Below are 42403 nucleotides of genomic sequence, written 5' to 3'. Positions count from 1 at the left end.
CGCCTTGTAAGCGAGCGGTCGTCAGTTCAATCCTGACAGGGGGCTCCACCAGAGGGGCGCTGACCAGCGGAAACGATGGTCAGCGCCCCTTCTGCCGTCTTACGAACCGGTCGAGTTGTCACGGTTTGTCACAGTGCGTTGAAGAATGCGCGCAGCGTCTGCCAACGCGTCGTTCTGCGAGTGCATGTAGGTGCGCATCGTGAAGGCCGCATCCGCGTGCCCGAGCCACGCCGAGATCACCACGATCGGCACCCCTTGCAGGTGCATCAGCGTGCCGCAGGTGTGGCGCGCATCGTGCAGCCGGATCTGCGACACGCCCGACCGTGTGCACATTTCTCGCCAGAAATCGGAGATCGTGTCCGGGTGGTAGGGGCGGCCGGCCTCGTCGCACACCACGTACGTGCCGGGCCCGTACGCCTCGCCCAGGCGGAGCCGTTCCCTCGCCTGCCGGGTGCGGGCCGCCTTCAACGCCGCGGTCAGTGCTGGGGTGAGTGGCAGCGTGCGTGCGGAGCGGGTGGACTTGGGTTCGCCCTCCGACACCTTCCCGTTCACCGACACCCGGTTGTTGGCGATCGTGATGGTGCCGGCCTCGAGGTCGAGGTGCTCCCACTTGAGGCCAGCGATCTCGCCGCGGCGCAGCCCGGACAGGGCGAGGTGCCAGGCGTGCTCGTTGCGGTCGGTCGCCGCGACCTCGAGCAGTGTGCGGACCTCGTCCTCGGTGAAGGTGCGCATCTCCTTCTTCTGCCGCGGCACCCGGTCGACCAGGGCGGCGACGTCGCGAACCAGTTGGCCCTGCTTCACGAGTCCGGACAGCACCGAGGACAGCACGTTGAGCATCGGGTTGACGGTGTTCGCGGTCCACGCCTTGCGGGGGGTGCCGTCCGACTTGATGACGGTGCCGGCGAGCAGCGCGGAGACCAGGTCGTCGATGTCACGCTTGGTCAGCTTCTGCACCGCCAGGCCGCCGTACATGTCGCGCACGGGTTGGAGGGCGTGGGTGTAGGCACCGAGGGTGGTGGGGCGGACGCGGCGGCCGGCGAGCCAGTCCGCGCACGCCTGCTCCACGGTGAGCGTCGAGCGGTGCACGTGCGTGCCGCGGGCGACGTCGTTCTGCAGCTCCGACAGTTTGTCCTTCGCGTCGTCGAGGCTGTCGAACCGTTTGCGGTACTGCTTGCGCCCACCGGTGACCGGGTCAGTGCCGATGTCGACGGTGAGCTGGTAGCGGACAACGGGTCGGCCGCGGACCTTGCGGGCGAGTTCGACCTTCTTGATCTGCGGGGGGAGTTGTTGGCGGGCCACGGGTGGCTCCTAGTTGTTCCAGGGCTGGCGGCGGGCCAGCTCGAGGTTGATATAGCCACGTTCTCGTGGTGTCAGGTGTTCGAGTCGTGTGCTGAGGGTGTCAAGATCGACGAACAGTTCGTCGGCCAGTTCGATTGGGTGTTTCGTCCACAGCAGAGCGTCGAATAGATGGGGGAGCGCGATGAGTCTCCGGGCGGCGAGGACGTCGACGATGTGTTCTTCGAGCGCGGCGAAATGCGGGTGGTCGGGGACTGGCCCACGCTCAAGGTGCTCGATCTCATGTTGGAGGGTGCATCGCCGGCCGGCCTGGTTCAGTCGGCAATCGAGGTAGATGCCGTGCACGGTGAGCAAGCCCGCCCGTGTGCCAGGGAGGGGGTACCGGCAGTTCACCTTCATATGGGGGTGGTTGCGGCTGAGATACCGCCACGGATTCCAGCGCCGACCACCGCGAAGAATGTCCGATTCCCGCATTCCCAGATTAGAACACATGTTCGATTAGATGGCGATGGACCCGTCGTCATGCCGTCCGGTGCATAATCGCCAGCAGGTTTTCTGCCGCTGTTGCTTCGTTGTCGACATCAACGATCTCGGCCACCTTGAAGATCGGTGTCAGCATCGAGTCGCCACCCATCTCTTCGACGGCCTCGCCCGAGTAAAACGCGATGAAACTCTCTGCTGCTCCTGCGGCGCTAGCAGCTGTCACTCGCGCATTGAACTCCCTGGCCACCATCTTGGAGGTATCGATGGATGTCTGGTGAAGCTGAAGGCGCTCCATGAGATGTCGCCTGCCATTGGTGTAGGCATAGTCGAACTCGACGTCGTCCGCAGCATCATCCCAGAGTGCGGGTACAACGATGTCGGCTTGCGGCTCGACTTCAGCAAGCCGGAGCGTCTGCTCGACCCGCTGCTGCAGGACGCGGGCCCTTGGCTCCACATGCCCTTCCTCGCGGTGCACAAGCTCCGCAAACAACCTTGTGGCGACATCTCGAGCGGTGCCAGCTGCACGCGTGTGGCCACCGGTGACAAGTCGAAACTCTGACGGACGGCGCCGCTGGGCCTGCAGTACCCGTTCCCACCTACCGGACAGGATCATGTCTGTGAAGTACTCGACCCATGCCTCGTACCCGTCCTTGGTGAGCCCATACTTCTTCAGGGCGCGCCCGTTGATGCGGCCGGATGACTGATCCACCGCAAACAACTTGATCGCCCACTGGTCGTCGACCGAGACCGCGACACCGATGTTTCGCGGTTCCTTTCGTCTCATGTCCGCCGTGTACTGGATCAGGTGCCACGCGGCATCCACTGCACACACCTCCTGTCACGGTTGGAACAGCGAAGGCTCGTCATCGGTACCGACATATGAGCGCAGCGGCGCGACGAACCTATCCACCAAAGTATCTATTCGCTCCTTGCGATCGCGCAGCAGCTTGCGGAGCGTGGCGCCATTCGCCTTCGGCAGCAGTCCGCGCGCGTTTGCCTCATTGAGCGCAAGGTCAATCGCGCCCATCGGGGCGTTCTTCACGCGCCAGGCCCAGAATCTCAACGCCTCAAGTGGAAGCTCTGTGCTCTGAAAGCCATGCCAGCCCAGGGTCATGTCGGTTGTCTTGGCGAAGGTATTGAATCTCCTCCCGTCCGATCCGGCTAAGGCATCATCGTGATCAATGAGCCAAATGCCGAGACTTGGGTGGAACAGAAAGTTCTCCTCATGTCGATCCTCGTTCAGCACCCAGCAGTCGAACACAAGGGCGCCTGCAATGGTCGGCGCGTGCGCCGCGACAACCTCTTGTCCGCGGGTCGGCGGGACGGTGACACCAGCATGACTGACCTGAGACGTCACCCAACACTTGCGTCCATTGGGATGCAGTGCAATCTCGCCAGGTAGGACGGGAAGGCCGATCGCTGCAGCAAGCCGGCAGCAGATGAGTTCGTTCGCGAGCAGAAATGGCAGGTCGTGGTCCTGAGCCTTGACGTGCATCTTGGCCACACCCCACCAAGAGTCATGCGCGCCTGCGTAATCATCAGTGATAGACGTGTACGACTCGATCTCGATACCCGGCTCGCGGTACCGCCGGCTCACTTCTGACCGTCCTCGGGATATACGGAGCTGGCGTCGTCGATGTCGCGGGCCGCGAGGATCTCGCGGGAATTTAGCGTATCCGGGTCGGGCATGTCCTGGTTGCTGTCCACGTATGTGGTGGACGGCTGCGTGCCCCTTACCTCATTATGGCCCACGGGCGACGGCTCGTAACCCTTCCGGGCCGCCGCATAGTCAGGGTCGGGATCGGCAACAGGAGCGAGTCCGGCCGGGTTCATGGAGGGCGATCGCCGCGAGCGACCGCCGCCAGTCGGGCCGCCGTGCTTCGTGCTGCCCTCTTTCGTCCGCGGTTCCGGGACTTCTTCGGTGCCTGAGTCATGCCGGTTCTCCTTCGGTGTCATTGCCCGGATCACGGCGAGCACGGCGTCTCGCTGTTCCTCGGTCAGGTCGTCCGCGTTGCTGGGGAGCATCGCGGCCAGTTCGGATTGCCGGCGTTCGACGGGGAGTCCGATGGATGCGGCCGCGGCCAGGACGACGGATGCGACGTCGACTTCGAGTGCATCTGCCATTGCCTGGATTGTGGCCGGCTCCGGGAACTCCTTGATCCGAACGCCAGTACCCAGCTGCTGCCAGCGCTGCGCACTGAATACATGGTCGGCGCGGTCCGCGAGGGTGCGGTACGACCAGCCGCGTTCGGCGCGTCGAGCCTGTATGAGGTCAGCGATTGTGGGCACGCTCTGAGATTGGCTGGCCGGTTCACTGCCTCGCAACAGACGCTCCTTGATAGACACCTACCGGTATTTGACACCCGCCGCGCGGATAGCCGCCTACCGATTGACGGTTGCAATCGTGCCGCATAGTCCCTGCCTGCGGAAAGTTCGCTGATTCACATCTCTTGCACCCGCCTACCGGTAGGCGCTACAGTTCTGCTCAGTACTTGACAGATAGGCGCCTACTAGGCAGGATGGAGACCACGATGGCAACCCGCTATCGCAGACGACCAAAGGGGACCTGGATGAGACTCCGCAGCGCGGCGCTCCTCCGGGCGCTGGTGGGACCCGAGAAGGACAAGGTGATGTCCGGGAGAAAGCTCGCCCGGTACGCCGACGTCCATCCGAGTTTCATCGACCACCTCCTCCATGAACGACGTCGCGGATGCGAACCGCTCACTGCGGACCGCATCGCGGAGGCCCTCGGTGTGCCGACCGAGGTTCTTTTCGAGGAGAAGATGTCAACTACTGAGCGCCCATCCGTAAAACGGAAGACGGCAGTAGCTGCATAAGAAAGGCCGCCGCCTGAGGCAACAGGCGACGGCCACGACATGAAAGGCACATCAATGTCAGAACTCAGTGTAATGGGAGGTGGATCGGCGGGGCAGTCCCCGTTCGACGCCATCCGCCAAGTTCGACCAGACGGTTCGGAGTTCTGGTCGGCTCGCGGCATCGTGCCGAACCTCGGGTACGGCGCTGACTGGCGCAACTTCGTCGCAGCGATCGATCGGGCGAAGGCGACCGCCAAGAACCAAGGGCTGGACGTCGACACACTTTTCGTTGGCGCCACCGAAAAGTCCGGCGGCCGTCCTCGCGAGGACTTTCAGCTCGCCCGCTTCGCCTGCTACCTGGTTGCGATGAACGGCGATCCGCGCAAGCCCGATGTCGCTGCCGCGCAGGCGTACTTCGCGATCCGCACCCGTGAAGCCGAGACCATGGCGCCGGCGCTCACTGGCCCCGAGCTACTCGCGCACGCAGTTCTCGAAGCGCGGCAGATGCTCGCATCGAAGGACAAGGAAATCGCTGCCCTCGACGCTCACATCGCAGAGTTGGCACCGAAGGCTGCCTACGTCGACGAGTTCGTCGCCGACGAAGACATGCTCCGGTTCGCCACCGTCGCGTCCACGCTGGGCATGCAGGAGTCGAAGCTGCGCGAGCTGCTCATCGCAAAAATGTGGATCTACTCCGAGACCTCGACCCGCTGGTCGCACTCGAAGGGCCGCAAGGTCACAGTCAATCGGTACTCGGAGTACGCCGACAAGAAGCGCTACTTCCAGCGCGTCGAGAACCATGAGGCCCCGCGATTCCGTGGCGAGGTCATGCACACCTTGAAGATCACCCCGGCTGGCGCCGAGGCGATCGCCCGACTGGTGCGGCGCGGCGGCGACAACGTGGTCGACCTCTTCGACGGCGGTGCAGCATGAGTGCCCAGATCGGACCGAAGCTGCTCCTCAACGCCGCCGAAGCGGCCGAGCTGCTCGGGGTCTCCGAAACCACCATCCGCGAAATGTGGAAACACGACGAACTCCCGTGCATCCGTATCGGCCGCGGCCGCAAGGTCACCCGCCAGTGGCTCGAGGACTACATCGCTGCACACATGGAGGTGGCATCGTGACCGCGCGTCTGGTGGCTGACCGTGTCGAGACGGTGGTCGAGGTCCTGGACTACCACGAGCACGGCAGCGAACGGTTCGCGCACGTGGTGATCGACGAGGCCTCGTACAGCGACGAACTCGGAGACGCCGAGTTTTGCGTCTCACTCGACGAACTGTCCGTGATCGGGAGTGCGTCGTGACGTTCGCACTGTGCCCGATCGTGACCATGGAGAAGATCGCCGACCACCCCGCCGCCGGCCACATGTGGTTGATGGAACTCGCCAACGGGCGCACGCAGGTGGGGTTCGGTTGCGAGATCCAGGTGTGTGCCGCATGAGCATCCGAGACGAACTCTCCAGAGTCATCGCCAGTGCACCTGCTATCGACGTCTGGTCAGCGCCCGAGCCTGACAACGTCGCCGATGCGATCCTCGTTCGCTTCGGCGTCGTCGAACTGCCGGAACCTGTGATCCCGCAAAGTGCGACCCGACCCGGCATGGCTGGCGTCGCACCCTGACGGCGACCGCAAGTACCTGGTAGCCGCCGATACGGACGTGGTTCTGGCACTAGGGGTGCGAATGACGCCCGCCGAATCCAGGGAACTCGCAGCCGCTCTGCTTGCTTCTGCCAAGTACGCGGAGACCCAGTCGTGACGGGTCCGTTCCGCGGGATCGTGTTCACCCTGCCGCCCGCGCTGCTGCTGTGGGCCCCGATCATCGCAGCCCTCGCGTTGTTCCTCGCCCTCATCCCATGACTCCGGTTGCGCCGCTGTGGGGATGGCGGCGCAACCGGCACCAACTTCTGACAAGGACCTTCGAATGAACCTTCCGATCTACGAGCAGACGCGACGCACTGTGCCGTGCGCGCTGCTGTGCGACAACACCCCGGTGCCGGCCGACGAGCTCGAGGAGCTGGACGTCGATGTGGAGCTCGACCACCTGCCCGTGTTCGTCGGCCGTCCGAACGAACTTCCGAGCGTGTGGTGGTCCATCCTCGCGATGGTCGGCCTGGTGGGGATGCTCGCGTTTATCATGTACGCCGCGGCGGTGTCCTCATGAGCATCGACTTCGTTCCCGAACTGATCGCCCGTCCCGGCACGCGCCGCGCCACCCATGCGAAGCCGACGATGACTGCGGAACGTCGCGCCATGCTTCGCCGCATCACCCGTCGGCATCTGAGCCACGCGGAACCCGCCGAGCAGTACGCCGCCCGCCAGTTCGCCGCAGCGACTCGTGACCACGAGATGACTGTCCTGCACGACGACGGGGTGTACAGGCACGTCCGGTTCGCGAAGCCCGGCACCGGAATGTGGTCGTGGACGCTCACCACGTGGCCAGGGCATCTGTGCATCGACGGCGACCTCGAGTCATTCACGTTCGCCCGCGAACACGACATGTTCGAGTTCTTCGCCTACGACGGCGCCCGGATCAATCCGCACTACTGGGCGGAGAAGATCACGAACGATGCCGCACGGCGGGGAACCCACACGTTCTCCGAATCGAAAGCCGTATCTGCGGTCGTACAGGACTTCCTCGCACAGCGGCACTACGTCGACGGCCCGGCGGCCGATGCATGGCTCGACCTGCGTAACCAGGTCATCGACGAGATCCACTCCTACGACAGCTCACTGTTCCATGAGGCCGTCAACCGCTGGAACTACGACGGTTACCACTTCACCGAAACCTACGAATGGGACGTGTCGGACTGGGATCACCACTACCTGATCGCCTGTCACGCCATCGCCTGGGGAATCGCCCGGTACCGCAAGGTGGTGCAGCCATGAGCGACAGGTGCGGAACGATGGCCGGCTACGCGGACCACCGCAAAAATGGCACGCCAACGTGCCGGGCATGCAAGGACGCCCGCAACGACTACCAGCGGCGCTACCGGATGTACGGGCCGCAGAAGCACGGCATCCACGGCACCTACGGCGGATACAAGCGGCACCTCAGGAACCGAACCCAGCCGTGCACCGAGTGCCTCGAAGCCCACAACGAATACCAGCAGCGGCGGCGCGCACTGACCGCCCGAAACGTGCTCGTCCCGACCGAGCTGCTCGTCGAGCTGTACCTCAGCTCACCGCCTGAGGTGCAGGTCAAGACCGAAGACATGTTGGGAGCCAAGCGCCTCGAGGTGCTGGTGCAGCGCGTGGACGAGGCCGCGGCATGAGCGGCTGGAACGATCCGGGCGCCGACCCGGCCGACGCATGGGCTGTGACGACACCGCCGCCGATCACCATCCACGACGACCGACTCATCTGGCGGCTGCGCACCGGAACCCGCATCCGCGAAGAGTCCGGTCGCACCTTCGCCGTCACCGTCAACGGCCACCTCATCAACACCGGCACCGGCACCTGGTGCGCCGTCGCCGACCTCGAACTCCCCGTGGAGGTACTCCCATGACCACCCACTACATCGCCCCGCCGCGAAACCTGTGGCAGTGCAACACCTGCAACGCGATCCGGTCCGCGAAATGCGCCCCCGCCTGCCTCGCTGGCGACCACTACGACCCGCGTGCGCACCGCGAGGCCGCCGCGGTCGCCGGGCCCGTCGAGGAGGCCCTGTGAGCCACCCCGGATGGGATGACACCGACCGGCCGAGGTTCCTTGAGTTCGATGCCGGCGCTTATGCCGACCGTCTCCACGAGGCGCAGGTCGACCGCGAGATGGGAGTCGATCTGTGAAGATGCCGAAGCTTGAGCCCGGATCGCCCGAATGGGTCCGCACCGTCACCGCCTCGAAGGTCCCTGCCATCCTGGGGATCTCGCGCTACCAGTCGCAGTACGCGCTGTGGCACGAGATGGCCGGACTCGTCGACGCGGCGCCGCTGGGGGAGCAGAAGCAGGACCTGTTCGACTACGGGCACGCCGCGGAGCTGGCCGCCGCCGAGTATTGGAAGTACCGCACCCCCGGCTGGCGTATCTCCACCGGCGAGGTGCAGTTCACCCTGCCCGATCTCGGGTTCCCGAACGCCGCAACCATCGATCGCCGCGCCTCCCGCGGCCGGGCCCGCCGCATCGTCGAAGTCAAGACCGCCCGCTCCCTGGAGGAATGGGGCGACGACGGAAGCGGCGAGGCCCCCGCCGACTACGCCGCCCAGGTCACGTGGCAGATGCTCGTGTCCGGGATCCACGAGGCCGACATCGTTCTGTGGCCCACGTACGGGATGCCGCGCATCTACCCGATCGAATGGGACCGCGAGTTCGCCGACGCGATCCTCGACCGTGTCCGAACATGGGTGGCGTCGCTACAGGCCAGCACCCCGCCGGAGCTGGACAACAGCATCACCACATACGAGTGCCTGCGACGTCTACACCCGGACATCGACCGGGACACCGAGGTCGAACTCGACGAGGACCTGGCCGCCGCATATCTGCGGGCTGTGGCCGATCAGAAGCTGATCGACGCCGAACTGCGTGCCGCGAAGATCCGTGTCCTCGACGCAATGGGCCGCGCCCAGTACGCCACCTGCCGCGGTCGCAAGATCGCCGACCGACGCAACGGCCGCGGCGACTCCATCAGCTTGTACGCCAACACCAAGACCGACTTCCTCGAAGGAGTAAGTGCATGACCACCAACGACATCGCGCACCTGGACGAGGGCGACACCGTTCCCTCGGGCGCAAGCTTCGCTGCGACCACCGACTCGAGCAAGGCGATCGACACCCTCATGTCGCACGCCAAGGCGATGGACATCGCGTACTCGCTCGCCGAAGGCATGTGCAAGACCGCGCTCGTGCCGAGCATCTACCGCGGTAAGCCCGCTGACGGCACGGCGGCGATCCTGTACGGCGCCGAGCTGGGCCTCAATCCGATCCAGTCCCTGCAGCAGATCTTCGTCGTGCACGGGGCGCCGGCGATCTACGCCCGGACGATGGTCGCCCTATTGAAGGTGAAGGGCTACCACATCTGGACCGAGGAGAGCACCGACGAGTCGGTGACGGTCTGCGGGCAGGCGCCCTCCGGCATCACCGAGTCCTCCACGTGGACGATGGACCGCGCCCGCAAGGCCGGATACGTGCCCGAGGTCGATGAGCGCACCGGGAAGTTCAAGACGAACGACAAGGGCAACCTCATCGGGAACGAGAAGTACCTCAAGGACCCGCAGGCAATGCTCTACGCCAAGGCCGCTTCCGAGGTTTGCCGCAAGATCGCACCGGACGTCCTCCTCGGTATCGCGCACACACGCGAGGACCTCGAGCTCGACCCGCCGGAGGAGGCGACCGTACAGCGCAGCGCCCCGAAGCAGCGCGGTGTTGCCGGCGCCCGGGCTGCCCTGGGCATCGCCTCGAAGCAGGGCGAAAAAGCGGACACCCCGCAGGCCAGCGAACCGCCCACGGCAGAGAAGACACCTCCGGCCGCTACCCCAGCGGACCTCAAACGCCTCGATGCCGCACTCACCGACGCTGGGATCCTCGACCAGGAGGAGCGCCGCACGTTCTTGTCGGCCCGCGTCGGCCACGAACTCCGGGCTGCTCGAGAGCTGACGCGCGACGAGGTGGCCTCGATCATCCGGTTCGTCAAGGAAGGCGAGCCAGCCGAGGCCGGTGAGCCAGCATGACCGGTCACGCAGAGAAGGCCACCGCCCTGCTGCAGGTTGCGCAGACACAGCTCGGGTCCGGGTCACGGTTCGAGGCGGTGTCGGCGGCGAGCGTGCACGCGCAGCTCGCCCAGGTCGAAGCCACTACCGGCCTCGCCACCGCCGTGCGCGACCTGACCGCGGCGCTCGTCGACGAGGAGAAGACCGTCGACCAGATCAGCACCGACGCCGTGGCGCGTGATGTGGCAGCGATCGGGGACCGCCCATGACCGGCCGCCAACTGGCCGTGTTCGCCCTCGCCGTCGGTGTGTCGGCGGCGGGGGTGGCGGTCGCCATCTTCCTGGCCGGCGACTCGATCGTCGGCGCCATCGAGAGGTCGTTCCCTCAGCGCTGGAAGGCCCTGCCGTGACCATCCGAACCCGCGTCCACCGCACCGAGATCCCCATCACCGACGAGACGGTGCAGACGCTCCGCGGCTATCGCCGAGCCATCGCCGTCGCCCCCAGCCGACGCGCACCCACCGAGTGCCTCGAGGTCTGGTACGAGTGCGCCGACATCGACGAGGACATGACCGTCCGATTCCACGTCCACGGCACCGGCCACCCGTTCACTCACGACCGCATCAATGCGCCCCACGTCGGCACGGTATTCACGCACGACAGCCAGCTGGTGTGGCACGTGTACGCCGAATACCCGGTATCCGAGGCCCTTCAGTGAAGCGCCTCGCCATCGCTACAGAGGCGATCGGTCTCACCGCCGCCGGCCTCCTCACTGCCGGCGCCCTGATCATCACCATCCTCACCCCCACAGGAAGGGGACTCATCCCATGAGCCTCGGACTCGAGAAGGCCCGCGCCGCGGCCGGCGGCTACGGCATCGCCGCCGCCTACGACGACATCGACACCGTCCTCGCCGAACGCGACTCCCTCCGCAAGGCCCTCGCAAAGGCCGACGCCGGCAAGGACGCCGCTACAGCCGAAGCCGAACGCCTCGCCGGGCAACTCGGCACCGAACAGTTCCGCACCAAGGGCTGGCGCGACCGGGCCCTGGTCGCCGAAGACCTGTCGCGGCAGCACGCCCAAGACCTGTCCGCCGCCCGAGCCGACGTCATGCGCCTGACCGCGCTGCTCGGACAGGGACTCGACCTGATCGACACCGCAACGAACGGACCCCTCGACACCGTCGACGAGGATCTTCTCGACGCACTGCGCACCGCCCTCACTGTCGCGCCCGGGGAACGGAACATCACAGCCGATGGAAAGTGCGGGCACAACGGCGGCCAGGGAACCGGCGCCGGCCACGTCTGCGTCTGCATCCGAGGGATGAACCATCCATTCGACTCGGAGCGACCGCACGGATGCAGCGGTGGCGCGCTGTGGGCAGACGGTGACCGATGAGAGTCACCGACGCCAACGCTGCCATCCGCATCGGCCGGTGGGCACTCGACAACCGCGAGATCCTGCCCGACCAGGTCCGCCTCGACATCGCGCATATCGCCGAACGCGGCAGCCAGAAACTCATGGCCGGCCTCCGCGACGACGAACTCGCCACCCTCCGAGGAGCACCACGCTCATGACCTGCAAGACACCAGGCTGCAGCCGCGGCGGACAAACCCGCCGCGGCATGTGTCGCGCCTGCTACGAACGCTGGCGCCTCCGCCAGCACGCATACGGACGCTTCCAGCCGCTCGTCGTCGACGCCGAACCAGCACGACGACACATCACCGCCATGCGCGACATCGGTCTCACCTGGCGCACCATCAGCAACCTCAGCGGAGTCGACCGCAAACAAGTCGCCGACATCTGCCGAGGCGCCAAGATGACCAGCCGCGATGTCGCCGACCGCATCCTCGCCACCCGCATCCCCACCGCGGCACACGAAGTCGCCCCCGACGACGGACGCGTACCCGCCATCGGCACCACCCGCCGCATCCAGGCCCTCGTCGCGAACGGCTGGACCCAGTCCTACATCGCCGAGCAGGTCGGCATCACCGTCGCCAACATGGTGCCGCTCACCTTCGGCCGGCAGCCCATGGTGCAGGCCGCCAAGGCCCGCACCGTCGCCGCGCTTTTCGACCGGCTCCAACTCGAACAGGGCCCATCTACCAGGGCCCGCAACATCGGCCGCAAGTACGGGTGGGCGTTGCCACTCGAATGGGACGACGACGCCATCGACAACCCCGACGCCACACCGATCGTGTCCCGCCGCACCAAGCGGGACGACTTCCTCGGACCCGTCATCGAACGCCGCGAGAAAGTCTTCGAGCTCACCCGCAACGGACTGTCCTCCGCGCAGATCGCCGACCAGCTCGGCGTCGACCCGCGGACGATCACCCGCGACAGGGGCGCCGCGGCATGACCGAATCCATCACCACCCGAGTGGAGCCAGCGGCCGCCATCAAGGCCGCCGAACACCCACACCAACCACCGGAGCGCCACTGCAAAGTCTGCGGCGCCCCGGCCGCCGCCGGCGCCTACTGGTGCCGTGACTGCAAGGGGCTGCTGTGAACGTCCATGACCGCGGCGATCAGACCATCCTGCGTCACGCCGGCAAGGCCGGTTACTGCGGTCGGGTTGCATATACATCAACGTTGAATCCAGCTGCACCGCAACAGGACCCGATGTGGAACACTCCCGGCGCACTCGAACCCATAGAGAGGAGGGCCGCCTGATGGCGCGGGACCACGGCCGCATCTTCACGTCGATCTGGTCCGACGAGGACTTCCGCCAACTCACCCCCGGGGCGCAGCACGTGTACCTGATGCTCACCACCTCACCGAGCCTGAGCTACTGCGGTGTCGCGGATTGGCGACCACGCAGGCTGCTCCCGCTCGCACGCGACTGGAAGCCGGACCACTTCTGGGCCTCCGTCGCAGAGCTGGTGCAGCGTCTCTACATCGTCGTCGACGAGGACACCGAAGAGGTTCTCGTCCGATCGTTCATCCGCAACGACGGGTTGATGAAGCAGCGGCATATGGGTGTGTCCATGGCCAAGGCGCATTCGGCTGTGGCGTCGAACGTGCTGCGCGGGGTGATCGTGCACGAGCTGATCCGCCTCCAGGCGGACGAGCCGGAGCTGAAGGGCTGGGGGAGTGACGCGGTCCGCCGGCTGGCCGATCAGACCCCTATCGATCCCGCCACGTACCCCCTCGGTGATGGTGCGGTTCATGCCCCGAACAAGGGTGACGTTCAACCCCCGAGCGATCCCCCTGTTCAGCCCTCGATTCATCCCCCAATTCAGTATGAATCGCGCCCCCCGAATGACCCCTCGACTCAACCCCCCTCTACTCCTTCTCCCTCTCCTTCTCCCTCTCCATCTCCAGATAGGGGTTACGTAAGTACGGAAGGAGACAGGGCGCGCATCACCGAACCCACCCCCTTCTGCTCATCTCATCCAGGCGGCACGACGGCGAACTGCCACGCCTGCGGCGAGGCACGCCGATCGCACACCGCCTGGATGGGCCAGCAGCAACGAGAAGCCGCCCTGCGCCTCTCCACCGAAGCGAGAGAACGCGCCGAGCTCCGAGCCCACGCCATCGCCGAATGCGGCATCTGCGACGACGACGGCTACGACCGAGGGCTCCCATGCGACCACGACCGAGACCGCGAGGAACGAGCCCGAAGAGGGATCGCCGCCGTCCGAGCCAAACTCCCGAAACCGAAAGGCGCCGCCTGATGGCCCGCAGTCGCGCATCCGCCCGCAAGGCCGGCACCGCGTTCGAAACCCTCATCGCCCAAGCCCTCGCACACCACCTCGACGACGACCGCATCGAACGCCGCGCCCGCAACGGCGCCAAAGACCGCGGCGACATCGCAGGCGTACGAATCAGGGGCCAGAGGCTCGTCCTCGAGCTCAAATCCCCTGGGAAGGGTCAGCGGGTGGATCTGCCCGGCTGGACGCGTGAGGCGGCGATCGAGGCCGGTAACGACGATGCCCTCTGCGGACTGGTCGTCCACAAGCGCCACGGCACCACCAACCCACTCGAGCAGTGGGTCACCGGAACTGTCGCCGACCTCATCGCACTCATCACCGGGCACCGACCACAGGAGGACCAGCAGCCGTGACCGAACTCGACCGACCAACCCGGGCACGGCTCCTCACCGCCCTCGACAACATCGCCACCTGGCTCGCCGACGAGCTCGACACCACCATCGCCAAGCTCACCGCCCAACCCGACATGGTCGGCGGCCCAAGTGCTGACACACCACTACCCATCAACGCCGACGCCTTCGACGCCGCACTCGACCTGACCGGCACCCTCGACGACTGGATCAACCAGGTGTGCCTCACACACCACCAAATCGCCTATCCCGGACGGCTACGCATCCAGCCCGCCGCGACATGGCTGTACGACCACTACCTCGACCTAGCCCGCCACGAACGTATCCAGCAGGCCGCCCGCGAGATCATCGAAGCCCACGACCGCGTCTACCACCTCGTCGAACAGAAACGTGACCCCGCATGGAAGCAAGCTGACCCAATCGCAGCAGCAGCAACAGAACTCAATCCGAGCGGACTCGAAACGCTAGGCCGCGAACTAGGCGGCGACTACTCCACCCTCACCCGAGAACGAGTCGAATCCCTACGACGGAACGGCCACATCACACCCGTCCGCGCCATCGAAGGAATCGGAAACCTCTACAACACAGGAGATGTGCTGATCGCGCATCTGACAATTCCGATGAGGAAACGGAAGCGAGCAGCGTAAACGTTCTTAACCGACCCGCTGTGATACGCTTCGCGCGAAGCCGAGTGTGACCCCCAAGGTCCCTCGGCTTTCGTCGTCGAAGGGGGACACAATGCAACTCCGAACCCACATCCGAATCCTGCTCCTCATCGCCACCCACCTCCGCCTCCGCCACTGACCCACACACGTCCACCCTCGACGCAGCCACAGGCGCTCGGGTGGACACGCCCCGCACCGTCCATTGGATGGTGGCGGTGCGGGGCCATAGACCAAGAAGGACACATGGCCACAACCACCGAACGCGGTCTCGGATGGAAGCACAGGCAACAGCGTGATCGGCTACTACGCAACCATGTCGACGGATCGCCGTGCTGGTGGTGTAACCAACCTCTACATCGCGACCCCACCCGGAACTGGGATGGCCGATCCCTTCACGCGGACCACAGCATCGCCCGATCCCGCGGCGGCACCATCGCCGACCGACTGATCCACGACACATGCAACAAATCACGGGGAGACGGCAGCCGCGACCACCTCAGGCCGGCCATCACCGGAATTGATCCCGCGTCCGCGAAATCGATCGACGACCAACTAGGCATCCGCCTACTTCCCTGGCCATAACAGACCACAACAACCCGCGCACAAAAGAACGCCCCGGTGAGGACTCCAATCCTCCCGGGGCTTTGCCGACTGTGAAGGAGTCGACGTGCAGAACGTAGCAGTACCGCAACGCGCGTGCCTCGAGTGCGGACGCAGTAAGCCACCCGGCGAGTACTACTACAACCGCAAGGCAGGTACGTACTTCAAGCACTGCAAGGACTGTGTCCGAACGGCCAACTTGAAGCGCTACCACGACCGCAACCCAGGTTCGAACACCGCACACACTCGACGTGAGACCAGCAGGCGACGGCAACTGACAACTGCACCGGACGTGACCTCAACCAACACGACAACCCGCGGACTAGGTTGGCAGCACCAACTGCAACGCGCCCGGCTTATCGCCCAGCACATCGACGGATCTCCCTGCTACTGGTGTGGCCGCGGCACCTTCCTCAGCGCCGACCAGAACTGGGACGGGAACGGGCTGGAAGCCGACCACAGCATCCCTCGCTCCGCTGGAGGGACCATCGCCGATCGACTGATGCACAGAACGTGCAATCGAGCCCGTGGCGACGGCGATCGCGACCATCTCAGGCCCGCTCTGAGCATGCCCGCGCACGCCTGACGGACAATCCCCACCCGACCCGAAAATTATCGAGGGGGTGGGGGGGTCCGTGACTGGCCGCCTCAGTCTCGAACTTTTTTACGGACCGGAATTTTCTACGGGATCGGGGAGGTGATCGCGTGCCAGATCTGGACAGTCTTGCGTCGGCCGGCCGTCGCCTCTACGCCGAGCTGCACGACGACGCCGATCCCTACTCGCTGACGGCGCTGATCGTCGAAGCTGCCCGCATCAAGGACCGTCTCGACCAGTTCGACCGAGTTCTCTGCGGCGACGTCGATTGCTGGGTGAGCCTCGTCGACGCGCGCGGGGCGGACGGCATCCTCGAGATCCGCGTGGATGGCGCACTGCAGGAGTCGAGGCAGCAGGCCAACGCCCTTCGGCAACTGCTCGCCGAGATCCGCCGACAGAAGGACTCCGAGCCTGCCGGTGATGACGATGACGGCCTCGCTGATCTGTGACGATTTCCCCACCCTGACCGGCCGGCAAGAACCGCACAACCTGTCTGTCTCTGACGGTGACATCACGCACGGCGAGAAGGCCGTCGAGCTCGGTCGGCGCGCCGGGTCGATCGCGATGCCGTGGCAGGTCAAGGCGCAGCATGCGATCCTGTCGACCACCCAGTTTGGGCGGTGGGTGCACTCGACGTGCTGTCTGATCGTCCCGAGGCAGAACGGCAAGTCTGAGATCCTCATCCAGCGATGCCTGTACGGGCTGTTCAAGCTGGACGAGACCATCATCTACACCGCGCAACGGTGGAAGACCGCCCGCGACGGGTGGAAGCGGATGATGGCGCTCATCAAGAGCCGACCATGGCTGCGGAAGCGCGTCGTTCGAGCTACGTGCTCGCAGGGTGAGGGCATCATCGAGCTGACATCAGGCGCGACGATCTCGTTCGGCACCCGATCGAACGACACTGGCCGCGGCCTGACCGACGTCGACCTGGTCATCTACGACGAGGCATACAACCTGACGCCGGGCGAGATCTCCGCGATGTCGTTCGTGCAGATGGCCGCGAAGAACCCCCAGCGGATCTACGCCTCGTCTGCAGTGAATCAGGATGAGCACCCCAACGGCGAGGTGCTCGCGTCGGTCCGCCAGCGTGGACTGAAACAAGAGCCGGGCCTGTATTTCGCCGAGTACATGGCGGCTGAGGGAATGCCGCGAGACTCGGAAGAAACATGGCGCTACGCGAACCCGTCGTACGGGGTCATTCAGACTGACGAGAAGATCCTCGACATCATGAAGAACCTCGCGACCCCGGCGGGACGCAAGGGGTTCGACGTCGAAGCGCTCGGCCGCGGCGATTGGCCGGCCACCGACGACAAGGCGGAGACCTGGCAAATCGTCGCCGAAGACCACTGGTCTGGGTTGCTCGACTACGCGCCGGATCTGATCGGAACGACCGGGATCGGTGTCGCGCGTGTCGGAAGCCAGTGGGCAATCGCGGCGGCCCGGCGCACCGTCGACGAGCGGATCCACGTCGAGGTCGGGTACCTGCCGATTGCACCGAACCCGGAGATCGTCGCGCTTCTCGCTCGCGTTGATGACGCGATCGAGCCCTGTGCGATCGCCACGGACAGTCGCTCGCCGGCCGCCGTGATCGAGCCGCTGATGAAGACTGCCGGAATCGAGCTGATCAAGTCAACGACTAATCAGGCCGCACTCATGTGTGCCGGGTTCGTCGACGACGTCGAGGACGGGCTGATCTGCCACACCGGGCAGCCATCCCTACGGCACGCACTCGAACACGCCATGAAGCGTGAACTGCCACGAAAAGACTGGGTCATCGACTCGAACGGTGATCCGGGCGTCGCGTCGCTGCAGGCCGTCGTCTTGGCGCGGTGGGCGCTACTCACATTCGAGTCCCGCGTCGTCGGTCCGGCGGCCGCGCCCGCGTTCGAACGTGCCACCGGTACCGAGGGCGGCTACGTCGATTCGTTCGACGCGATGACCGTCGCGTTCTGAGGAAGGAGGTGACCATGGCGCAGACAGCGCGGCCGGCCACCGAAGTGGGATACGTCAACGGCGGCGGGACCGAGTGGCAGCAGTGGGACCACACCGAGAAAGTCCCTGAACTGCAGTGGCCCGAGTCGGTGAAGGTGTTCAGCCGGATGGGCCGTGAGGACGGCCGCGCCTCCTCGCTGCTGCGCGCGATCGGGCTACCGATCCGGCGAACAGGATGGCACCTCGACCAGAACGGGGCCAGAGACGAGGTGACCGAGTTCGTCGCGCGGAACCTGAGACTGGGCATCAAGGGGTCGGACTTTGTGCCGGCGACCCGCACGAGGGGTCGATTCTCCTGGCGGAGTCACCTGCAGCCGGCGCTGTTGATGCTGCAGTACGGGCATTCGTTCTTCGAGCAGGTCTATCAGTTCGATCAGGACGGAAGGATCAGCCTGCGCAAGCTCGCGCCGCGCCCCCAGCGCACGATCTCGAAGATCAATGTCGCACTCGACGGCGGCCTCGAATCGATCACGCAGGAGCCTCCGGTCGGCAGGCTCACTGCGGCCTCGGCGATCCCGGACGGATTCACGATCCCCGTCTCTCGTCTCGTTGCCTACGTGCACGAACCGGACCCCGGACAGTGGCAGGGCAACTCGATCCTGCGGCCGGCGTACAAGCACTGGATTCTCAAGGACGAGTTCATGCGGACGCAGGCCGCGGCGGCTCGACGCAACGGCATCGGTGTGCCGGTCGGTACTGCATCGAAGTCCGACGACCAGGCCGAGGTCGACCACATGCGGGATCTTGCGTCGAACTTCAAGGGCGGTATGACGTCCGGTGTCGGTCTCGCAAACGGCCAGAAACTCGAGCTGCTCAGCGTGCAGGGCGTGTTGCTCGACATCCAGCAGGCCATCGACTATCAGGACAAACAGATCGCGCTTGCAGGTCTGGCGCACTTCCTGAACCTCGACAAGGGCGGATCATTCGCCCTCGCGAGCGTTCAGGAGGACACGTTCGTGCAATCGGTACAGACGCTCGCCGAGAGCATTGCGGACATCGGCACGGCCCACGTCGTCGAGGACCTCGTGGACCTGAACTGGGGTGAGGACGAGCCCGCACCGAAGATCGTGTTCGACGAGATCGGCTCGCGCCAGGACCTGACCGCATCCGCGCTGAAGATGCTCATCGACGCTGGCCTGATCCGTCTCGACCGTTCGCTCGAGGAGTACACGCGGCAGCAATACGGTCTGCCAGCCAAGGACACCCCGCCCCCATCCGAGCCATGGACGCCCCCCTCCGGCCCGACCGAATCCGAGGGGACGACCACGTAAAGGAGACGACCATGACCATCCGCAACGGTGCTGGTGCTTCCCGCCGACCGCGCGAGTGGTGCCGGATCAACGCGCAGGCTGGCGCCGCCACCGAGATCCTGATCTACGACGTGATCGGCAGCTACTGGCGAGATACCGACGCTCAGACGATCGCCACTCAGATCAAAGAACTCGACACCGACGAGATTGTCGTCCGGATCAACTCGCCCGGCGGCGATGCGTTCGACGGCATCGCGATCATGAACGCTCTTCGTGCGCACTCGGCGAAGGTCACCGTTCGCATCGACGGACTGGCCGCGTCGGCCGCGTCGGTGATCGCGATGGCCGGCGACGAGATCGTCATGGGCGAAGGCTCGCAGATGATGATCCACGAAGCGTGGCTCTACACCTCCGGCACCGCCGACTACCTGAGGTCGGAAGCGGACCGGCTCGACAAGATGACCGACTCGATCACGTCGCTGTATGCCCGCCGGGCCGGTGGGGATTTCGAGGAGTGGCGCGACCTCGTCGCTGCCGAAACCTGGTTCACCGCAGACGAAGCCGTGGCAGCTGGCCTGGCCGACAAGGTCAGTGACAGTACCCCCGACAGTGGTGAACTCTCCGCGGCATTCAACCTGTCGCAGTTCCGCTTCGCCGGTCGGGAACATGCCCCGGCCCCACGGATCCCCTCTGCCGAGGCGGTAGAGGACACCAACAGGAAGGAGGGCATCGTGCCCACCCTCAACGAAACTCTCGCCCAGCGCCTCGGCATCAACGCCGACGCCACCGACGAGACGATTCTGGCCGCCCTCGACGAGGCACTGGCCGAGCAGGCCCAGGAAACCGGAACCCAGGCATCCGCCCCCGGCGCCGGCGACCCGACCGCCGAACAGGTCGCAACCTACATGGAGCGCCACGGCCTCGTCGCCGTCGACCGTGCCCAGCACGAGGACTACATCGCTGCCGCCAACGAAGGCCGCGCAGCTCGAGCCCAGCAGCTCCGCGAAGCCGACGAGGCACTCGTCGACGGAGCAATCCGCGCCGGGAAGTTCGGCCCCGGCCGGCGTGAGCACTGGCTCAACGCTCTCAAGCGCGACCGCGAGGGCGCCACCGAGGCAATCAACAGCCTCGCGAAGGGTCTCGTACCGCTTGACGAGGTCGGTCACGGCGTCGACCCGGAGCCCACCGGCGGTGCGGACTTCACGGCCGTCGACAAGTTCAAGAACTGGATCGAGGAGAACTGACATGGCTGCAGTCACACAGGTCACCCAGGGTGGCCCCAAGAGTTTCATCCCGGCCGAGGTCATCCTCGGAGGACAGCTCGTCGAGGCCCGCGCCGCCGGCCGGATCGGCGTCGCCGCCGCGGACAGCGTGAAAGTCCTCGGCGTCGCACTCACCGACGGCCAGAGCCCCGAAACGGCACAGGGCGGAACCACCGTCGACGCGATCGGGCGCCCGATCATCAACGCGATGCCGATCCCTACCGTCGTCTCCGTCGCTTACGCGGGCACCGAAACGAAGGTGACCTACTCGGCCGCCGCGCAGTTCGGCGACAAGCTGGTCTCGACCGGTGCCGGCAAGGTCGGGCCCGCCGCCGTCGACGCCACCGCCGCCGAGATCGTCGGCATCTGCACCCAGCCCCAGGGCGTCGCCGCCAACGCGGTCGGCCTCATCCGGATCGCCTGATCCCTCACTTCCCCAGGAGACAATCACCATGGCACCCAGGACCATCGTGAGCGGGTCGGACGGCGCGGCACTGACCGTGGCCGACTTCCTCGCGAACCCGCTGCTGATCCCGACCAAGCTCAAGAAGCTGCTCGAGAACCAGTTCATCGCCGAATCGCTGCTCCGCAACGCCGGCGCCAACACCTCCGGCGTGTTCGCCTACCACGAAGGCGACCCGGCCTTCCTCGCCGACGACATCGACGAGCTGGCCGAGTTCGGCGAGATCACGGTCTCGAACGCCGCCCGCGGTATTCCGAAGGTCGTGTTCTCGACCAAGCGCGGCAAGGGTATTCGCGTCACCCTCGACATGATTCGGAAGAATCAGATCGACGACGTGAACAAGCAGATCACCGCGCTGAAGAACACTTTCATCAGGGCCAACGATCGTGCAGCGAAGGCGATCTTCAACTCCGTCCCCTCGTTCCCCGTGTCCACCGCGTGGGACGTGGCGAACTCGCGGCCGCGGCGCGACATCGCCGACGCGATCTTCGAGATCTCTCAGGCCGCCCCTACCGCAGAGCAGGGCGGCAGCGAAGACGAGGGGTACGAGTTCGCCGCCGACACGATCGTGCTCAACCCTGCGTTGCTTCCGATTCTGATGGACAACGACGATCTGCTGAAGGTCTACCGCGGCAATATCGCCGACCAGAACATCGCGTATGTCGGTGCGCTGCCGGAGACCATCCACAACCTGCAGATCATCGTGTCGCGGGCATGGCCGGCCGACCGGGCACTCATCCTCGAGCGCGGCACCATCGGGTTCTACGGCGACGCTCGTCCGCTGACGTTCACCGAGCTGTACCCCGAGGGCAACGGCCCCAACGGTGGTCCGCGTGAGACGTGGCGCTCGGATGCGACGCAGGAACGCGGACTGGCGCTCGACCAGCCGCAGGCGGGTCTGTGGCTGACGGGTCTGGTGACGCCGTGACCAACTACATTCTGACCGCGCTGCGGTTCAACCAGGTTCTTGAGCGCAACGACCAGGGCCGGCCGATCAAGGAGATCAGACACCGTCAGGGCGCCCTGGTCACCGATCTCGACGAACTGGAAGCGCAACGCCTGCTGCGTGCCGGAGCGATCCGTCCCGCCGACGAGGTCACCGACGAGGCAACCGAGGACCCCGACGTCAACACTGGCGGCGACACCGTCGGCGGTCAGGCACCGCTCCAGGGTGACGAGACCCCGGTCTCGGGTTCTGGTGGAAGGTTGGCCGAGAAGCCCCGCAAGCCTCGTGCGACCGCGACTGACGAGAAGTGGGTGGCGTATGCGGAAGCGATCGGCATCGACGATGCCGACCTCGACGGTAAGAACAAGGACGAGATCATCGCCCTCGTCGACGCTGCCGAAGCGAAATGAGATGAGGCGTCGCTGTGGCTGACTTCGTCGACGTCACGGGGCTCACTCTCGGCTGGCGGCCACTGTCGGCAACCGAGACGATCTGGGCCGAACAGCTCATCGCCTCAGCCTCGCAGTGGATCCGTAAGCACAAACCGACCATCGACGACGGCGATCCGGACGCTCGGTTCGTCGTCGTCGAGGTCGTACGGGCAGCGCTGACAGCTGCCAAGCACGCCGGACACGTTTCCTACACGAAGACGGTGGGAGGGGTGACGCGGTCGGGGACCCTCGTCAACCCGGGCCGGTCACTGGTGTTCACCCCGTACCACTACCAGCTGCTCGGAATCTCGCAGGCGGCGAAACCGTCGTGGACGTTCGGAGACTGACATGGACGATCTCGGTAACCAGACCATCCGCGTGACCGTCCGGGAGCGCGGCAAACGGGGTGTGATGACCGAGCGGCCCGGAGGCGAGTACCCCGGCTGCTCGGTGCAGCCGGTGTCGTCCACCGAGGGTGTTCCGCTCGAGCGACACGACCGGTGGGTTCTCTACGCGCCGCCGGGGTTCCCGGAGTCCACCGAGAACGTTCTCGACGTCGACGGAATCGGGCCGCGGCTGCACGTCGACGGTGAGCTGCAGACGTGGTTCGACGACGACGGGATCCCGGACCACGTGTGGGGCTATCTCGAAAGGTGGGAGGGAAATGGCTGATCGGAAACCCGGCACGTTCCGTTTCTCCTCGAAGGACGCGAAGGCGATCATGGCGTCGAGGTCCGTTCAAGCGGCCACGGCGGGGGCAGCGCGGGTCGGTCTCGAGGCGTTCCGTCGCGAAGCCCGCCGGCACGCGAAGATCGGTCAGCTCGCTGCCCGGGTGCGTATCGAACGGGCGCGAGGCTGGGACGGGCGGCCCGGTCACCGCATCGTCGCCTCCCGGGCCGGTAACCAGTACGCGTTGTTCGGCACCAGGCGTTCGAAGCCGGTGCGCGCGACCGAGGCCGCGATGCGCGCCATGAACCAGCGACGGAGGTACTGATGGTTGTCGAGCTCGACGGGACGCTGTTCCCGGATATTCAAGAGGTGCTGATGGTGTACCTCGCCCCGCTGGGGGAGACGGACACCGAACCACCTGTCGAAGACGGCGTCGGCATCCAGATCAACCGCACCGGCGGCGGCAACGACGGGATCAGCGACTACCCGCGCGTGCAGATCACCTGCCATCACCCGGACCCGCGTGGCGCCTCGCTCCTCGCGCGGCAGGTCGCGAACCGGATGGAGAACATCCCCGGCGTTGCGATCGACGTCGAGGGTGAGCCGAAGCCGATCTGCGTCGACTCCTGCCGGGTCGACACCCCACCGGAAGCAGAGCCGTACGACAACCCCGACGCTCGACGCGAGGTCGCGTACTACGCGCTCAGTCTGCAGAAACCCTGGCGGCGCTGACACCCCAGGTCACCCCCCATTCCTTCCTGGCTCACGACATACACGTCGTGGGCCTTTCTCATGCCCAGGAGGCATCATGGCCACATCTGTTGGCGAACTCGAGGTCGCGCGGCACCAGCGCGAGCTCATCCTCAAGCCCAACCGCATGCACATCTTCGGGATGGGCATGGACGTCGACCCGATCGAGTACATCACCGAGGGCGCGAACTCTCAGCTCGCCGAACTCCCGGATGGTGCGTGGGACTTCGGTCTCCTGCTCAAGGACGATGCGATCACGCTGACTCGTGAGATGGAGAAGTCCGACATCATGGCGGTCGGCTACTCGAATCCGATCCGCTCTGACTTCACGTCCGACATCGCGGGCCTGCAGTTCACCGGTCTCGAGGCGAACCGGTACAACATCGAGAACAACCTCGGTATGGATCTGTCGCAGATGGTCGCCGATCCGGAGACCGGTGAGATCGCGTTCGATCAGTCGGCGATCGCGGAGATCCGCCAGCAGCGTTACCTCTGCGTCGCCCAGTTCAACTCCGGGGTCGATCGGATCTACCTCGGGCGCCTGTTCTATGCGGGTGAGGTCGCCGAGATGGGGGAGCAGACCCTGTCGGACGGTGAGGGGTCGCTGACCTGGCCGACCACCGTGAATGCGATGGTCGACACCGAGCACGGCGTGTCGGTGCGGCACTACTTCGGCGGCGAGGGCTGGAACCGTGTCCTCGAGGATGCGGGCTTCAAGCGTGGCGGTCTGTCGATCACCACTGCTTCTCTGCCTGCCGGCACCGTCGGCGCGGCCTACTCGCAGACCCTCGCCGTGTCGGGTGGTACGGGCACCAAGACGTGGACGCTGTCGACCGGCACTCTGCCTGCTGGTTTGACGCTCGCCTCGTCGACCGGTGTCATTTCCGGTACCCCGACCGCGGCCGGCACGTCTAACTTCACCGTGCAGGTTGTCGACAGTGCGACGTCCGGCAGTGCCCTCAAGCCGCTGTCGATCGTCGTAAACCCCTAGCGCCCCTGCTGCCTGGCTTTCTGCCGGGTGGTGACGCCCTCCCCGGATGATCCCTGGGGAGGGCGTGTGGCGGGCCAGGATGAGAGGAGACTTCCGTTGGCCTACACCAAGGTCCATCGCGCGGGGTGGCAGAACGATCCGCGGTCTCGTCCCCCTGAGCCTGGGGAGACACCGGTCAATGCTGAGGCGCTCGACCAGATCGAGCGGGGGGATCGCTGACGTCCACGAGCAGCTCGACAGCAGGCTGTCCGGATCAACCCTGAATGCCACGGACGCCGTCGCTATCCGAGCCCTCCGGCCCAGCCGCACCCGCGCACGCAGAACCCCACCACGCCGATGTCGCGGCAGGAGCCGTCCGCGAACGACATCACCTCCCGAGTAGCGGCAGCTTCGGCCCCACATGCGGGGCAGCTGTACCCGAGGGCGGGCATGGATTTCGCCTCGACCGGCCATAGTGTCTCCCCCATAGGGACGAACCTACTCGCCTAGGCAACCGGTTGGGCGGTATCTTTCGTCGATCGCTCAGCTGGCCGACCGCCACGGATCGTCGTCGCGGCGCTCGAGCTGGCGAGGCTTCTCGAATTCGTCGCGCGCCCGGATGACACGCCCGAACACTACGGCCGCAGCGACGGACAGCACGAGCCACCCGAGCAACAGCCAAACGATCCAGGTCATGCCTTGGACAACGGAACGTACCGGCGGAATGTTACTTGATAGTAGGTATATCACCCGCCGGTTCACCCTTTGTGAAGGGCCCCGCCGGTACAGCGTCCCCGACAGCGAGGCCCCCCACCGTCGGCGAGCAGGGGGGGTGCCTATGCCGACGATTTGCTGTTGCGTAGCCGGGAAGCCGCAACAACCACCTTGGACAGTAACAGTCCATCGGTATCTTTTGCGTGCCCGGACATCACCCCGTCATTCACCCTCGGCTTCACTCGGCAGGCGACTCACGTGCCCTGAACGGGGTCGATACCCATCTCGGCCGCGTCGCATTCCTCCATCGCGGGCGACGTGGTCATTGAGGATGAGGACGCCAAGAAGGGTCGGTTCGTCCCGTGCAGCCCCCTGCGAGGCACGGTCCGATCCGGCCACCATGCAGCGTCCCACCCAGGACTCGGATGCGGACGAGATCGAACCGAGAAGCCCCGCCGGCGATCTCTGTGAGGAGCCGACCGGCGGGGCCGGGCCGCCGGACGGGGGAGAACGGCGACCAAGATCAACCCTATGCAGACATCGTGAGGTCTGCAGCTCTTCTGCCCGCAGCTGCTCACCATCTCCCGCACCTGAGGTCGCCACTCCCGTGGCGACCTCAGTCGTTTGTCCCCAAATTCTCCGGCGGCGTGACGTCCCGCAGACCCCGCCACGCCGCCGGTCTCTACCCCGGGTCTGCAACCACCAGAAGAAGGGTCTGCCATGCCCACCATGAGAACCATCCGCAAGGACGACTGGAAGCCGACACCGCTCGTGTCCCCCGACGGTCGCCCCTACACCCCCGGCTCGTTCCGCGAGGACCGCGAACTCCGCAGCAAGGGATACGTCCCCGCGCCGGAGGTCGACACGGCCACCGCAGCGCCCGACAGCGCCGCCGCAGACACAGAGGCCAACCCGGTCCTGGCGACCGACGCCCCGACCGAGACCCAGGCCAAGACCACCCGACGCAACGGAGGCGCGAAGTGAGCACCGACAACCTCGACACCATCACCTCGATCGACACCCAGGACGTCCGCCGGTACGGCGGAGAACAGCGCGAGCCGAAGAAGCCGTTCAAGTTCCAGATCGGCGAATCGCCGACCTTCTACGTCCAGGAACCGGACGCCGACACCGTCATGGACATCGAGGAAGCCCGGACCTCTCGCAGTGTTCTGAAGCTGTTCCTCGGTGACCAGTACGACGATGTCGCCGACTTCCTCGGCCCGCAGGACCCGGACGTGCTGATCGACCTCGCGCGCGACCTGTCCAAGCACTTCGGGCTGTTCGATGCGGAGCAGGCGGTGAACCGCGCCGATCGACGGAGCCGGGATCGGCGCCGCAGCGGTCGTCGCCGCTGACAGGTGAGCGACGACCACGGGTCGGCGGCCTCGTTCTTTCGAACACTCCTCGATGAGGCTGCCGGCCCGTTCGTCGTGCATCTAGGCGATGACGACGAGGACGGGCCCGAGCTCGTCATCGAGGCGCCCGAATCGGCCGACGTCGCCGACCTCGACACCACTGTCTCCGTCCATGACCAGCTCGATCTCCTCGTCGGCGATGAACTGGCCGATATCATCGCCGACCACTACGCCCGCCGGCCGTTCTCCGAACTCGCCGACCTCGTCGACGACATTCGCGAGCACTTCGGGATCCTCATCCCGCCGGACGCCGGATGGGCGTACCTGGTGCACGAGATCGACCGCTACGGCGCAGGGATCGAAAAGGACCTGTTCACCCTGCCCGGCGACGAAAGTCTGTACGACTGGGTCCGCGACCACCTGAACAATCCCTGGAACCGGCTGCTTCGACTGTTGCCGACGTTGCCTGAGGGCGGCTGGTACTTCGCCGCACTGGGCAATGACGACGAGCGTGCCCAGAAGATCCTCGAGATGGAGCAGCGCGGCGAGCTGCCTCCTCCGTCGAAGCGGCCGTCTCTGGTCGGTTGGACATACGAGCGGGCGAAGCTCACCGATCTTGTCGACTCGGCGCGCCGCATCGAGCATGCCGTGTGGGGAGCGTCCCCGAAGTTCAAGGGCAAGGGCGGCAAGCCGCCGCGGCCATCACCTCGTCCGCAGACTGCGCGCGATCGCGTCGAAGAGTTCCAGGCCCTCGTCGAACACGACGACATTGCCTCACAGCTCCTCGGCAGCCGCTACACGCGGCGCTACACCCCACCGGAGGTAAACGATGGCTGACCTGCAGGGTGGACAGACCTACATCAACGTCTTGCCCTCGATGGCCGGCTACTTCAAGCGGGTCCGCGCCGAGATCAAGGGCCACCCGGTCGACCACAAGATCGGCGTGGAAGTCGATCAGCGCAAGCTCGTGAAGGCGAAGTCCGATCTCGACAGTGCCACCAAGGCTGCGGCTGACGCACGACGCCGGGAATCCGCGGCGACCAAGGAAGCTGCCGATGCCGAACGGCAATTACAGGCCCTTCGCAGCAAGGGCGTCACCGACGCGAGTCGGCTCGCAGCCGCCGAAGCAAAGGTCGCCAAGGCCAAGCGCGACAGTCAGGCCGCGGCCGCGGCGCTCAATGCTGCCGAGTCGAAGCGCACATCAGCTGCGAACCGGGTCGTGCACATCGAGACCCGGATCGACGACAAGCGTGCCGAAGCCGACAGCGCGTCGCTCCTGCAGCGGCTCACCCAGCGGTTCGGTGCCGGGGGCCAGGCGGCCGGTGCTCAGTTCGTCAGCGGCGTGAGCGCCTCCATGAACTCGCATGCTCGAGGCAGCGAGGAAGGACGCAGTTTCGTGGCGGGATTCTTCTCCGCCATCGGCAGTGGCATGCGCGCAGCAGTCGCGGGTTTCGCGATCCTCAGCACCGCGGCCACCTCGGTGATCAGGAACGTCGGTACTGCAGCCACTGTGCTTGGATTCGCTGCACGTGCTGTCCGAAACCTCAGTGTTGGGTTGCTTGCAAGTACCTCGCTGCTGCGGATGATGACTGGCGCGGGCGTCGCCCGTCTTGCGGGTGCGCTGCGGCTCGCCGCCACTGCCGCCGGCATCCTCGCCCGCGATATCGGCCGGGTGACCGCCGCCCTGCTGGTGATGGCGGGCGTGGCCAAGCTGGTCGGGATCTTGACGCGCATCGGCCGTGCTCTCGGCGTGGTGACTGTCGGGTCCGCCGTTGCACTCGGTGCGGTCTCGGCGCTCGGCTCCGTGGTGGCGACCTTCGCTACCGGCCCGATGGTGTCGGGTCTGATGGCGATCGCCGCGGCTATGGGAACGGTTGCGGCGGCCGCGGCAGGCATCCTCGGGCCCGCCATCGGCGTGGCGAAGTTGGCGTTCGCTGGCCTGTCCGATGGGGCGAAGGCCTGGACCGACTCGCAGAAGAATGTGGGCGCCGCTGCTTCGAAGAGTGCGTCCGCGCTCAAGGCCGTCGAGAACGCCAAGAAGGCTCAGGCGCGCACCGCCGAGCAGGGCAACCGCCAGATCGTCTCTGCTGAGAAGCAGGTCGTCAAAGCGCAGGAAGCGGTAAAGGAGGCACAGGACGAGGTCAACCAGGCCCGCAAGGAAGCCAAGCGTGACGCCGAGGGCTACGCGCGGACCCTCGCCGGGTTGGCTCTCGACGAGGAAGGCGCCGCCCTGGCGCTGGCCGAAGCCGAGAAGAACCTACGCGAGACACGGGCCAATCCGGATGCGGACGGTCTCGACCGGTGGCGAGCGGAGCTCGGTGTCCGCGAGGCGAAGCAGGCGTTCGAGGAGATCAAGGCGACAAGCGCCGAGCAGCGCGCCGAGATCGCCGACGCACAAGCCAAGGGCATCGAAGGCTCCGACCGGGTCGTCGAGGCCAAGGAGCGTGAGGTCGACGCTCAGGAGCAGCTGCGCGAGGCCCAGTCCGATCTGGCGCAGACACAGAAGGATGTGGCCCAGGCCAACATCGATGCCGCCGAGGCCGTGGCGGACGCGTACCAGAGCATGGCGGATGCGCAGCAGTCGGCAGCAGGAGACGATCCGTTCGCGGCGATGATCGGACAGCGGCTGGCACCGCTTCTGCAGGCATTCAAGAACCTGCGCGAAGAACTCACCGATCGATTCAGCTTGGCGATGGTCGGCTCGTTCACCATGCTCGGTGGGCTGCTGGACCGGTTGAAGCCGAACCTCGGTGGACTGGCCGCCACCCTCGGCACCATCGGGGCGCAGATCGCCACCTCGATCTCGAGTCCGGCCGCCGTGGCCGGCTGGGATCGGATGATCGCAGGCTCGAGAACCTTCTTCGACAGCCTCGCTCAGGGCGAAAACGGTCTGGGATCGGTGTTTTCCGGCCTGATCAGTGTTCTCGGGACCGCGGCGGAGACGTTCGCCCACACCGGAGCAGGACTCAACGAGTGGCTGCTGGGGCTTGGTGAGAAGCTGCGGAACATCAGCGCCGACGATCTGCGCTCGTCGCTGGACGGTGTCCGGCAGACGTTCGAGAACATCGGCGCGGTGGTCGGTCCGCTGTTCGAGCTCTTCCGCGGGTTCGGGGCGGAAGCAGCGGCCGGCCTGGCACCCGGATTCGTGGCGCTGGGGCAGTCGATCAAGGACTCGATCCCGGGTCTGATGGACATGGCACGAGTGCTGATGCCTGCCCTCGGGCAGGCGCTCGCCAACCTCGCTCCGGTACTGCCCGGTCTGGTGGAGGCATTCCGTCCCTGGTCGGACGTCCTCGCCGCGGTGGCGCCGCACTTGGGCACGATCATCGAGAAGCTGGCGCCGCTTGCGCCGATGCTCCTCGCCGCTGTCATGGCGGTGAAGGTCATCGGTGTGGCGATGACCGCGTGGAATGCGGTCATGTTCGCCTCGTCCGTGGCTCAGGGTGTGTTCGCTGCCGCGACCGGGCGGTCCGCGATGTCGCTGCGTCGAAACACGATCGCCCTCGCGGCCCATCGCGCCGCGCTCGTCGCGGGTGCGGTAGCGCAGTGGGCGCTCAACGCGGCGATGAGCGCGAACCCCATCACGCTCCTCGTAATCGCGATCGCTGCTCTGGTCGGGGCACTGGTGTGGTTCTTCACCCAGACCGAGACCGGAAAGCGGATCTGGGAGACGGTGTGGTCCGGGATCCAGGCGGCACTGTCGGCGGCATGGGAGTTCATCCGGCCGATCTTCGAGGCGATCGGTGCGATCTTCGTGTGGCTGTACGAGAACGTCGTGCAGCCGGTGTTCACCGCCATCAAGGTCGCGCTCGCTGTGGTTGCTGCAGCGTTCATCCTGATGGGCCAGGTCGTAATGGGGATCTGGAACACCCTCGTCACGTTCCTGAAGACGTACTGGGACAACGTCGGATCGAAGATCTTCGACGCCATCAAGGTCGCTCTGCAGGCGGTCGGCGCCTTCTTCGGCTGGGTGTGGAACTCGCTGATCAAACCTGCCTGGGAGGCGTTCGGCGCCGGTATCGCCTGGGTGTGGGAGAACGTCATCCGGCCGGCGTGGGAGGCACTGAAGGCTGCCCTCGGCGCGGTCGGTGAATTCTTCTCGTCCGTGTGGAATTCGGTGATCAAGCCCGTGTGGGACGCCCTTGGCGCAGGCATCAAGGCGGTGATCGACAACGTCGTGACGCCTGCATGGGAGGCGATGAAGACCGCCCTCGGGAAGGTGCGTGACTTCTTCAGCGAGGTCGTGAAGGGCATCGGCGAAAAGTGGGACAGCCTGAAGAGCGTCCTCGCGAAGCCGATCAACTTCATGATCAACACGGTCTGGAACGAGGGCATCCTCAAGGCATGGAACAAGGCCGCAGGTCTCCTCGGTCTAGGACCGGCCGAACCGCTCGCAGGCATCCCGGAGCACGCCACCGGTGGAGCGATCCGCGGCCCCGGCACCGGCACGTCCGACGACGTCCTGATGTGGGGTTCGAACGGCGAGCACATGGTCACCACCGCCGAGGTCAAGGCAGCCGGCGGCCACAACGTGCTCTACGCCATCCGCGACATGATCCTGCGCGGCATCCCGTTCCAATGGAACGGCGGGCGGATCATCTCGCAGATCGGCCGCGACAATCTGAACGCCTACGGTGCCCAGGTTGCGGCGAAGGGTCTGGGGAACGTCGACCCGCAGGGCATGTTCAACGGGATACTGCCCGGCTACAAGGACGGCGGCGAGATCCGACCGATGTGGCAGACGCAGCTCGAGAACGGCCACCGCGCCGCGAAGAGCCGCAACGGCAACCCGTACACCTGGGGATTCGAGGACTGCTCGGGCCTAATGTCGATGATCGCCGACGCCATCATCAACGGCGGCAACGGTTCCCGAAACTGGTTCACCGGATCCTTCCCCGGCACCCAGCCGTGGACGCCCGGCCTCGGCCAGGGCTTCTCGGTCGGCGTCTGGGACGACCCGGGCGGACCAGGAGGCGGCCACACCGCGGGCACCTTGACCGGTGTCGGCGGGTATTCGACGGTCAACGTCGAGTCGAGTGGCTCGGGTGGGGTGATGTACGGCGGCGGCGCGATCGGCGCGGACTCCCCGTACTTCGCCGGCAAACACCCCGGACTGTTCCACCTTGCGATCGGCGCGGACGGCGCGTTCGAGTCCGGCGGTGCAGGCGGCGGCGGTGGGCTGTCCCCCGAGGGGAAGCAGTCGTTCGTGCAGCGGAAGGTCGCTGACATCTTCGATTTCTTCCTCAACCCGATCACGGCGGGCATCGGCGCTGCGATCGGAGCACCGCCGCCGGAATGGGTCGGTGTTCCGCCGGCATACCTGGACAAGGGCCGCGACATGACGTCGAGGTTCCTGTCCGACAAGGTCGCCGGCCTGGGCGACCTGCTCGGATCGGTCTGGGACAAGGCCAAGAACATCGGTGGCCTGTTCCGAGACAAGGGCGGTTGGATCCCGAACGGGCTCTCGCTCGTCCGCAACGAGACAGGCCGTCCGGAGGCGGTGCTGAACTGGGAACAGATCAAGCTCATCAAGGATCTGCTCCTGGGCGGCGACATTGCCGGCGCGCTGTCTGCAATGGGCATGCTGAACAACGCCCCCGCCGCTGCGCAGACCAGCGAGTACGGCTCCGGGCAGCAGCCTGAGGTCGGGCCCGCCGCGGCTGCGAAGTACGCGGCAGAGATCGACTGGGGCGGGGTCGGTGCTCAGATCGGGACCTCACTGCTGGCGGAGTGGGGTAACGACCTGCTCGGAATCGCTGGGTTCTCGAGCCAGTTCGAGGGCATGAAGCTGGTCGATGACCGCGGACGCGGACGCTCGGACGAGGCCCAGGCACGCAACGAGGCCACGTACAGCGAGGCTCCGGCCGCGGCGGCGACACCGGCGTCCACCGGGGCCCCCGAGTCCACGGTGGACGCTCCCGCTACAGCGGAGGTTGCCGCTGGACCGGAGTCGGTTGTCGACGCGGTGAAGCGGGCCTTCGCTCCGTACGGCTGGAACGAGGGCGAGCAGTGGGCCGCCGCCGACTGGATCATCCAGAAGGAATCGAGCTGGAACCCACTGGCACGCAACCCGCAGTCCAGTGCTTTCAGCCTGTTCCAGTTCCTCGGGTCGACGAAGGACGCCTACCTGCCGGACGAGAGTCCGGATCCGTACACCCAGGGGGTGGCGGGAGCGAAGTACATCCGCGACCGCTACGGCGACCCGATCCGGGCGAAGTCGTTCTGGGAGAAGAACGGCTACTACGACCAGGGCGGCATCGCATCCGGTCGCGGTTTCATGCTCAAGGACGTCATCCGTCCTGAGCGTGTCCTTTCACCGCGGCAGACCGAGGCGTTCGAGGCGCTGGTGCCGATGCTCGACCGAGTCCAGTCGGCCGCTTCCGCGCCGCGTGAGGTGATGTCGGCCGCCGACCGGTCGGCACTCGAACTCGCGCCGGTCGGTGGTGGGGACAACTGGAACTTCAACGGCGAGCTCTCGCCAGCGATGCGGAGGGAGATCGACATCATGTGGAACCAGCGTGAACGCGGCAGCGGACGTAGCTCCGAGTCGAGGAGGCGTTGGTGATCGACTCGATCAGCATGGTCGGGTGGAACGGGTCGCGGCACAGGTACGGCGGCCCGTCTCGCGGGGCCCAGGACTCATGGATCCAAGGTGGTCTTGACGGTCTCTGGGTCCCCGCGCCCCGCACTCCGACCCGCACCTCCCGGGCGTACCAGCACGGTTCGACTCCGAAGGTGACGAAGATCGAGGAACGCCTCCTCGACTTCCAGCTTCGGATCGAAGGTCGAACACGCCGTGACTTCGAGCGTGAGTTCGCCGCCCAGATGGCGGTGTGGTCGTTCGACCACGACAACGAGGTCACGACGAAGACCGCATCCGGCCGGCGCACGATCAGGCTTCGGCTCGACCGGGATCCGAAGATCGTCGGTCGGATGTCGATGCAGACCACCCGCATCGACGTCGAGATGGTTGCGGTTGCGTGCTGGCCGTACCTGACGTCGGGAACGAAGGTCATCAAGTGGGAGGCCGGGCCCGGCTCCCACGTGGGGACCTTCCCGGTCTCGAATCCGACCGACGTGCCGTTGTGGCTCAAGTTCGAGGGCACCCCGGCAACGAAGTGGCTACTGCCGGACGGTCTGTCGGGTCGGATGGTGCTGATCAAGGATCAGACCTCGGGGTGGCGGGTGCAGACCCGTCAGGACTTCCAGACTCTCCGCGCGGCCGGTGCGGGGTTCGAGGTGTGGAAGGCGATGCGGGGCGTGGGCTTCCTGCACGAGATCCCACCGCGCACCTCGCAGGTGTTTCTGCCCGTCGAGGTGCAGGGGTCTGCGGTTCCGGTCGAGTTGCGGATCCACATGCCGCGCTATCACGAGATGCCCTGGGGGTGAGTGCCTGTGAGTTACGACCTCGACGCTGACCTCGCGGCGATCGACGCCCAGGAGCATGAGGAGGCGGCGCTCGCGCTGCTCCGCACCCGGGTCACGATCCACGATCGGAACCTCGAGCTCGTCGGGGAGGTCGAGGGTGAGTACGACGCCGACTGGGAGACGATGTGCAACGAGGTCGGTGAGGCCTCGGTCGGTCTCGATGGCCGGGACGATCTGGCGCAGTGGCTGATCGACGGTCTCTCTCTTGAGCACGACATGTTCCTCGTGTTTCGGTCGCCGTGGAAGAAGGCGTGCTTCAAGGTCTACGACATCGAGTACGACGAGGACGAGCACGGCGAAGCGATCGTGCGGCCGATGGCCCGGCACATCCTCGACGAGATGAAGCACCTGCAGTGCTGGCCCAACACGTTTGCTCCCCTGGCGGTGCAGGCCCCGAAGGTCGACTTTCAATGGGGCAACTCGATCAAGGTGATCAAGGGGTACGCGCACCGGAACCTGCTGCGTGAGCAGCAGCCCGGATGGCTGCCGGCCTTCGACATCTGGGATGTGGCGAACTGGCAGGCGAACTTCGACAACGCGAAGTGGCCGATGGTGATGGTGCCGTACATCGAGTCGCGTGACGGTATTGGTCCGTGGTGTGCTCTCGGGTCCCGCATGGACGACTTCTGGGATCTGGTGCTGCCGACGCTCGAGGACGGCGGGTTGCAGCTGACTGCGGACTTGTGGGAGGTCGGTGACCCGCAGCCCTGCCCGTCGCACTTCATCCTCGACCGACCGACGTTCGTGTTCGACGTGAAGAAGCGGGCCACGATCCCCGGTGTCACCGGCACGATCGCCGACCCGATCCTCGATCTGCTGCGCATCTTCGGATCCGACGGCACCTCGGACACCGTCACCATCACCGATCCGAACGACGACCCAGACAACGCTGATCCGAACGGACCCTGGGTCATCCTCCGCCGCGGTCAGCACCGCGGGCTGAAGTCGAAGATGGTCATCCACAAGCCGATCGAGCACACGATCATGACCGGCGGAAAGTCGCCGGACGCGATCAACCAGGGCGCCAAGCTCCTGTCGAACATCCTGCTCGGGTTGCTCGGCACCCTGATCGGCATGCCGTGGCTCACCCTCGGTATCTTCGACAAGGCGGTCGAGGATGTCATCTTGGCGTGGGCGAGCCTCACCAACTATCAGCGCAAGGCAAATATGGGCCGGTTCGCGCACAAGTCCGGATTCGAGGCTGGCGGTGGCGTGGCGGTGTCCCCTTCGGGGCTGCAGACGATCCGGGTCGGTCTGCACAAGGCCCGCGGGTACGTCTCGTTCGCTGCCGAGATCGACGACGCCGCACCGTATCGGGTTGGTCTGCATATCGACGACGGTCTGCGCTGCGGGTTCGAGATCGGAAACCGGATCTGGCTTTCGCACATCGCATCGGTACGCCAGTCCTGGTCGCGGGAGAACCCGGACCAGCCATGGGAGATCAACGTCGGCGACTACCGATCCGAGGAACTGTCCGGCACTCGCGCATTGCGCGGACTCGAAGCCATCAGCGGCGCGCTGCGCCAGCACTCGAGCGCTACCTAGACCAGGAGGTCGCATTGACACCCGAAGAGCTGCAGAAGGCTCTGCCGCCCGGGATGCATCCGTACGCGTACGTGTTCATGCATCCGCCCACGAACGGGGAGGGATCGCCGGTGGCGACGTTCGAGCCGGACGAGATCAACTCCCTCGCCAGGCACATCGAGCGCCTCGGATTTCGCCTGGTCGAGGAGCCTCTCGATCGGTACAACCCACCGATCACCGGGCCCATCCACCCTCACAACCCGGGGCAGTGGCAATCGAAGAAGCTTCCGCCGCCGAACCGTCCTGACCCGTACGCGCACATCCGCGCCCAGCTCGCGGAGTTGCCAGCGTCGGCGCGCGCTGAGTTGCTCGAGGAGGATGTGTGATGGCGCCTCGTTACTGGCCACTGGCCCGCGGCCACCTCATCACGTCCGGCTACGGGCCGCGCTGGGGTACCTGGCACCGCGGTGTGGACTTCGGCTGGCCCGGCGGATCGGCCGGCAAGCCGGTGCACGCAGTCCAGGCCGGCACCGTCGTCGCGGTTGGATGGGACCCGTCGCCGGGAGGGTTCGGCCACTACCTCGACATCGATTCCGACGACTCGCAGGGCGCGAACCTGTGGGTGTACGGCCACATCGTCCCCGAGGTGACGCGCGGGCAGCAGGTCGCGGCGGGGCAGCGCATCGCCCACGTCAACGGCGACCGGTCCACGAACGGCGGTGTCGACCCGCACTGCCACGTCGAGGTCCACAACCGCGTCCGCCAGCCATTCGGCCCCGGGCGCATGGACCCGATGCCGTTCCTGCAGGACGCGTCCTACCCCGGCGAGACGCCCGCACCCACACCGGACGTTCCTGTGTCCCGCGTGCTGTACGGCATCGACGTGTCGAACCACCAGCGTGAGTTCGACTTCGTCGCGGCCAAGCGGGAAGGGTTCGTGTTCGCCACCCACAAGGTCACCGAGGGCGACGGCTACCGCGACCCGTTCTGGCCGCGCGCCCGCGAGCAGATGCGCGAGCACTTCCCGGGCCTGTTCGGCGGGTACGTGTTCTGCAGGCGCGGCAGCCACCCCGAACGGGAAGCCGACACGCTGCTGCAGCACCTCGGCGATCCGTCGATCCCGATCCAGCTCGACTACGAGGACACCTTCGGCGGCGGCTCCATCGAGGACATGTGGGCCCGCATCCACGCCATCCAGGCCCGCGGCATGCGGGTGTTCTCGGTGTACCTGCCGCGCTGGTTCTGGCGCGACCGCATGGGCTCCCCGAACCTGGCCGGGATCCCGGCGCTGTGGAACTCGCACTACGTGAGCGGCAAGGGCTACGCCTCAACGCTGTACGAGACCTCGCCGGGGACCATCACCGCCGGGTGGGCCGGCTTCCATCCCGGGGGTCCGCCGGTGCAGATCCTGCAGTTCTCCGAGATCGCCCGTGTGGCGGGACAACTGATCGACGTGAACGCATTCCGCGGCACGGTCACCGAACTCCGCGCATTGTTCGCGGGCGATACAGGGGGTTTCCTCATGGCACTGTCCGATGACGAGCAGCGGCAGCTGTTCGAAGCGATCTGCAAGCCGCGACCGTCGCTGGTCGAATCTCGGTTCCTCGGGGGACAGCCCCCGGCCGAATTCGATGCGGCCACGTTCACCCGCACCGCGGACTATCAGGCGTTCCACGCTGCTCGGCTCGCCCAGTCCTGCCTGGACGAGGTCGCAGCCTTGCGTCGCGACCTGGGGCTCGAGCGAAAGGGAGACGCGAAGTGAAGACGATCTCAAAGAACTGGCCAGTGATCCGGCAGGTCATCTACAGCCTCACCGCCGCCATCTTCGGGGGGTTGACCCTGCTCGGCGTGTTCACCGATGCACAGGTCACCGAATGGCTCGGTCACACCACCACGGTGCTTACCGCAATCGGTACCGCAGTGGCACTGCTGGCGAGCCTGTACACCCCGAACCCGAAGGGTGCGCAGACCATCGGTGACGGCACCGAAACCCCGGTCAACTACGAAATCACCAAGACCAGGCCGACGACGGTCGTCGTCGGCGGAGGTGGATCGGGGGGTGTGTCGGATTTCGGGCAAGTGATCCGCAATGCCACCGATCAGGTCGGTGCGGCGCGGGCGGAGCTCGAACGTCGACTCGGGCGGTAACCCGTGGAGGAGATCGCCGGAGTCGCCATCGCCGACCTCGGCCTGTCCGGCCTGCTGACCCTCGCCGTCCTGCTGATCCTGGCCGGCGGCCTGATCCCACGCACCCTGCACCGCACCATCGTCGCAATCCAACAGCAGCGAATCGACAAACTCGAAGAGCTACTCGGCAAGCGAGACTCACAGCTCGACCGGTTGATCTCCGGGGCCGAGAAGTCGGCGGACGCCCTCGAAAAGATCCAGGTCTCGACCGACCCGGAGAGGGACGGTGATGGGTGATGTGGTGGTTCGGGCACAAGCTTCGGCGTGAGCGCCAGCAGCTCGAGCACGCCGACATCGCGCTCGCCCAGGAAGCCGAGCGGGAGCGCCGAGTCAATGACGTTGTGGCGCGAATCGAGGAGGCCCACCGAAGGAACCACTTCGGGGAAGCAATCGAACGTGCCATGAGCAGAAAGAGGAAACCTGCATGATCAGGACCAGCATCGCGATCGCTGCGCTGCTCGGTATCGGCGCGATTATCGTCCTGGAACCCGAACCGGAGGCACGGCTTCTGGTCACAGCGATGACCATCCTCGCGTGGATGTTCGCGCTCAGCTACGCGGTCCGCTCCCATTGGCGCATCACCCAGGCCGGCCGATCGGTCATGGCTACCACCGTGTGCCTGGCGCTGCTGGGGACGCAGTTGATGTCGCGGTGGTGGTTCGGGCCCTACCCCGGGCACCACGAGGTGCGCGCCGTCATTCTGCTCGCCCTGGTCTTGACCATCCTGCACCGGCTTCTCGTCCTGTGGCGGATCCAGCGCGAAGGACGACCGATGGAACAGAGCGAGGATGCACGATGACCTCACCTGACGGATTCATCCCCGGCAGCACCAACACCGGCTGGGGCGACATGTCCGATATGGCCGGCGAGTTCGTCCAGGGCGGCCTGCTCGGATGGGTGATCGATCTGGCGATCCAGTGGATCAACAACATGATCGCTTCTTTGCTGGACGCGCTCGACGGAGTAACCGGAGGGATCTTCAACCTTGACGACATGGCGGACCGCTTCCGCGGGACCGAGCGCACTCTCGCGAACGAGGTCCCGCGTCTGGACAACCGCATCGACGAGATCATCATCGGCAACATGCAGGCCCAGCTCGCCACCTTCTCGGCATCGGGCACCTGGTACAAGCCGACCGACGCGAAGTACGTCACCGTCGACATCCTCGGCGGCGGGTCCGGCGGTGGGCGCTCGAACAATGGTGGCAACGGCGGATCCGGTCGAGGCGGCCGCGGCGGCTACTCCGGCGGATGGGCGCGCCTTGAGTTCGACGCCGCAGACCTCCCCAGTGAAGTGGCGATCACCGTCGGCGCCCCCGGATCAGGCGCCACATCGGACGGCGGAGACGGAACCGACGGTGGCCCGTCCTCATTCGGCTCGTTCGGATCCGCAACCGGCGGCAGCTCGTCCGGTCAGGCATACGGATCCGGCGGTGCCGCCGACCGCACCTACAAGATCCGCGGCGGCAACGGTGCGTCTCTGATCTACGCCGGTGGTAATGGCCTTGCCGATCCGGGTGGCGAAGGTCCGTTTGCGCCCGGCGGTGCCCGCCCCTCGGAGCAGGCCGACGGTACGGATGGAAATCCGGGTGTCAGCGCAGGGGTAGGGCAGATCGGACCCGGTTCCGGTGGGTCAGGTGGAGCTGGGAAGAACGGAACTGGCTCCGGCGGCCGTGGCGGCGCCGGCGGTTGGCCGGCCGCACCTGGAGGCGGGGGCGGTCATTACGAGACGTTCGGCTTCGCCGGCAACGGCGGCAACGGCGCAAGCGGCGCCGTCTTTGTCACCACTCGTTTCTACTGACAGGAGAGTCCCTGATGGGCACCGCAACACAGGTTGCCACCGAGGTCGGCGGATTCGCCGCCCCCGCAACGTTGTACCGGATCGACCCGCCGATGGCTGGCGCCGATCACCTGCTGATCTACACCCAGCCCAGCATCGCAGGGCAGGCCGCTCAGTTGGTCGTACTGCTGGCCACAGAGACGGGCGCGGTGGTAGGGCGTGAGGTTCGACCTCAGCCGGGTTCACATGTCTCGGGTAACCCCAGTGACGAGACCGCCCTCCAGTTGGCCGGATACATGCTGGAGAAGTGACATGGCATTGATCGACGGGCGGTACCGCATCGCCGCAGAGGACCTGGCTGTCGCACTAAACGGCAACCCTGACGACGTGTGGCTCCTCCACAAGGACGGGCACACATCCACCTCCAGCGCCTCCGAGGTGTTGCAGGTGGACGGGTGGCCTCGGCCGCTGGTCAGAGTCAACGGTGCGCTGCAACACGTGAACACCTTCCCTGGGGGTCTTGACCAGGCTGCCGCAGTGCTCAACAGGATCATCGGCAGGTGGCTACCGATATACGGGGAGGCGCCGTAATGCTCGGTTGGAGCACGCTATACGACGACATCGAACTCAACGGCGGCGACTGGATCTTCGAACGCACCAACTCGAAAGGCGTCTTTCCATCTGACACGACCGCCGAGGTGAAGTGGGCGAACGGCGTCACCTGGGATGCCACGATCGACGGCGCCGACATGAAGTGGCGCATCGAATCCGAGGACTGCACCGCCGCGATCATCCCCGACGGCACCGGATTCGTGATCTGGGTGCACTACCCGAACTCGACGACCAGCACGACCGATGACTACCCGTGGATGCGCGGCCGCGCATACCGCACTGACATGGAGGACTGACCCATGGCACTGACCGCACCCGCAGCGACCGCCAATGCGATCGCCGACTTCATCGCTGCCCGGGGGAACACCTTTTCCCTGCACACCGCCAATCCCGGCGCGGCCGGCACCGCCAACGAAGCGTCCGGCGGTGGATACGCACGGCAAACCGGCACCTACCCGGCAGCATCGGGCGGGGAGACCACGACCGGCGAGATGGTATTCGACGTGTCCGCGGGCACGTACACGCACGCCTGCCGCTGGAACGGATCGACACTGATCGAGGTGATCGATAACCCGGACATCACCATCAGCCCGGCGGGTGAGGCGAAGCTGACACACAAGGTCAAGGTCAACTACACCGCGCCGGCCTGACCATGAACGGGGGTACGAGCATGGCCGTATTTCCCGGTCCCGACCGCGGCACGGCCGTGTTCCCGAGCGCCGACCGTGGAACAGCGGTGTTCCCGGGGGCCGACCGTGGTGCGGCCGCGTTCCCTCCGTACCCGAAGGCTCGTGCTGCCGCGGCCGTCACGCTCGTCGACATCATCTCGACCGTGGCCGCCGCCGCGGTGCTCGCCGAGGCTCACGCCGAAACAACCGTCGACGTCGAATCGACGATCGCAGTGCTCGGCGCCGCTCACACGGTCACGGTCGTCGACGTCGAATCGAGCATCACTGCACGGACCGTCGTCGCGGTGGCCACCGCGACCGTCCTCGACCTCGACTCCACGACGACCCTCACGGCCGCGGCAGTCGCCGAGCTGGTGTCGACGATCGAGGTGAACTCCACGCCCATGGTGACGGGCGTGGCTGCGCGCGCAGTCCTCGAGAGCATCGTCGATGTCACCTCCACCGGGCGACTGGCGGGCGGGGTGACCGAGGCCGAGACGGTCGTCGACGTCACCTCGTCGATCGAGGCGGTCGCAGTGACGGCAGTCGCCGCGGCCACCGCCGTGGACGTTGCCTCGAACATCATCCTCGCGGCCCCGTCCGTGGATGCTGCCCCGGAGACGATCGTCGACATCGGCTCGACCACCACGGTCACCGGTGTGGCGGCGAGCGCGGCCGCCGTGTCGACGGTCGATGTGGAGTCGACCGGCACCGTGGAGCAAGTTGTCCCGCCGTTCCCACCGTCGGGGATGAACAAGTCCGGCAACTACACGCTGCCGTCCACGAACACCTGGCACACGATGCCGACGTGGGCGATCCGCAGCGGATACCCGGATACTGTCATCGTCACCAACGGTATTGAAGTCCCCGCAGGTGTTGAGGTCATGGTCGCCGGACAGTTGACGTTCGGATACACGGATTCCTTCTCGGGGAACGGCATGCGGATGCGGGTGATGGCCGGAGCCACGCAGATCGGTGCGGTCGCCGGCACACCGGGCAACGGCTCGGTGGCGGCTCTGACGCAGTTCACATGGAAGAACGAGACGGGTGCGACGCAGTTGCTCACCGTGCAGGGATACTCGACGTCGTCGTCGTTCGGCCGGAACATCGTCCAGGGTGGGGTGAACAGCTACCTCACGCTGGTGGCGGTGGTGCCACTCGTCGAACGCGCCGCGGACAGCTTCGACGACGGCCCGGGCGGGCTGACCGGACCTCTGTCGGAGGAATGGGTCACCACCGGCGGTGG

At 66.0% G+C, this 42403-nt stretch carries 59 protein-coding genes (1 of these 59 only partly in view); 53 read left to right on the top strand and 6 right to left on the bottom strand.

What is annotated here, in order from left to right; all coding sequences use genetic code 11:
• Positions 1-99: 99 nt before the first annotated feature.
• The 5 genes from JYA75_RS27940 to JYA75_RS27920 form a co-directional block, all read right to left on the bottom strand.
• Entirely contained in the window at positions 100-1299 is a 1200-nt protein-coding gene (locus tag JYA75_RS27940) for a site-specific integrase (protein ID WP_168579090.1), read from the bottom strand.
• Between the two features lie 9 nt (positions 1300-1308).
• Entirely contained in the window at positions 1309-1641 is a 333-nt protein-coding gene (locus JYA75_RS27935) for a hypothetical protein (RefSeq protein WP_239010612.1), read from the bottom strand.
• 175 nt (positions 1642-1816) lie between these two features.
• Positions 1817-2602: a hypothetical protein gene (locus JYA75_RS27930; RefSeq protein WP_168579092.1), complete on the bottom strand. Its 786-nt coding sequence runs from the start codon at positions 2600-2602 to the stop codon at positions 1817-1819.
• 15 nt (positions 2603-2617) lie between these two features.
• Complete coding sequence (locus tag JYA75_RS27925) at positions 2618-3376, bottom strand: hypothetical protein (RefSeq protein WP_203329562.1); 759 nt, start codon at positions 3374-3376, stop codon at positions 2618-2620.
• Positions 3373-4125, bottom strand: a complete 753-nt coding sequence (locus JYA75_RS27920; protein ID WP_168579094.1) for a helix-turn-helix domain-containing protein — start codon at positions 4123-4125, stop codon at positions 3373-3375. Before JYA75_RS27920 ends, JYA75_RS27925 begins: the two co-directional genes overlap by 4 nt.
• Positions 4126-4349: 224 nt before the next feature.
• Here JYA75_RS27920 and JYA75_RS27915 point away from each other — a divergent pair, with 224 nt between their 5' ends.
• From JYA75_RS27915 to JYA75_RS27745, 36 genes are all read left to right on the top strand, one after another.
• A complete protein-coding gene (locus tag JYA75_RS27915) occupies positions 4350-4616 on the top strand; it encodes an XRE family transcriptional regulator (RefSeq protein ID WP_203329561.1) in 267 nt (88 codons plus the stop codon).
• 54 nt (positions 4617-4670) lie between these two features.
• Entirely contained in the window at positions 4671-5528 is an 858-nt protein-coding gene (locus tag JYA75_RS27910; RefSeq protein WP_168580514.1) for a phage antirepressor KilAC domain-containing protein, read from the top strand.
• A complete protein-coding gene (locus tag JYA75_RS27905; RefSeq protein ID WP_168579096.1) occupies positions 5525-5719 on the top strand; it encodes a helix-turn-helix domain-containing protein in 195 nt (64 codons plus the stop codon). The genes JYA75_RS27910 and JYA75_RS27905 overlap by 4 nt, the downstream gene beginning before the upstream one ends.
• A complete protein-coding gene (locus tag JYA75_RS27900; RefSeq protein WP_168579097.1) occupies positions 5716-5898 on the top strand; it encodes a hypothetical protein in 183 nt (60 codons plus the stop codon). Before JYA75_RS27905 ends, JYA75_RS27900 begins: the two co-directional genes overlap by 4 nt.
• Positions 5895-6035 carry a hypothetical protein gene (locus JYA75_RS27895; protein WP_168579098.1) on the top strand — a complete coding sequence of 47 codons (141 nt, stop codon included), beginning with the start codon at positions 5895-5897 and terminating at the stop codon, positions 6033-6035. Before JYA75_RS27900 ends, JYA75_RS27895 begins: the two co-directional genes overlap by 4 nt.
• On the top strand, positions 6032-6214 hold the full coding sequence (locus JYA75_RS27890; RefSeq protein ID WP_203329560.1) for a hypothetical protein: 183 nt from the start codon (positions 6032-6034) through the stop codon (positions 6212-6214). Before JYA75_RS27895 ends, JYA75_RS27890 begins: the two co-directional genes overlap by 4 nt.
• A gap of 301 nt (positions 6215-6515) precedes the next feature.
• Positions 6516-6755 (top strand): hypothetical protein, encoded by a 240-nt coding sequence (locus JYA75_RS27885; RefSeq protein WP_168579100.1) that lies wholly within the window; start codon positions 6516-6518, stop codon positions 6753-6755.
• Positions 6752-7480, top strand: coding sequence for a hypothetical protein (locus JYA75_RS27880; RefSeq protein WP_168579101.1), 729 nt, complete (start codon positions 6752-6754; stop codon positions 7478-7480). The genes JYA75_RS27885 and JYA75_RS27880 overlap by 4 nt, the downstream gene beginning before the upstream one ends.
• On the top strand, positions 7477-7866 hold the full coding sequence (locus JYA75_RS27875; RefSeq protein ID WP_168579102.1) for a hypothetical protein: 390 nt from the start codon (positions 7477-7479) through the stop codon (positions 7864-7866). Before JYA75_RS27880 ends, JYA75_RS27875 begins: the two co-directional genes overlap by 4 nt.
• Positions 7863-8099 (top strand): hypothetical protein, encoded by a 237-nt coding sequence (locus JYA75_RS27870; protein WP_168579103.1) that lies wholly within the window; start codon positions 7863-7865, stop codon positions 8097-8099. Before JYA75_RS27875 ends, JYA75_RS27870 begins: the two co-directional genes overlap by 4 nt.
• Positions 8096-8263, top strand: coding sequence for a hypothetical protein (locus JYA75_RS27865; protein ID WP_168579104.1), 168 nt, complete (start codon positions 8096-8098; stop codon positions 8261-8263). Before JYA75_RS27870 ends, JYA75_RS27865 begins: the two co-directional genes overlap by 4 nt.
• 118 nt (positions 8264-8381) lie before the next feature.
• Entirely contained in the window at positions 8382-9266 is an 885-nt protein-coding gene (locus JYA75_RS27860; protein ID WP_168579105.1) for a YqaJ viral recombinase family protein, read from the top strand.
• Positions 9263-10255, top strand: a complete 993-nt coding sequence (locus JYA75_RS27855; protein WP_168579106.1) for a hypothetical protein — start codon at positions 9263-9265, stop codon at positions 10253-10255. Before JYA75_RS27860 ends, JYA75_RS27855 begins: the two co-directional genes overlap by 4 nt.
• The gene (locus tag JYA75_RS27850) at positions 10252-10503 is read left to right on the top strand and encodes a hypothetical protein (RefSeq protein ID WP_168579107.1); all 252 of its coding nucleotides are present in this window, start codon (positions 10252-10254) and stop codon (positions 10501-10503) included. The genes JYA75_RS27855 and JYA75_RS27850 overlap by 4 nt, the downstream gene beginning before the upstream one ends.
• Positions 10500-10643, top strand: a complete 144-nt coding sequence (locus JYA75_RS27845) for a hypothetical protein (RefSeq protein WP_168579108.1) — start codon at positions 10500-10502, stop codon at positions 10641-10643. Before JYA75_RS27850 ends, JYA75_RS27845 begins: the two co-directional genes overlap by 4 nt.
• The gene (locus tag JYA75_RS27840; protein WP_168579109.1) at positions 10640-10951 is read left to right on the top strand and encodes a hypothetical protein; all 312 of its coding nucleotides are present in this window, start codon (positions 10640-10642) and stop codon (positions 10949-10951) included. Before JYA75_RS27845 ends, JYA75_RS27840 begins: the two co-directional genes overlap by 4 nt.
• A 109-nt stretch (positions 10952-11060) precedes the next feature.
• Positions 11061-11630, top strand: coding sequence for a hypothetical protein (locus JYA75_RS27835; RefSeq protein WP_239010512.1), 570 nt, complete (start codon positions 11061-11063; stop codon positions 11628-11630).
• Positions 11627-11809, top strand: a complete 183-nt coding sequence (locus tag JYA75_RS27830; protein WP_168579110.1) for a hypothetical protein — start codon at positions 11627-11629, stop codon at positions 11807-11809. Before JYA75_RS27835 ends, JYA75_RS27830 begins: the two co-directional genes overlap by 4 nt.
• Positions 11806-12591, top strand: coding sequence for a hypothetical protein (locus JYA75_RS27825; protein WP_168579111.1), 786 nt, complete (start codon positions 11806-11808; stop codon positions 12589-12591). Before JYA75_RS27830 ends, JYA75_RS27825 begins: the two co-directional genes overlap by 4 nt.
• Entirely contained in the window at positions 12588-12740 is a 153-nt protein-coding gene (locus tag JYA75_RS27820) for a hypothetical protein (protein ID WP_168579112.1), read from the top strand. Before JYA75_RS27825 ends, JYA75_RS27820 begins: the two co-directional genes overlap by 4 nt.
• Before the next feature lie 163 nt (positions 12741-12903).
• The gene (locus JYA75_RS27815; protein WP_168579113.1) at positions 12904-13908 is read left to right on the top strand and encodes a hypothetical protein; all 1005 of its coding nucleotides are present in this window, start codon (positions 12904-12906) and stop codon (positions 13906-13908) included.
• A complete protein-coding gene (locus JYA75_RS27810; RefSeq protein ID WP_168579114.1) occupies positions 13908-14297 on the top strand; it encodes a hypothetical protein in 390 nt (129 codons plus the stop codon). The genes JYA75_RS27815 and JYA75_RS27810 overlap by 1 nt, the downstream gene beginning before the upstream one ends.
• Positions 14294-14941, top strand: a complete 648-nt coding sequence (locus tag JYA75_RS27805) for a hypothetical protein (protein ID WP_168579115.1) — start codon at positions 14294-14296, stop codon at positions 14939-14941. Before JYA75_RS27810 ends, JYA75_RS27805 begins: the two co-directional genes overlap by 4 nt.
• Positions 14942-15202: 261 nt before the next feature.
• Entirely contained in the window at positions 15203-15541 is a 339-nt protein-coding gene (locus JYA75_RS29025; RefSeq protein ID WP_239010511.1) for a hypothetical protein, read from the top strand.
• 723 nt (positions 15542-16264) lie between these two features.
• Entirely contained in the window at positions 16265-16603 is a 339-nt protein-coding gene (locus JYA75_RS27800) for a hypothetical protein (RefSeq protein WP_168579116.1), read from the top strand.
• Positions 16575-18110, top strand: coding sequence for a hypothetical protein (locus JYA75_RS27795; RefSeq protein ID WP_168579117.1), 1536 nt, complete (start codon positions 16575-16577; stop codon positions 18108-18110). Before JYA75_RS27800 ends, JYA75_RS27795 begins: the two co-directional genes overlap by 29 nt.
• Positions 18111-18124: 14 nt before the next feature.
• Entirely contained in the window at positions 18125-19420 is a 1296-nt protein-coding gene (locus tag JYA75_RS27790) for a DUF935 domain-containing protein (RefSeq protein ID WP_239010510.1), read from the top strand.
• Positions 19421-19431: 11 nt separating this feature from the next.
• The gene (locus tag JYA75_RS27785; protein WP_168579119.1) at positions 19432-20643 is read left to right on the top strand and encodes a head maturation protease, ClpP-related; all 1212 of its coding nucleotides are present in this window, start codon (positions 19432-19434) and stop codon (positions 20641-20643) included.
• Position 20644: 1 nt separating this feature from the next.
• On the top strand, positions 20645-21085 hold the full coding sequence (locus tag JYA75_RS27780; RefSeq protein ID WP_168579120.1) for a hypothetical protein: 441 nt from the start codon (positions 20645-20647) through the stop codon (positions 21083-21085).
• A gap of 28 nt (positions 21086-21113) precedes the next feature.
• Positions 21114-22052: a hypothetical protein gene (locus JYA75_RS27775; RefSeq protein ID WP_168579121.1), complete on the top strand. Its 939-nt coding sequence runs from the start codon at positions 21114-21116 to the stop codon at positions 22050-22052.
• Complete coding sequence (locus tag JYA75_RS27770; RefSeq protein ID WP_168579122.1) at positions 22049-22480, top strand: lipase chaperone; 432 nt, start codon at positions 22049-22051, stop codon at positions 22478-22480. The genes JYA75_RS27775 and JYA75_RS27770 overlap by 4 nt, the downstream gene beginning before the upstream one ends.
• Before the next feature lie 14 nt (positions 22481-22494).
• Complete coding sequence (locus JYA75_RS27765) at positions 22495-22848, top strand: hypothetical protein (RefSeq protein WP_168579123.1); 354 nt, start codon at positions 22495-22497, stop codon at positions 22846-22848.
• A 1-nt stretch (position 22849) separates the two neighbouring features.
• Positions 22850-23173 (top strand): hypothetical protein, encoded by a 324-nt coding sequence (locus JYA75_RS27760; protein ID WP_168579124.1) that lies wholly within the window; start codon positions 22850-22852, stop codon positions 23171-23173.
• Complete coding sequence (locus JYA75_RS27755) at positions 23166-23495, top strand: hypothetical protein (RefSeq protein WP_168579125.1); 330 nt, start codon at positions 23166-23168, stop codon at positions 23493-23495. The genes JYA75_RS27760 and JYA75_RS27755 overlap by 8 nt, the downstream gene beginning before the upstream one ends.
• Positions 23495-23902, top strand: coding sequence for a hypothetical protein (locus tag JYA75_RS27750; RefSeq protein ID WP_203329558.1), 408 nt, complete (start codon positions 23495-23497; stop codon positions 23900-23902). The genes JYA75_RS27755 and JYA75_RS27750 overlap by 1 nt, the downstream gene beginning before the upstream one ends.
• Positions 23903-23978: 76 nt before the next feature.
• Positions 23979-24911 carry an Ig domain-containing protein gene (locus JYA75_RS27745; protein WP_168579127.1) on the top strand — a complete coding sequence of 311 codons (933 nt, stop codon included), beginning with the start codon at positions 23979-23981 and terminating at the stop codon, positions 24909-24911.
• 522 nt (positions 24912-25433) lie between these two features.
• On the opposite strand, the gene JYA75_RS27740 is transcribed toward JYA75_RS27745, so the two are convergent.
• Positions 25434-25586, bottom strand: coding sequence for a hypothetical protein (locus JYA75_RS27740; RefSeq protein WP_168579128.1), 153 nt, complete (start codon positions 25584-25586; stop codon positions 25434-25436).
• A 738-nt stretch (positions 25587-26324) separates the two neighbouring features.
• On the opposite strand from JYA75_RS27740, the gene JYA75_RS27735 reads away from it, so the two are divergent.
• The 17 genes from JYA75_RS27735 to JYA75_RS27655 all read left to right on the top strand — a co-directional run.
• Complete coding sequence (locus JYA75_RS27735) at positions 26325-26588, top strand: hypothetical protein (RefSeq protein WP_203329557.1); 264 nt, start codon at positions 26325-26327, stop codon at positions 26586-26588.
• The gene (locus tag JYA75_RS27730) at positions 26585-26959 is read left to right on the top strand and encodes a hypothetical protein (protein WP_168579130.1); all 375 of its coding nucleotides are present in this window, start codon (positions 26585-26587) and stop codon (positions 26957-26959) included. Before JYA75_RS27735 ends, JYA75_RS27730 begins: the two co-directional genes overlap by 4 nt.
• A gap of 3 nt (positions 26960-26962) precedes the next feature.
• The gene (locus tag JYA75_RS27725; RefSeq protein WP_203329556.1) at positions 26963-27796 is read left to right on the top strand and encodes a hypothetical protein; all 834 of its coding nucleotides are present in this window, start codon (positions 26963-26965) and stop codon (positions 27794-27796) included.
• Positions 27789-33524, top strand: coding sequence for a hypothetical protein (locus JYA75_RS27720; protein WP_168579132.1), 5736 nt, complete (start codon positions 27789-27791; stop codon positions 33522-33524). Before JYA75_RS27725 ends, JYA75_RS27720 begins: the two co-directional genes overlap by 8 nt.
• A gap of 170 nt (positions 33525-33694) precedes the next feature.
• Entirely contained in the window at positions 33695-34348 is a 654-nt protein-coding gene (locus JYA75_RS27715) for a hypothetical protein (RefSeq protein ID WP_239010509.1), read from the top strand.
• Between the two features lie 6 nt (positions 34349-34354).
• The gene (locus JYA75_RS27710) at positions 34355-35932 is read left to right on the top strand and encodes a hypothetical protein (protein ID WP_168579133.1); all 1578 of its coding nucleotides are present in this window, start codon (positions 34355-34357) and stop codon (positions 35930-35932) included.
• Between the two features lie 14 nt (positions 35933-35946).
• Entirely contained in the window at positions 35947-36297 is a 351-nt protein-coding gene (locus JYA75_RS27705) for a hypothetical protein (protein WP_168579134.1), read from the top strand.
• On the top strand, positions 36297-37673 hold the full coding sequence (locus tag JYA75_RS27700) for a peptidoglycan DD-metalloendopeptidase family protein (RefSeq protein ID WP_168579135.1): 1377 nt from the start codon (positions 36297-36299) through the stop codon (positions 37671-37673). Before JYA75_RS27705 ends, JYA75_RS27700 begins: the two co-directional genes overlap by 1 nt.
• Positions 37670-38059 carry a hypothetical protein gene (locus JYA75_RS27695; RefSeq protein ID WP_168579136.1) on the top strand — a complete coding sequence of 130 codons (390 nt, stop codon included), beginning with the start codon at positions 37670-37672 and terminating at the stop codon, positions 38057-38059. The genes JYA75_RS27700 and JYA75_RS27695 overlap by 4 nt, the downstream gene beginning before the upstream one ends.
• A gap of 3 nt (positions 38060-38062) precedes the next feature.
• Positions 38063-38335 (top strand): hypothetical protein, encoded by a 273-nt coding sequence (locus tag JYA75_RS27690; protein ID WP_168579137.1) that lies wholly within the window; start codon positions 38063-38065, stop codon positions 38333-38335.
• 187 nt (positions 38336-38522) lie between these two features.
• Positions 38523-38897 carry a hypothetical protein gene (locus tag JYA75_RS27685; protein ID WP_168579138.1) on the top strand — a complete coding sequence of 125 codons (375 nt, stop codon included), beginning with the start codon at positions 38523-38525 and terminating at the stop codon, positions 38895-38897.
• On the top strand, positions 38894-39898 hold the full coding sequence (locus tag JYA75_RS27680; protein WP_203329555.1) for a hypothetical protein: 1005 nt from the start codon (positions 38894-38896) through the stop codon (positions 39896-39898). Before JYA75_RS27685 ends, JYA75_RS27680 begins: the two co-directional genes overlap by 4 nt.
• A 14-nt stretch (positions 39899-39912) precedes the next feature.
• Complete coding sequence (locus JYA75_RS27675) at positions 39913-40188, top strand: hypothetical protein (RefSeq protein ID WP_168579140.1); 276 nt, start codon at positions 39913-39915, stop codon at positions 40186-40188.
• A gap of 1 nt (position 40189) precedes the next feature.
• Positions 40190-40468, top strand: coding sequence for a hypothetical protein (locus tag JYA75_RS27670; protein WP_168579141.1), 279 nt, complete (start codon positions 40190-40192; stop codon positions 40466-40468).
• On the top strand, positions 40468-40785 hold the full coding sequence (locus JYA75_RS27665) for a hypothetical protein (protein WP_168579142.1): 318 nt from the start codon (positions 40468-40470) through the stop codon (positions 40783-40785). The genes JYA75_RS27670 and JYA75_RS27665 overlap by 1 nt, the downstream gene beginning before the upstream one ends.
• Positions 40786-40788: 3 nt before the next feature.
• The gene (locus JYA75_RS27660; protein WP_168579143.1) at positions 40789-41139 is read left to right on the top strand and encodes a hypothetical protein; all 351 of its coding nucleotides are present in this window, start codon (positions 40789-40791) and stop codon (positions 41137-41139) included.
• Positions 41140-41159: 20 nt separating this feature from the next.
• Positions 41160-42403: the 5' portion of a hypothetical protein gene (locus JYA75_RS27655; RefSeq protein WP_168579144.1), read on the top strand. It continues 541 nt past the right edge of the window; the window shows 1244 of its 1785 coding nt (coding positions 1-1244); it begins with the start codon at positions 41160-41162; its stop codon lies beyond the right edge, outside the window.

The sequence above is a fragment of the Rhodococcus sp. PSBB066 genome (assembly GCF_017068255.1).
In the GTDB taxonomy this organism is placed as follows: Bacteria; Actinomycetota; Actinomycetes; order Mycobacteriales; family Mycobacteriaceae; genus Rhodococcus; species Rhodococcus aetherivorans.
The sequence above is the reverse complement of the archived record's forward strand: the minus strand, read 5'-3'. Positions and strand labels throughout refer to the sequence as shown.

Coding starts and splice junctions, on each gene's coding strand:
- JYA75_RS27665 (WP_168579142.1), top strand. CDS start 40,468: ATGCTCGGTTGGAGCACGCTATACGACGACATCGAACTCAACGGCGGC.
- JYA75_RS27750 (WP_203329558.1), top strand. CDS start 23,495: ATGGTTGTCGAGCTCGACGGGACGCTGTTCCCGGATATTCAAGAGGTG.
- JYA75_RS27680 (WP_203329555.1), top strand. CDS start 38,894: ATGACCTCACCTGACGGATTCATCCCCGGCAGCACCAACACCGGCTGG.
- JYA75_RS27780 (WP_168579120.1), top strand. CDS start 20,645: ATGGCTGCAGTCACACAGGTCACCCAGGGTGGCCCCAAGAGTTTCATC.
- JYA75_RS27675 (WP_168579140.1), top strand. CDS start 39,913: ATGGGCACCGCAACACAGGTTGCCACCGAGGTCGGCGGATTCGCCGCC.
- JYA75_RS27685 (WP_168579138.1), top strand. CDS start 38,523: ATGATCAGGACCAGCATCGCGATCGCTGCGCTGCTCGGTATCGGCGCG.
- JYA75_RS27845 (WP_168579108.1), top strand. CDS start 10,500: ATGACCGGCCGCCAACTGGCCGTGTTCGCCCTCGCCGTCGGTGTGTCG.
- JYA75_RS27820 (WP_168579112.1), top strand. CDS start 12,588: ATGACCGAATCCATCACCACCCGAGTGGAGCCAGCGGCCGCCATCAAG.
- JYA75_RS27815 (WP_168579113.1), top strand. CDS start 12,904: ATGGCGCGGGACCACGGCCGCATCTTCACGTCGATCTGGTCCGACGAG.
- JYA75_RS27910 (WP_168580514.1), top strand. CDS start 4,671: ATGTCAGAACTCAGTGTAATGGGAGGTGGATCGGCGGGGCAGTCCCCG.
- JYA75_RS27700 (WP_168579135.1), top strand. CDS start 36,297: ATGGCGCCTCGTTACTGGCCACTGGCCCGCGGCCACCTCATCACGTCC.
- JYA75_RS27870 (WP_168579103.1), top strand. CDS start 7,863: ATGAGCGGCTGGAACGATCCGGGCGCCGACCCGGCCGACGCATGGGCT.
- JYA75_RS27825 (WP_168579111.1), top strand. CDS start 11,806: ATGACCTGCAAGACACCAGGCTGCAGCCGCGGCGGACAAACCCGCCGC.
- JYA75_RS27660 (WP_168579143.1), top strand. CDS start 40,789: ATGGCACTGACCGCACCCGCAGCGACCGCCAATGCGATCGCCGACTTC.
- JYA75_RS27830 (WP_168579110.1), top strand. CDS start 11,627: ATGAGAGTCACCGACGCCAACGCTGCCATCCGCATCGGCCGGTGGGCA.
- JYA75_RS27855 (WP_168579106.1), top strand. CDS start 9,263: ATGACCACCAACGACATCGCGCACCTGGACGAGGGCGACACCGTTCCC.
- JYA75_RS27720 (WP_168579132.1), top strand. CDS start 27,789: ATGGCTGACCTGCAGGGTGGACAGACCTACATCAACGTCTTGCCCTCG.
- JYA75_RS27785 (WP_168579119.1), top strand. CDS start 19,432: ATGACCATCCGCAACGGTGCTGGTGCTTCCCGCCGACCGCGCGAGTGG.
- JYA75_RS27885 (WP_168579100.1), top strand. CDS start 6,516: ATGAACCTTCCGATCTACGAGCAGACGCGACGCACTGTGCCGTGCGCG.
- JYA75_RS27865 (WP_168579104.1), top strand. CDS start 8,096: ATGACCACCCACTACATCGCCCCGCCGCGAAACCTGTGGCAGTGCAAC.
- JYA75_RS27755 (WP_168579125.1), top strand. CDS start 23,166: ATGGCTGATCGGAAACCCGGCACGTTCCGTTTCTCCTCGAAGGACGCG.
- JYA75_RS27905 (WP_168579096.1), top strand. CDS start 5,525: ATGAGTGCCCAGATCGGACCGAAGCTGCTCCTCAACGCCGCCGAAGCG.
- JYA75_RS27810 (WP_168579114.1), top strand. CDS start 13,908: ATGGCCCGCAGTCGCGCATCCGCCCGCAAGGCCGGCACCGCGTTCGAA.
- JYA75_RS27875 (WP_168579102.1), top strand. CDS start 7,477: ATGAGCGACAGGTGCGGAACGATGGCCGGCTACGCGGACCACCGCAAA.
- JYA75_RS27850 (WP_168579107.1), top strand. CDS start 10,252: ATGACCGGTCACGCAGAGAAGGCCACCGCCCTGCTGCAGGTTGCGCAG.
- JYA75_RS27740 (WP_168579128.1), bottom strand. CDS start 25,586: ATGACCTGGATCGTTTGGCTGTTGCTCGGGTGGCTCGTGCTGTCCGTC.
- JYA75_RS27915 (WP_203329561.1), top strand. CDS start 4,350: ATGAGACTCCGCAGCGCGGCGCTCCTCCGGGCGCTGGTGGGACCCGAG.
- JYA75_RS27860 (WP_168579105.1), top strand. CDS start 8,382: ATGCCGAAGCTTGAGCCCGGATCGCCCGAATGGGTCCGCACCGTCACC.
- JYA75_RS27670 (WP_168579141.1), top strand. CDS start 40,190: ATGGCATTGATCGACGGGCGGTACCGCATCGCCGCAGAGGACCTGGCT.
- JYA75_RS27790 (WP_239010510.1), top strand. CDS start 18,125: ATGGCGCAGACAGCGCGGCCGGCCACCGAAGTGGGATACGTCAACGGC.
- JYA75_RS29025 (WP_239010511.1), top strand. CDS start 15,203: ATGGCCACAACCACCGAACGCGGTCTCGGATGGAAGCACAGGCAACAG.
- JYA75_RS27880 (WP_168579101.1), top strand. CDS start 6,752: ATGAGCATCGACTTCGTTCCCGAACTGATCGCCCGTCCCGGCACGCGC.
- JYA75_RS27795 (WP_168579117.1), top strand. CDS start 16,575: ATGACGATGACGGCCTCGCTGATCTGTGACGATTTCCCCACCCTGACC.
- JYA75_RS27890 (WP_203329560.1), top strand. CDS start 6,032: ATGAGCATCCGAGACGAACTCTCCAGAGTCATCGCCAGTGCACCTGCT.
- JYA75_RS27760 (WP_168579124.1), top strand. CDS start 22,850: ATGGACGATCTCGGTAACCAGACCATCCGCGTGACCGTCCGGGAGCGC.
- JYA75_RS27735 (WP_203329557.1), top strand. CDS start 26,325: ATGCCCACCATGAGAACCATCCGCAAGGACGACTGGAAGCCGACACCG.
- JYA75_RS27835 (WP_239010512.1), top strand. CDS start 11,061: ATGAGCCTCGGACTCGAGAAGGCCCGCGCCGCGGCCGGCGGCTACGGC.
- JYA75_RS27775 (WP_168579121.1), top strand. CDS start 21,114: ATGGCACCCAGGACCATCGTGAGCGGGTCGGACGGCGCGGCACTGACC.
- JYA75_RS27745 (WP_168579127.1), top strand. CDS start 23,979: ATGGCCACATCTGTTGGCGAACTCGAGGTCGCGCGGCACCAGCGCGAG.